Genomic DNA, 57,232 nt, shown 5'->3' on the forward strand with positions numbered 1-57,232 from the left:
TCCATGTTCAACGTGGGGGCCATGCCCGCGCGCGCGCCAGCGGCCCCGCCACGTGCCGCCGCACCGCGCCCTGCGCCTGCCACCAGCCGGGCGGTGCCGGCACCGGCGCGCACGGCCCTTGCCGGCAAGCCTGCCGCGCGGGCCGCTGCACCTGCAGCTGCGCGCCTGACCTCCTCCGTGCCCAAGAAGGCGACGGCCGCCCACAAGCCGGCTGCCGCGGGACCCGCACCGTCGCCCGCTCCCCGTGCCACAGCCAAGGGCGGGGACGACGACTGGGAAAGCTTCTGACCGCAGGCGTTGCAAGGGGGCAGCGCTCCCGCAGACAATCCACCAAGGCAGCGCAAGCTGCCTTTGTCCTTCCTGAGACAGCACATCTTCGACAGAAAGCCTTCCCATGCCCCTGATCAACATCCGCCTGGCCAACCGCGACATTCCCACCACCTCGGCCCAGAAGGCCGCGCTGATTGCCGGTGTGACGCGCCTGATGCAGGAGGTGCTCGACAAGAAGCCCGAGACCGTGACCGTCATCATCGATGAGATCGACCCCGACAACTGGGGCGTGGGCGGCGAGCAGGTCACGGTGGTGCGCCAGCGCGGCAAGGGGCCCGTGCAGGCATGATACGGATTTGCCTTCAACCGTCTAACGTCGTTGGTCCGCCTTGCCGTGCTACAGCACTGTCTGCGGCTTCCCGCCTAGTGTCCCGGGTTGGAAGTCGTTGAAGAAAGCAATCAGCCGAAATCCCTGTCAGGCTAGGCGCAAAGCACAGCCATGCTGGGAGCATGGCGAGCATTTGCAACGACGCATGGCGNCAACGAATTTCCAACTCGGGACACTAGCTATACGATTGAATGCAAATCCGTATGAGCAGCGCGCCGCGCTAGATTTCTGCGCCTTCCACGAGAAACTGCACCTTGCGCTCGCCGCGCCATTCGTTCACATCGAGGCGAAAGGCCAGCAGCACGCGGGCGGGTAGTTGGTCGGTGTGGCCGAACCAGATGGCGTCGACGGGGTTGCCCTGGTGCATGAGCTTGATGGACAGGTGGTTCTTGCCCTCGCCCACCAACCGCTGGCTCAGCACCACGACCTCTTCGCTGAAGGTGGGCGGCGCAAAGCCCTGGCCCCAGACCTCGCGGTGCAGGGTGTCCACCACGTCGGCGCTGCAGTATTCGGGCGCCAGCGGGCCATCGGTCTCGATGCGGCGCGTGAGCGTTGAGGCATCCAACCATTCCTGCGCCACCTGGGCCAGGGCCTGTTCGAAGGTATCGAAGGCCTCTGCGGCCACGGTGCAGCCGGCCGCCATGGCATGGCCGCCGAACTTGAGCAGCACGCCGGGGTGGCGCTTGGCCACCAGATCCAGCGCATCGCGCAGGTGAAACCCGGGAATGGAGCGGCCCGAGCCCTTGAGTTCGTGCTCCTTGCCCGGCGCGCTGCTGGCGGCGAAGACGAAGGTCGGGCGGTGCAGCTTGTCCTTGATGCGCGAAGCGACGATGCCCACCACGCCCTCGTGGAAGTCGGGGTCGAAGACGCTGATGGCGGGCGGCGGGTCCTCGCTCTCGTCGAACAGGTTCTCGGCCATCAGCATGGCCTGTTCGCGCATGCCGCCCTCGATCTCGCGGCGCTCACGGTTGATGGTGTCCAACTGGCCGGCCAGATCACTGGCGCGGCCCGCGTCGTCGGTGAGCAGGCATTCGATGCCCAGCGTCATGTCCGCCAGGCGGCCGGCGGCGTTGATGCGTGGGCCTAGTGCAAAACCGAAGTCGAAGGTGGTGGCCACGGGTGCCTTGCGGCCCGCCGCCGCGAACAGCGCGGCCACGCCGGCCGGCATGGAGCCCGCGCGGATGCGCCGCAGGCCCTGGGCCACCAGGCGGCGGTTGTTCGCGTCCAGGCGCACCACGTCGGCCACGGTGCCCAGGGCCACCAGCGTGAGCAGCGGCTCCAGCCTGGGCTGGCTGTCCATGTCGAACACCCCGCGCCTGCGCAGCTCGGAGCGCAGTTCCATCAGCACATAGAACATCACGCCCACGCCGGCCAGGGACTTGCTTTCGAACGTGCAGCCTGGCTGGTTGGGGTTGACCATGGCGTCCGCTGCGGGCAGTTCGGGGCCGGGAAGGTGGTGGTCGGTCACCAGCACCAGGAGGCCCAGGGCCTTGGCTTCGGCCACGCCCTCGACGCTGGCGATGCCGTTGTCCACGGTGATCAGCACGTCGGCGCCGCGCTCCTTCACGCGGCGCGCGATCGGCGGGGTGAGGCCATAGCCATCGGTCACGCGGTCGGGCACCAGGTAGTCCACGTGCTTTGCGCCCAGCAGGCGCAGGCCGCGCACGGCCACGGCGCAGGCGGTGGCGCCGTCGCAGTCGTAGTCGGCCACCACGCACAGGCGCAGGTCCTGCGCCATGGCGTCGGCGAGCAGGGTGGCGGCCTGCTGGATCCCTTTGAGCCCGGCGGGCGGCAGCAGGCGGTCCAGCCGCTCGTTCAGTTCCTCCTTGTCGCGCACGCCGCGCGCGGCGTACAGGCGGGCCAGCAGCGGGTGCACTCCGGCCTGCTCCAGCGCCCAGGCGGCGCGCGGGGGAATGTCTCTTGCCGTGATTTTCATAGCTGGGGTGCCACCTGGGCAAAACGGGTGGGCTGGAAGTACGCCTTTATGCGCTGCAGCAGGCCGCGTGGGGCGGTGTGGAAGGCCAGCGCAGCGCGTTCGCCGCACAGGGTCAGGCGCACGGCGGCGCCTTGCTCGGCTTGGCGCAGCAGGTCGGCCAGCGGGCCCGCATCCAGCGCGCTCCATGCGGCCGCCCAGGCACGCCAGTCCTCACGCAGCGCGGCGTTGCGCAGGGCCAGGGGCATCTGGGGCGCGGGTGCGGGCGCCGTGGCCGGCAAGGCGCCTGCGCCGTGCACCCAGAAGGAGTTGACCATGGGCAGGCCGCGCTCGGCCCGCTCGTCGTTGAAGGCATGGGTGTACAGCAGCATCTGCATCTCGCTGTTCAGGCGGTGCAGGGTGCGGGCTTTGGCGGCATCGGGCATCCAGGCACGCACGTCGCGCAGCAACACGCGGTCGAGCGAGGCGGTGGCCAGGTGGGCGAACAGGGGGCCTTCGGCGAGCCAGCGGGTGGGCTGGTCGTAGTGCAGGTGGATGCCGTCCTCCGCGAACCAGGGCGAGACGATGGCCAGCAGGGCGCGCGAGGATGCTTCGGTGAGGCCCAGGGCCTCGGGGTCGCGCAGCGTGATGTGGTCGGTCGTCACCTGCCACTGGCAGGGGGCGACAAAGGCCCAGGCCTGGCCGTCCGCAGGCTGGCCTTGCTGCAGGCGGTACCAGGCGGCCCAGGGCGTAAGCCCGTCCTCGGCGGGCAGGCCCAGGGCCTGGGCCAGGGCGCGCTCATGGGGGGCAGAGAAACTGGTCTCCTCGGCGGTACTGGAGCCTGCAGGATCGGCCGCGAGGCGCGCCAGCAGGCGATCCAGGTGCGGCAGATCGAGCGTTGCCAGCGTTTGCCGGCACCCCTCGGAGGCGCTGGCAGCGTAGGGGATGAGCAAATGGGGGATGTCCGACATCCCTCTATTGTCCGGGATGCCACAATCGCTCCCGCCGGGCTCTGCTATCCCATCAGGGTCCAGGCACTTTTTTCCCATCCATGCAACTTCCCTACGAACTGGCCCTGGGCCTGCGCTACACCCGCTCGGGCCGGGCCACGCGGCGCAACGGCTTCATTTCCTTCATCTCCGGTGCGTCCATGCTGGGCATCGCCCTGGGCGTGGCGGCACTGATCGTGGTGCTCAGCGTCATGAACGGCTTTCAGAAGGAGGTGCGCGAGCGCATGCTGGGCGTGGTCGCCCACATCGAGGTCTTTGCACCCCAGGGCGCCGCCATGCAGGACGCGGCACGCACCATGGCCGAAACCCGCAAGAACCCGGCCGTCACTGGCGCCGCCCCGTTCGTGGCGGCCCAGGCACTGATCGCGCATGGCGACGACATGAAGGGGGCGCTGGTGCGCGGCATCGATCCCGCGCTCGAAGGCAGCGTGACCTCGCTGGCGCAGGCCAACGCCGAGGTGCTTGCCACCCTGGTGCCCGGGCAGTTCCGCGTGGTGCTGGGCAGCGAGCTGGCCAAATCGCTGGGCGTGAAGGCGGGCGATGCGGTGACCATGGTGGTGCCGGTGGCCCAGGGCGGCAGCGGCAACCAGGGCGGCCCGCGCTACCAGCCGCTCACGGTGGCGGGTACGGTGGATTCGGGCCATTTCCAGTACGACTCCACGCTGGTCTGGATGCACCAGGACGATGCCCTGGCCATCTTCGGCCTGCGCGGCCCCACGGGCATCGGCCTGAAGCTGCAGGACCTGCAGCAGGCCAATGCCGTGGCCATCGAGCTCGCGCGCACGCTCAGCGGCGATCTGCTGCTGCGCGACTGGACGCAGCAGAACCGTACCTGGTTCGAGGCGGTGCGCCTGCAAAAACGCATGATGTTCATCATCCTGGCGCTGATCGTCGCAGTGGCGGCCTTCAACCTCGTCTCCACGCTGGTGATGACGGTCAACGACAAGCGCGCCGACATCGCCATCCTGCGCACGCTGGGGGCCAGCCCGAAAAGCATCATGACCGTCTTCGTGGTGCAGGGCGCCATGGTGGGCGTGATCGGCACCCTGGCCGGCCTGGCGCTGGGCCTCTCCATCGCCTACAACATCGACGTGATCGTGCCGGCCATCGAGAAGGCGCTGGGTGCCACCTTCCTGCCCAAGGACATCTACCTGATCGACCGCATGCCCAGCGAACCGCAGGGTACCGATATCGTGCCCATCGCCCTGATCTCGCTGGCGCTGGCCTTCGTGGCCACCCTGTACCCGAGCTGGCGCGCCAGCCGCGTGAACCCCGCAGAAGCACTGCGCTATGAATGAATGAGCGCGGCCTGAACTAGCTATGCAAATCCCCTACGAACTGGCCCTGGGCTGGCGCTACACCCGCGCGGGCCGTGCCACGCGGCGCGATGGCTTCATCTCGTTCATTTCGGGCGTGTCCATGCTGGGCATCGCCCTCGGTGTGGCGGCGCTGATCATCGTGCTGTCGGTGATGAACGGCTTTCAGCGCGAGGTGCGCGACCGCATGCTCAGCGTGGTCTCGCACATCGAGATCCTGGCACCCCAGGGTGCGCCGCTGCCGGACGTGGCCACCACCCTGGCCGAGGTCCGGCGCAATCCGAACGTGACCGGGGCTGCGCCCTTCGTCTCGGCCCAGGCGCTGCTCTCGCGCGGCCAGGACATGCGCGGCGCGCTGGTGCGCGGCATCGACCCGGCGCTCGAAAGCTCGGTGACCGACCTGGCCGCAGGCAATGAAAAGACACTCAAGCTCCTGGTGCCCGGTGAATTCCGCGTGGTTCTGGGGGGCGAACTGGCCCGCTCCCTGGGCGTGCGCGCCGGGGATGTGGTGACGCTGATCGCGCCCGCCGGCCAGGTCACCCCGGCCGGCGTGGTGCCGCGCCTCAAGCAGATGACGGTGGCCGGCACCTTCGACTCGGGCCACTACGAGTACGACTCGGCCCTGGTGCTGCTGCACCACGAGGACGCGCAGCGCATCTTCCGCCTCGAATCGCCGACCGGCATCCGCCTGAAGCTCAAGGACGTGCACCAGGCGCGCGCCGTGGCCGCCGAGCTGGCGGGCACCGTGAGCGGTGGGCTGGTGGTGCGCGACTGGACGCAGCAGAACCGCACCTGGTTCGCCGCCGTGCAGCTCGAAAAACGCATGATGTTCATCATCCTCACGCTCATCGTGGCGGTGGCGGCCTTCAACCTCGTCTCCACCCTGGTGATGACGGTGACCGACAAGCGCGCCGACATCGCCATCCTGCGCACCCTGGGCGCCAGCCCCAAAAGCATCATGGGCGTGTTCGTCGTGCAGGGGGCCATGGTGGGCGTGATCGGCACGCTGGCCGGCCTGGCGCTGGGCCTGATCATCGCCTTCAACATCGACGTCATCGTGCCGGCCATCGAGCACGCGCTCAACGCGAGTTTCCTGCCCAAGGACATCTACCTCATCAGCAAGATGCCCAGCGAGCCGCAAAGCTCGGACATCGTGCCCATCGCCGTCATTTCCCTGGTGCTGGCCTTCGTGGCCACCCTGTACCCCAGCTGGCGCGCCAGCCGTGTGAACCCCGCCGAGGCGCTTCGCTATGAATAAGAACAACGCTCCATCCGCCGCATCCCTGCCCGCAGCACCGCCCGCCCGTGGCGAGGTGGTGCTGCAGGCCCAGGGCCTGACCAAGCGCTTCACCGAAGGCCGGCTGGACGTGACCGTGCTGCACGGCGTGGACCTGCAGGTGCATGCGGGCGAAACCCTGGCCATCGTCGGCGCGTCGGGCTCGGGCAAGAGCACCATGCTGCACCTGCTGGGCGGGCTGGATGCGCCCACGGCCGGCAGCGTGCGCCTCAAGGGGCAGCAGCTCTCGGCGCTGTCGCCTGAGCAGCAGGGCCGGATGCGCAACCAGCACCTGGGCTTCATCTACCAGTTCCACCATCTGCTGCCCGAGTTCACCGCGCTGGACAACGTGGCCATGCCGCTGCGCATCCGCCGCATGCCGCAGGAGCAATGCCGCGAGGAGGCAGCGCGCGTGCTGACGTCGGTGGGCCTCAAGGAGCGGCTGCACCACCGGCCAGCCGAGCTGTCGGGCGGCGAGCGCCAGCGCGTGGCGATTGCACGCGCCCTGGTCACGCGCCCGGCCTGCGTGCTGGCCGACGAGCCCACCGGCAACCTGGACCGCAATACGGCGGACGGCGTCTTCGCGCTCATGCTGCAGCTGGCGCGCGAGCAGGGCACCGCCTTCGTGATGGTCACGCACGATGAATCGCTGGCCGCGCGCTGCGACCGCGTGGTGCACCTGGTGCTGGGCAAGCTGGGATAGCGCATATCCCCGGGCATGGCCCGGAGTGCCAGCGCACGGCATCCTTGCCGCTGTGATCGAAAAGTCTCCATCCGCGCCAGGACACTCTAAGATGGCCGAAATCCGCTCCAGGAGAGCCCGCAGATGACGGTTCCGGCATCCATCCCTTCCGACGAAGCGCGCAGGCTCGAGGCATTGCGCGCCCTGATGGTGCTGGACACCCCGGCCGAGCCTCTGCTCGATTCCATTGCGCGCATGGCGGCCGAGGTGTGTGGCGTGCCCATCGCGCTCATCAGCCTGATCGATGCCGAGCGCCAGTGGTTCAAGGCCAATGTCGGCCTGCCGGGGGTGAACGAAACCCCGCGCGACGTGGCCTTCTGTGCCCACGCCATCCACATGGACGATGTGATGGAGGTGCCCGACGCCACGCTGGATGCGCGTTTTGCGCACAACCCGCTGGTCACGGGTGCGCCGGACATCCGTTTCTACGCCGGTGCGCCGCTCATGACCGGCGACGACGGCGACCGCGTGGGAACCCTGTGCGTCATCGACCGCAAGGCGCACCAGCTCACGGCGCACCAGCGGGCCCTGCTGCGCTCGCTCTCGGCCATGGTGTCGCAGGCCCTGGACATGCGCCGCGACCTGATCGAGCGCGCGTTTTCCGTGCGCCAGGAGTATGAGAAGGCCCTGTCCGAAAGCGAGCGGCGCTACCGCACCATGGTCGAGGCGCAGACCGAGATGCTGTCGCTGGCCTGGCCCCATGGCGAGGTGTTCTACGTGAACCAGGCCTATGCCCGCCACTTCGGCCAGGAGCCGCAGGACATGGTGGGCAAGGACCTGTTCGCCTATGTCGAACCGGCCGACCGGGAGCTGGTCCGGGAGCGCATCGCCGAGGTGTTTCGCGGCGAGGGCAGCACGCAGGGGGAAAACCGCATGGTCAGTGCCGACGGTATCGAGCGCTGGATGGCCTGGACCAACAGCTGTCTGCTCGACAGCGAGCAGCGGCCCTATCTGCATTCCGTCGGGCGCGACATCACCGCCCAGAAGGCGGCCGAACGGGCACTGCTGGCCAGCCAGCAACTGCTGGAGCGCACCGGCCGCGTGGCCCGGGTGGGCGGATGGGAGTTCGATGTGCGCAGCGGCAGCATCTCCTGGTCCTCCGAAACGCGGCGCATCCACGAGGTGGGCCCCGACTACCTACCCACGCTGGAGAATGCGCTGGGCTTTTATGCCCCCGAGGCCCGGGATGCCATGACCGCGGTGGTGCGGAGCGCGCTGGATGCCGGCCAGGCCTGGGATCTGGAGCTGCCCCTGGTCACTGCCAACGGACGCCGCATCTGGGTGCGTGCCGTGGGCGAGGCCGAGTACGAGAGCGGTGCCGTGGTGCGCCTGTTCGGTGCCTTCCAGGACGTGACGGAGCGCCGTCGCATGGCCCAGCAACTGGCCGACAGCGAGCGCTTCGTTCGGCTGGTCACGGATGGCCTGCCGATCCGCATCGGCTATGTGGACCGGGAGCTGCGCTTTCGCTTCGCCAACCAGGCGGCTTGCCAGCGCTTTGGCTTGGGCCGCGAAGACGTCATCGGGCGCACCCGTGAGGATCTGCTCGGCGAGCCTACGCCGCCGGAGGTGGCGCAGCGTGTGCAGCAGGTGCTGGCGGGGACGGCGCAGCGCTATGAGTCCGATGAAGTGCGCCATGGAGTGCTGCACCGCATCGAAAGCCAGCTCGTACCCGACATTTCGGACGACGGCACGGTGCGCGGCTTTTTCTCCACCGGCATCGACATCACCCAGCGCGCTGCCGCCGAGCGTGGCCTGCGCGTGCTGACTGCCATCCTGGAAAACACCTCCGACTTCGTGGTGCAGACCGACCTCCGGGGCCAGGTCACCTACATGAACCCTGCCGCACGCCGCGCGCTGGGGTTTGCGCCCGACGAAGACGTGGCCGGCCATGTGTTCACCGAGTTCAACACCCCCGAGACGAATGCGCTGTATGCCCAGGCCATCTTGCCTGCCGTCCGGGCCCACAGCATGTGGGTGGGCGAGACCACGGTGTACGCGGCCCACCGGCGGGTCGTGCCGGTGAGCCACATGGTCATCGCCCACCGCGACGGGGAGGGGCGCATCCAGCACTTCTCGGCCATCATGCGCGACATCTCGGAGGCGGCGCAGGCGCGCGCTGCCCTGCTCAAGCAGACCGCCACGCTGCGCTCCATCACCGAGGCGCTGCCCTCGCTGGTGGCGGTGGTGGGGCCGGACGAGCGCTACCAGTTCGTCAACAGCGCCTTCGAGCGCTGGCACCGCGTGCCGCGCGAGCAGATCGTGGGCCGCAGCATGGAAGAATTTCTCGGGGCCGCGGAGTACGCGCGCAGCAAACCCATGGTGCAGAAGGTGCTTGGCGGCGAGACGCTCACCTTCGACAAGGATTTTCCGCAGCGCGTGCCAGCCGGCCACGTCACCATCCACCTCATCCCGCTGTGGTCCGAGCCGGGTGCGGTCGATGGCTTTGTGTCCATGGCCCAGGACGTCACCAGCTACCGCCAGGAGGCCGGCCGCCTGCTGGCACTGGCGCAGCACGATCCGCTGACGGGCCTGCTCAACCGGGCCGGGCTGCAGGCCTATGTGGGGCAGAAGGACCTGGCGGTGGAAGGCCCCCTGCTGGCCTTGCTGTACATCGACCTGGACCATTTCAAGCCCGTCAACGACCAGCATGGCCATCCCGTCGGCGACCAGTTGCTGCAGGCCTTTGGGCAGCGCCTGCTGGCGCTGGTGCGGCCCACCGATGCGGTGGCACGGCTCGGAGGCGACGAGTTCGCCGTGGTGCTGGCCGGCGTGCGTGCGCCGGCCCATGCCGAAGCCGTGGCCGGCAAGATCCTGGAGGCGGCGCACACGCCGTTCGAGATGGGCGGGCTGCGGCTGTCGGTGGGCGCCAGTGCGGGGCTGGCGCTGGGCACGGACGCTGCCAAGGGCTGGGCCGACCTCATGGCCCGCGCGGACGACCAGCTTTACCTGGCCAAGCGCTCCGGTCGGGGCCAGTTCAAGGGCGGCTGACGCACAGGGCGGTGTCTACATCACCCGCCCGTACCACCATACCGACAGGCTGGCTGCGAGCAGCGCCAGCACGGCCCCGGCCAGCGCCAGCAGCGCCGAGATCTCGGTTTCCTTTTTCTCTACCGTGAGGCGCGAGCTCAGGGTCTCGTAGACCTTCTTGAGGTCGGCTGCCGTGGCCGCGTGGAAGTATTCGGCGGCGGTGCGGGTGGCCACGGCCTTCAGGGTCTCTTCGTCCAGCCGCACGCGCATGGACCAGCCCTCGAAGCCGATGGTTTCGCCCTGCAGCGTGCCCACGCCCACGGTGTACACGCGCACGCCCCGGTCGGCAGCCCACTTGGCGGCTTCGAGCGGGTCCACCCCGGTGGTGCGCTGGCCATCGGTCAGCATGATGATGGCGGCCGAGTTGTAGGAGCCCGGGGCCACGGGGGTAAAGGGCTTGGCGGGGTCCTGCTTGTTGAGTTCTTCCAGGGGCCGTGGCTTCATCGCCTGGCGCCCGCCCAGGGCCGAGATGTCGATGCCGGCATCGGGGAAGAGGGTGGCCAGCGACAGCATGATGCCGTTGCCCGTGGCCGTGCCGCGCTGCAGCTGAAAGCTGTCGATCGCCTTGACCAGGTCGTCGCGGCTCTGCGTGGGCAACTGCGCCAGCTGGGCGCTGCCGGCAAAGGCCACGATGCCCACGCGCACATGGCGCGGCAGTTCGGCGATGAAGGCCTTGGCGGCGTCCTGCGCGGCAGTGATGCGGTCGGGCTGCACATCGGTGGCGCGCATGCTGCCCGAGACGTCCATGGCCAGCATGATGGTCTGGTCCTGCGAGGGCAGGGTGATCACCGCCAGCGGCCGGGCCGCGGCCAGCAGCAGGGCCACCAGCGCCAGCAGAAAGAGAAACGGCGGAATGTGCCGGCGCAGGTGCTGCGCCGGGCCCATGGCTTCGCGCACCAGCGACAGGCTGGAGTAGCTCAGTGCGGTTTTCTTGCGCCGGTGCAGCAGCCACCAGTACAGCAGTACCAGCAGCGGCACGGCCAGCAGCAGCCAGAGCAGGGAGGGCCAGAGAAAGACCATGGTGGCGTGTCCTGTGGTTGTCAGGCGGCGGCCCGTGGGGCCGTCCATTGGAACGAGGGGTGCGTGGGGGGCCGCACGCGGTGCCGGCGCAGGTCCATGAAGCGCAGCAGTGCATCCACCAGGTCGTCGTCGGTGCGCAGCTCCAGGGTGTCGGCACCGGCCTTGGCCAGGCCCTCGCGCAGCACGGCCTCGCGCTGGGCCGCCAGGCGGGCAAAGCGGTGGCGAAAGCCGCTGTCATGCGTGTCCACCTGCAGTTGCTCGCCGCTCTCGGCGTCGCGCAGCGTGACCAGGCCCACGTCGGGCAGCTCCAGCTCCAGCGGATCGAGCAGGCGCACGCTCACCACGTCATGCCGGCGGGCCAGTTGGGCCAGGGGCTTTTCCCAGCCGGGGGCGCTGATGAAGTCGGACACCACGAACACCGTGGAGCGCCGGCGCAAGGTGCCCAGCGCCCCCTGCAAAAGCAGGTGCAGTTCGGTGCTGCCCGATTGCAGTGGGGGCGCGGGCTTGAGCAACTGGTGCACCAGGTGCAGCACATGGGCGCGGCCGCTGCGCGGGGGCAGCACGGTGTCCACGGCGCGCGTGTCGGCACCCCCTGCGCCGTAGAGCATGGCGCCCACGCGGTTGCCGTGGCGCGTGAGCAGGCGCGAGAGCACGGCCACGAAGCCGATGAGGATGTCGCGCTTGGCGTTGCCCTGCGGGCCGAAGTTGACCGAGGGGCTCAGGTCCAGCAGGAACCAGGCGGACATCTCGCGGTCTTCGGTGAACACGCGCACATGGGGGGTGTTCAGGCGCGCCGTCACATTCCAGTCGATGTGGCGCACGTCGTCGTGGGGCTGGTACTCGCGCAGGTCCATGAGGTCCAGGCCGGCCCCGCGCATCAGCGTGCGGTAGTCGCCCTGCAGCAGCCCGTCGAGCCGGCGGATGACACTCCACTCCAGCTGCCGCAGCAGGCGGTCGGCCTCGCCGGGCAGGGTGGGCAGCGCGCGCGCGGCGGTGGCTGCGGTGTCAGGCGGCTTTTTGCTCATGGTGCAAGGGCTTGGCAGGGGCGGGCACCTTGGCCATGATGCGCGTGATCAGCGCATCGGCGTCCAGGCCCTCGGACAGCGCCTCGTACGACAGCGACAGCCGGTGGCGCAGCACGTCGGCCGCCAGGTCGGTCATGTCCTCGGGCAGCACGTAGCTGCGCCCGCGCAGCATGGCCAGGGCCTGGGCGCCTTCGGCCAGGCAGATGGTGGCGCGCGGGCTGGCGCCGCAGGCGATGAAGGGCGCCAGGTCCTTGAGGTCGTGCCGGGCCGGTGCGCGCGTGGCGGCCACCAGCTTCACGGCGTATTGCAGCAGCGAAGGGTCGACATACACGCTGCGGCATTCGGCCTGCAGCGTGGCCAACTGGGCCGTGGTGGCCACGGGAAGCACCTGCACGGGATCAGCGAGCGCGCGCTGGGCGATCACGAACTCCTCTTCCTCGGTGGGGTAGTCGAGCAGCACCTTCATCATGAAGCGGTCCACCTGGGCTTCGGGCAGGGCGTAGGTGCCTTCGGTCTCGATGGGGTTCTGCGTGGCCATCACCAGGAAGGGCGAGGGCACCTTGTGTGTTTCGCCGGCAATCGTCACCTGGCGCTCCTGCATCACTTCGAGCAGCGCGCTCTGCACCTTGGCGGGTGCGCGGTTGATTTCATCGGCCAGCAGCAGGTGGGTGAATACCGGGCCCAGGGAGGTGCTGAACTCGCCGGTCTTCTGGTTGTACATGCGCGTGCCCACCAGGTCGGCGGGCACCAGGTCGGGCGTGAACTGGATGCGCTTGAAGCTGCCCTGGATGGTGCTGGCCAGGGTCTTCACGGTGAGCGTCTTGGCCAGGCCCGGCACGCCCTCGACCAGCAGGTGGCCCTGGGCCAGCATGGCCACCATCACGCGCTCCAGGAAGCGGTCCTGCCCGACCACGACGCGCTTGACTTCGTAGAGCACCTGCTCCATCAGCGTGGCGGTGGCGGCATTCGATGCAAACGGCTGCGGGGTCGGTTCCATGGGACTCCTTGCGAGGATGGGGTGCGTATTGAAGGGGGGTCAGAAGGGCGACATGCCCACGGCCGACGCCGCGTTCTCGATGGGCACGGCAAAGCCGATGCCGATGAAGGTGCGTGCTGGCGTGGGGTTCAGGATGGCGGTGACGATGCCGATCACCTCCCCATCCATGGTGACCAGCGGGCCGCCCGAGTTGCCGGGGTTGGCCGCCGCGTCGAACTGGATCAGGTTGCCCAGCTCGCGCTTGCCTTCGGGCGAGGTGAACTGGCGCCCCAGGCCCGAGATCACACCCGCCGAGGCCGATGGGCCGATGCCGAAGGGAAATCCCACCACGGCGACCTGGTCGCCGGGGCGCAGGTCGTTGGTGGAGCGCAGGGAGGCGGCCTCCAGGTCGTCGGGCACCTTGTGGGCCTGCAGCACGGCCAGGTCGTTCTCGGGCTGTACGCCGGTGATGGTGGCCGTGGTCTGCAGCCCGTCGTGGAAGGTCAGCTGGATGCGATCGGACCCCTGCACCACGTGCAGATTGGTGAGGATGATGCCTTTGTCGACGATCACCACGCCCGTGCCCACGCCGCGCTCGACCTCGTCCTTGCCGTTCTTGCTGCGCCCGAAGCCCACCACGCGCACCACCGAAGGCGCGATGGTCTCCACGGCGCGTGCGGCCGCCGAGGGCAGGGTGGTGGTTTCCAGCGTGCGCAGCACCGCCTGGTCGATGTCTTCCTGGGTGAGTTTGCGGGGCACGCTGCGCTGGTTCAGCCACACGCTGGTGACGAGCAGGGCCGCCAGCACCAGCAAGGCGCCCCACAGGGCGTAGAGGTTGCGGCGCGAAAGGGTGACCGCCTGGGGCCTGCCGGCGGGCTGGCTGGTGGCTGGCGCCGTCGGGGCTACCGGTTCCGAGGGCGCAGCATCGCTCGGGGCCGCAGCCCCGGCAGGGCGGCGGGCGGGGCGGGAGCTGCTGTAGACAGTGGGTCTGGGCATCCTGTCACCTTCCGATACACCATGGCATGGCGCATGTTTTCACAGTAGCACGGATCGCGCCCCTGTGCATACCCCGGGGGTTTCCATCGTGCATCATGTTTGCCATGAACTTCTGGATAGATACCCATTGCCACCTGGATGCACCCGAACTGGCCTCCGACACCGACACCGTGCGCGAGCAGGCCCGCCAGGCCGGCGTTGGGCATTGCGTGCTGCCTGCGGTGGAGCAGTCCAACTGGGATGCCGTGCGCGCCCTTGCGCACCAGTATGGGGACAGCTACGCCTTGGGCATCCATCCCCTGTACACCGGACATGCCGCAGATGGAGACCTTGAACTGCTCGGGCAAGCGCTGGAGCAGCATCGGGAAGACCCGCGCCTCGTCGCCGTGGGCGAGATCGGGCTCGACTATTTCGTGCCGGGGCTGGATCCGGCCCGGCAGGAGCACTTCTACCGTGCGCAGCTCCAGCTGGCACGGCGCTTCGGGCTGCCGGTGATCCTGCACGTGCGCCGTTCGGCCGACAAACTGCTCAAGGGCCTGCGCGAGGTCCGGGGCCTGTCGGGCATCGCCCATGCCTTCAACGGCAGCGAGCAGCAGGCCCAGGCCTTCGTGGACCTGGGCTTCAAGCTCGGCTTCGGTGGGGCGGTCACCTACGACCGGGCCCTGCAACTGCGCCGCCTGGCCGCCCAGTTGCCGCTCCACTGCCTGGTGATGGAGACCGACTCTCCCGACATTCCCCCGCACTGGCTCTACACCACCGCCGCCGAGCGCGAGGCGGGCCGGCCCCAGGGGCGCAACACCCCGGGCGAGCTGCCACGCATCGGCGAGGTTGTGGCCGAACTGCGCGGCATGACCGTGCAGGCGCTGGCCGAAGCCTCCACCGCCAACGCGCTGGCGGCCCTGCCGCGCGTGGCCTCGCTGCTCCAGACCCGGCAAGGGGTGTCACGGTCTTTTACCGATTCGTGACGATCAATCTGGGTTTTTAGCTATATATTTGATAGTGATCGGGTGCCCGTGCATCCGGCCCTCCACGCCGCATGCCTGCCCCCATCACCCCGTTGCCACCCCACGATACCGACGCTCCCGCTCTCCGGCTGGTCGGACTGCCCGCCGTGGTGTCCGCCAGCACCGTCGTCCTGGTGCTGGGCAGCTTCCCTGGTGCCGCCTCGCTGCGCGCGCAGCAGTACTACGGCCATCCGCAGAACCACTTCTGGCGCATCCTGCAGGCCATCTGGCCGCAGCACCCCCTGCCCGGTCCTGCCGGACCCGCCAGCTATGCCGGGCGCTGCGAATGGCTGCTGGCGCGCGGCCTGGGCCTGTGGGACGTGTATGCCAGCTGCGAGCGCGAGGGCAGCCTGGACGCAGACATCCGCCATGCCGTGGTGAACGATTTCGCCTCGCTGCGCGCCGTGGCGCCGCGCCTGGCCGCCATCGCCCACAATGGGGGTGAGAGCTTCAAGCACTCCGCGCGCACCGCAGCCCTGGGCGTGCCGGTGTACAAACTGCCGTCCACCAGCCCGGCCAATGCCTCCTGGAGCTTCGAGCGCAAACTGAACGCGTGGGCCGAACTCATGGCCCGCCACCAATTGACCTGAATGACCCGCAAGAAAACCAGCCCCATCGAACTGCCCGAAGTCAGCGTCTCCGACGATGGCGAGGTGCGCCACCTGCACCTGGGAACGCCCTGGATCCAGGGCTCCATGCGCGTGGCCGAACCCTTCGCGCTGGAGCTCGAATACGTGCAGCGCATGATGGCCTGGCTGCTTTTCGTCGAGCCCGCTTCGGTGGGCAAGCGCCACGCCATGCAACTGGGCCTGGGTGCCGGGGCCATCACCAAGTTCTGCCACAAGAAGCTGCGCCTGTGCGCCACCGCCATCGAGCTCAACCCGCAGGTGGTGGCCGTGTGCCGCCAGTGGTTCAAGCTGCCGCCCGACGGCCCCAAGCTGCGCGTGGTGCTGGCCGATGCGGCCAAGGAGATCCAGAACCCCATGTGGCTGGGCACGGTCGATGCGCTCGCCGTGGACCTGTACGACCACGATGCTGCAGCCCCCGTGCTCGACAGCCCCGATTTCTACGCCGATTGCCGCGCCCTGCTGTCCGAGGACGGCAGCATGACCGTGAACCTGTTCGGTCGCTCCTCGAGCTACGAGAAGAGCTTGAAGAGCATGGCCAGCGCCTTTGGCGACGATGCGCTGTGGGCCTTCAAGCCCACGCGCGAAGGCAACACCGTGGTGCTGGCCCAGCGCACGCCCACGCGGCCCAAGCGCACCGAGCTGGCCGCCCGGGCCGAGGCCATCCAGGAGCGCTGGGGCCTGCCCACCACCAAGTGGATGCGCGTTTTCAAACCGGTTGCCTGAACATGGTGCACCCGACTCCTTCGTCCTGCCCCGTCCACCCCCTCTGAGAGGTCTGCAGACATGAGCACCGCCGTCATCCCCCCCGTCCCCGCCGCCAAGGCGGCCATCAAGCCGGTCAACCACATCGGGCCCGTGGACTGGCGCCGCATGGTCGAATGGCTGAGCGCCGATGGCGTGATCTCCCAGGAGGAGGCGCAGCGCACCATTGCCCGCTGCTCGCAGGCCGAAAGCTCGCAGCCGGCCCTGGTGCGGCTGGCTGCGGTGGCCATGACGCGCGCCTCCGATGGCAAGCCGCTGGACATCGAACTGCTCACCGAGTACCTGGCGCAGCGCGCCGGCCTGCCGTACATGCGGATCGACCCGCTTCGGGTGGACGTGGGCCGGGTCGCCGACACCATGAGCGCCACCTATGCCGAGCGCCACAAGGTGCTGCCTGTGCAGGTGACCCCCAAGGAGGTGGTGGTGGCCACGGCCGAGCCCTTCGTCGATGACTGGGTGGCCGAGGTCGAGCGCCAGGCGCGCCGCACGGTGCGCCGCGTGGTGGCCAACCCGCAGGACATCCACCGCTTCACGGCGGAGTTCTTCGCGCTGGCCAAATCGGTGCGCGCGGCGCAGAAGGCGGGTGGCGCATCGGGCGGCAGCAGCTTCGAGCAACTGGTGGAGCTGGGGCGCAGCAACAAGCAGCTCGATGCCAACGACCAGGGCGTGGTCAAGGTGGTGGACTGGCTCTGGCAGTACGCCTTTGACCAGCGAGCCAGCGACATCCACCTGGAGCCACGGCGCGAGCAGGGGGTGATCCGCTTTCGCATCGACGGTGTGTTGCACCCGGTCTACCAGATGCCCATGGGCGTGCACAACGCGATGATCTCGCGCATCAAGCTGCTGGGCCGCATCGACGTGGTGGAAAAGCGCCGCCCGCAGGACGGCCGCATCAAGACCCGCAACCAGCGCGGCGACGAGGTGGAAATGCGTTTGTCCACGCTGCCTACGGCCTTTGGCGAAAAGATGGTGATGCGGATCTTCGATCCCGACAACACCGTCAAGGACCTGGACGCGCTGGGCTTTGCGCAGCACGACGCGGCGCGCTGGGAGGCGCTGGTCAAGCGGCCGCACGGCATCATCCTGGTGACCGGGCCCACGGGCTCGGGCAAGACCACCACGCTGTACTCCACGCTCAAGCGCGTGGCCACGGAAGAGGTCAATGTGAGCACGGTGGAGGACCCGATCGAAATGATCGAGCCGAGCTTCAACCAGACCCAGGTGCAGCCGCAGCTCGATTTCAATTTCGCCGAAGGCCTGCGCGCGCTGATGCGCCAGGACCCGGACATCATCATGGTCGGCGAAATCCGCGACCTGGAAACGGCCGAGATGGCCATCCAGGCAGCGCTCACGGGCCACCTGGTGTTCTCCACGCTGCACACCAACGACGCGCCTTCGGCCATCACCCGCATGATGGAGCTGGGCGTGCCCTCGTACCTCATCAACGCCACGCTGCTCGGCGTGCTCGCGCAGCGCCTGGTGCGCACCTTCTGCAAGCAGTGCAAGCAAAAGGACGAGTCGGCCGACCGCGAGGCGCTCAGCGCCTTCATCAAGCCCTGGAAGCTCAGCGGCGCCTACCAGCCCTACAAGGCCGTGGGTTGCGTGGACTGCCGCATGACCGGTTTCCAGGGCCGCATGGGGCTGTACGAACTGCTCACGGTGAGCGAGGCGCTCAAGGACAAGATCACCACGGCGCCCTCGATGGAAGCCCTGCGCCGCCAGGCCATCACCGACGGCATGCGGCCCCTGCGCCTGGCCGGTGCGCTGCGGGTGGCGGAGGGGCTCACGACGATCGAGGAAGTGATGTCCGCAACGCCACCCATGGACTGATTTTCGCGCTTCGTACAGAGGGAAAACGCGCGGTCCCGAGTGTTACCGGGTGTAGGTGGAATCCACATCCGATAAGCCTCCTGTTGCCAGCACAATCGCACGGTTGTGAAATCCGCATAGGAGACATATCTTGCAAATCAAGAGTCAGAAAGACTTTTTTTCCGGCCTCATGTTCATGGGTGTCGGAGTCGCGTTTGCGTGGGGTGCCACCACGTACAACGTTGGCAATGGCGCCCGCATGGGACCCGGGTACTTCCCGCTCATGTTGGGGATCCTGCTGGCCATCATCGGCAGCGTGATCACGTTCAAGGCCACTGTGGTCGAAACAGTGGACGGCGACAAGATCGGCAAGTGGGCCTGGAAGCCCCTGTTCTTCATCCTGGCCGCCAACTTTGCCTTCGGCATTCTGCTGGGCGGCTTGCCCAGCCTGGGCATCCCGGCCATGGGCCTCATCGTCGGCATCTACGCACTGACCTTCATCTCCAGCCTGGCTGGCAATGAGTTCAAGGCCCGCGATGTTTTCGTTCTTGCCACCGTGCTCGCCATCGGCAGCTACGTCGCCTTCGTCTGGGCGCTGAAGCTTCAGTTCCCGGTGTGGCCCAGTTTCATTTCCGGTTAAGCCAGGAGCACCCACACCATGGAATTGTTTGACAACCTGTCGCTTGGCTTCAGCGTCGCGTTCACCTTTCAGAACCTGATCTATTGCTTTGTCGGCTGTCTCTTGGGCACGCTGATCGGCGTGCTGCCGGGCATCGGCCCCGTGGCCACCATCGCCATGCTGCTGCCCGCCACCTACGCTCTGCCCCCCGTGGCGGCGCTGATCATGCTGGCCGGTATCTACTACGGCGCACAGTACGGTGGTTCCACCACCGCCATTTTGGTCAACCTGCCGGGCGAGTCGTCCTCGGTGGTGACCGTGATCGACGGCTACCAGATGGCGCGCAAGGGCCGGGCAGGTCCGGCGCTTGCGGCGGCCGGCCTGGGTTCGTTCTTCGCCGGTTGCGTGGGTACGCTGATCCTGGCGGCCTTCGCTCCTCCGCTGACCGAAGTGGCCTTCAAGTTCGGCCCTGCCGAATACTTCTCGCTGATGGTGCTGGGCCTGATCGGTGCCGTGGTGCTGGCCTCGGGTTCGCTGCTCAAGGCCGTGGCCATGATCGTGCTGGGCCTGCTGATGGGCCTGGTGGGTACCGACGTGAACTCGGGCGTGGCCCGCTTCAGCTTCGACATCCCTGAACTGACCGACGGTATCGGCTTCGTGACCATCGCCATGGGCGTGTTCGGCTACGGTGAAATCATTGCCAACCTCTCGCGTCCCGATGACGAACGCGAAGTGTTCACGGCCAAGGTCGAGGGCCTGTTCCCCACCAAGGAAGACTTCAAGCGCATGATCCCTGCGGTGCTGCGCGGTACGGCCCTGGGCTCTGCCCTCGGTATCCTGCCCGGCGGTGGTGCCCTGCTGGCTGCTTTCGCTGCCTACACCATCGAAAAGAAGACCAAGCTCAAGCCCGGCGAAGTGCCGTTCGGCCAAGGCAACATCCGCGGCGTGGCATCGCCCGAAGCGGCCAACAACGCCGGTGCGCAGACCTCCTTCATCCCGCTGCTGACGCTGGGTATCCCTCCCAACGCCGTGATGGCGCTGATGGTCGGTGCCATGACCATCCACAACATCCAGCCTGGTCCCCAGGTGATGACGAGCAACCCCGAACTGTTCTGGGGCCTGATCGCTTCGATGTGGATCGGCAACGCCATGCTGATCATCCTGAACCTGCCGCTGATCGGCATCTGGATCAAGCTGCTCACCGTGCCTTACCGCTGGCTGTACCCTTCCATCGTGCTGTTCTGCGCGGTCGGCGTGTACTCCACGAACAACAACACCTTCGACATCTGGATGGTGGGCGCGTTTGGCCTGGTGGGTTACATCTTCCACAAGCTGGGTACAGAGCCTGCGCCCTTGCTGCTGGGCTTCATCCTGGGCCCGATGATGGAAGAAAACCTGCGCCGCGCGCTGCTGCTGTCGCGCGGCGACTGGAGCGTGTTCGTCACGCGTCCGCTGTCGGCCGGCTTGTTGGCGGCTGCCGCCCTGCTGCTGGTGATCGTGCTGCTGCCTGCGGTGAAGAACAAGCGCGAAGAGGCCTTCGTCGAGGACTGATAGCCTTGGCCTGCTCTGACTGTTGACACAACGGCGCCTTCGGGCGCCGTTGTTTTTTGGCGAGCCTGCCGGGCAGGGCCTGCAGGAGCCCGGTACACAATGGCGCAACGTTCCCAGAACTTCGCATGCCCACATCCACCACCGGTTTCCTGCAGCACCCGCACCGGACCCTGCTGCACAACGAGATCCACGCCCGCCCGCCGGAGGCCATGGCGGCGCCGCTGGCGATTGCCCACATCGTGATGCTGGCGGATGCCGCCGGGCGCGAGGCCAGCCGGGCCCATGTGGCCGCGCTCCTGCGCGACCACCACATGGCGCTGCCCGATGCCCAGACCACGCACCTGCGCATGGACCTGGGGGCCTTTCGCATGCGCTGGGAGCTGCACACGGAGTTCATCTCCTGGACCTTCATGGTGCCTGCGCAAGTGGACGCCTTCGGCGAGCGTGATCCGGCGGGCGCCACCGATGCCGTGCCCCAGGAGTGGCTTGCCGCCTTGCCCGGCCAGTGCCTGTGCAGCCTGAACCTCTGGGTGCTGCCCACGCACACCTTCGGCTCGGGCTCGCTGGTCAAGCATGTGCTGCACGAGGACACGCTGGTGGCTTCCACCGTGGCCGATGGCCATGGCGAGGTGTACACCGACTTTGCGATCCATGCGGACGGCTTCTCGCGCATGGTGCTGCTGGCCGGCGGCATGACGCCGCGCCGCCTGGGCCGGCTGGTGCAGCGCCTGCTGGAGATCGAGACCTACCGCATGGCCGCGCTGCTGGGCCTGCCCGCTGCGCGCGAGGCCGCCAGCGAACTGGCCTTTGCCGAGCGCGAACTGGCCGAGCTGGCCGATGCCATACGCACCGCCAACCGCGATGCCGAGCCGGCGCTGCTGGACCGCCTGACGCGGCTGGCCGGGCAGGTGGAAAGCCAGTACGCGGCCACGCATTCGCGGTTTTCCGCCAGCAGTGCCTATTTCGAGCTACTGGACAAGCGCATACAGGACATTGCCGAGTCGCGCCTGGCGGGCATGCAGACCATCCGCGAGTTCATGGACCGGCGCCTGACCCCTGCCCGCAGCACCTGCGAATGGGCGGCCCGGCGCCAGGATGCGCTGTCGCAGCGCGTCTCGCGCATGAGCAACCTGCTGCGCACGCGCGTGGAGATCGAGCAGCAGCAAAGCAGCCAGGCGCTGCTGGCTACCATGAACCACCGCCAGGACCTGCAGCTCAAGATGCAGTCCACGGTGGAGGGCCTCTCGGTGGCGGCCATCACCTACTACATCGTGGGCCTGGTGAGCTACCTGGCCAAGGGCGCGCAGAAACTGGGCTGGCCCCTGTCGGCCGAGACCACGGCGGCCGTGGCGATTCCGCTGGTGGCGCTCGGGGTGTGGTGGTCGCTGCGGCGACTGCACCACCGCTTGTTCCGCAACCGGCACTGAGCAGGGTCTCGCTGGCCATCGCCGATGGCGGGGCCGCCCGCGCGCAGGTTCGATGGCACAAGCCCAGCTTCCCATGCCAAACTCATAGGCATGCACACGATGCAGGAGCGGCCACCGGCGCCTGCCATGCCCCTGATCTGAGAGAACCTTTTCTTGTCGAACCCCTCACCGCCCCAGCCACCGCAGCCCGCTGCGCACGCCAAAGCCGCCAGCAAACCCATCGCATCAGGCCTGCTGCTGGCGCTGTTCGGTTCGATTGCCTTCAGCGGCAAGGCCATCATCGTCAAGCTGGCCTACCGCCACGGGGTGGATGCGGTCACGCTCATCATGTACCGCATGCTGTTCGCGCTGCCCATCTTTGCCGCCATGGGCTGGTGGGCCAGCCGGGGCAAGCCGCCGCTGTCGCGCAAGGACTGGCTGGGCATTGCGGGCCTGGGGATCACGGGCTACTACCTGGCCAGCTTCCTGGACTTTGCCGGGCTGGCCTACATCAGTGCCAGCCTGGAGCGCCTGATCCTGTACCTCAACCCGACCCTGGTGATGATGCTCGGCTGGGCGCTGTACCGCCGGGGTATCCGCTGGGGCCAGGCCCTGGGCATGCTGGTGAGCTACTGCGGCGTGGTGCTGGTCTTCGGCCACGAGGCCAATCTGCAGGGCAGCAACGCCGCGCTGGGCGCGCTGCTGGTGTTCCTGAGCGCGGTGAGCTATGCCGTCTACCTGGTGTACAGCGGCGAGATGGTCCGGCGCATCGGCTCGCTCAGGCTCGTGGGCCTGGCGACCACCGTGGCCTGCCTGTGCTGCCTGCTGCAGTTCGTGGTGCTGCGGCCGTTCTCGGCGGCCATCGTGGCGCCCGAGGTGATCTGGCTGTCGGTGCTCAATGCCACGCTGTGCACGGCGGTGCCGGTGCTCATGGTGATGATGGCCATCGAGCGCATCGGTGCCGGCACGGCCGCGCAGATCGGCATGGTGGGGCCCCTGTCCACCATCCTCATGGGCATCTGGATCCTGGGGGAGCCCTTCACCGTGTGGGTGGCGTGCGGCACGGCGCTGGTGGTTGCGGGCATCTTCGTCTTCACCCGCCCGGCCCGCCAGCCCGCCTGAGGGCCGGGGCAGTGCCCCGTTGTGGGCAGGGCCGTCCAAGTCCACTTATGATTTGGCGAGCGGGGGTGCGGTGTGCACCTCCTCATGAATCACGGAGTTGGACATGGATCTGGGTATTGCAGGCAAGTGGGCGTTGGTGTGTGGTGCGAGCAAGGGCCTGGGCTTCGGCTGTGCCCAGGCGCTGGTGAACGAGGGGGTTCATGTCGTCATCAATGCCCGCAATGCCGATGTGCTGGCCCAGGCGGTGTCCCGCCTGCAGGCGCAGGGCGCGGCCGGCAAGGTGCAGGTCTTGGCGGTGGCCGCTGACATCACCACGCCCGAGGGTCGGGCCGCCGTGTTCTCGGCCGCCGGTGGCCCGGGGCAGGGCTTCGACATCGTGGTCACGAACGCGGGCGGGCCGCCCCCGGGCGATTTCCGCAACTGGGACCGCGATGCCTGGATCAAGGCCGTGGACGCGAACATGCTCACCCCCATCGAACTCATCAAAGCCACGGTGGATGGCATGGCACAGCGCGGCTTTGGCCGCATCGTCAACATCACCTCCAGCGCCGTGAAGGCGCCCATCGACATCCTGGGCCTGTCCAATGGCGCGCGCAGCGGGCTCACGGGCTTCGTGGCCGGTGTGGCGCGCAGCAAGCTGGCTGCGGGTGGCGTGACCATCAACAACCTCTTGCCGGGCAAGTTCGATACCGACCGGCTGGCCACCACCATCGGCACCGCCGCTGCCAAGTCCGGCACCAGCGTGGAAGAATTTCGCAAATCGCAGCAAGCCCAGATCCCGGCCGGGCGCTATGGCACGGCCGAAGAATTCGGCGCAATCTGTGCCTTCCTGTGCAGCGTGCAGGCCGGCTACATGACGGGCCAGAATGTGCTGGCGGATGGGGGCGCGTACCAGGGCACGTTCTGAGGGGCTGCTGTCCGGCCTGGATGCCTGGGCCATGCCAGCAGGGAGCACCCGGGCAGGGCCCTGCAGCCCCTTGATACCCATCAAGGGGTGTGGAGGGAGGCACGCCCTGTGTGTTGCAAGGGGCGCATTCCCGCGTGTTTTCCCGGTATCCAGTGGGGTTTGCAAAGGCACAATGGACTGATGGCCCTACCGTGGTCCGTTGTGTTTTGCGCACATTTTTTCCATACTTTGGGAAATTAGGACGAAAAATAAGGCCGGAGATACCAACGCCATGAACCTGTCCCGTGTCCTGACAAGCCGATTCGCCGCACTGGCCCTGCTGGGGGCCAGCGTGTGGGCGTGTGGCAGCGGCGCTGCCTGGGCCCAGGCGGGCGGGGCCGCACCGGCCGCCAAGACCCCTGCGCCCTACAAGCTGCGCATCGTGGGTGGCCTGGCCAGCATCAACCAGTACACGCGGCAGGAAGAGCCTTTCTGGAGCAAGGACCTGGCGCGCCTGAGCGGCGGCAAGTTCGAGGCCGAGATCGTGCCTTTCGACCGCGCTGGCGTGCCCGGCGGGGAGATGCTGCGCCTGCTGCAGCTCGGGGTGGTGCCCTTTGGCACCACGCTGATGAGTTCCTTCTCGGCCCAGTACCCGGAGTACACGGCGCCCGACCTCGCGGGACTGAACCCCGACATTGCCACGCTCAAGAGCACCGTGACCGCGTTTCGTCCCTATCTGGAAAAGGCCCTGCGTGACCAGCACGGGGTCGAGGCCCTGGCCATCTATGTCTACCCGGCCCAGGTGGTCTTCTGCAAGAAGCCACTGCGCAACCTGGCCGACCTGTCGGGCCGGCGCATCCGTGTGTCCTCGTCCAGCCAGGCCGATTTCGTCGGGGCGCTGGGCGGCATTCCCGTGCTCACGGGTTTTGCGCAGATCGTGACCAGCCTGTCAGCTGGCAACACCGAGTGCGCCATCACCGGCACCATGTCGGGCAACACACTGGGCCTGCACACCATGACCTCGCACCTGCATGCATTGCCGGTGAACTGGGGCCTGGCGGTGTTTGCCGCCAACCAGGCCGCCTGGGAGGCCTTGCCGCCCGATCTGCGGGCACTGCTGCGCCGCGAGCTGCCCCGCCTGGAGGCCGCGATCTGGGAGGAGGCCGAGCGCGAGACGGCAGACGGCATGGCCTGCAACCGCGGAGCGGCCAGCTGCAGCGGCGGGCGCAAGGGCAGCATGGTCATCGTGCCTGTGTCGGAGCAGGACGAGAAGAGCCGCCGCGAGATCCTGGCCTCCACGGTGCTGCCGCGCTGGGTGCAGCGCTGCGGCCCGCGCTGCGCCGATATCTGGAACCGAACCATCGGGCCCGTGCGCGGCCTGGCCGCGGCGCCTGGCAAATGAACCCATCCTCGCCCGCACGCATCAAGATCTACGTCTCGGGGGCGGTGGCCTTCTTCCTCGCGTCGGTGGCCCTGGTGGCGGCCGCGCTGGTCTGGAATGCACGCCAGGTGGCGTTGGCCGACAGCGCCACGCAGGCCACGCGCTTCGTGGCCGGGGCCGAGGCGGCGCTCAACCGTTCGCTGCTCTCCGTGGACGTGCTGCTGGCCAGCATGGACGAACTGCTGGGGCTGTCGGCCGCCATGGTGGACTGGATCGACTCCGACAGCGCCAGCCAGCGCCTGCGCAGCTCGGCCCGCCAGAACCTCATGGTGCGCTACGTGGCGCTGGTGGATGCCCAGGGCAAGGTGATCGCGTCTTCCGACGCGGCCGGCAGCCGGCTCGCGCTGGACCTGCCGTCCGGCTTTCTGGACGAGGTGCTGCGCCAGTCGGTCTCCACCCTGATGGTCAGCCAGCCGGTGGTGAGCTTTGCCAGCGCCGAGCGGGTGCTGTATTTTGCGCGCCACCTGAAGATGGCCGACAGCTCGCGCGTGGTGGCGCTGGCCGAGTTGCCCGTGGCCTCGCTCAGTTCGGTGCTGGTGCAGGGCGTGGACATCAGCGGCCTGCAGGTCACGATGGAGCGGGCGGGCGGGCAGATGCTGCTGAGCGTGCCCAGCCGCGAGGACGTCGTCACCCACACCCTGTCACCGCCGCTCGATACCCTGGACGAGAGCGGCCCGCAATGGCGCGCGCCTGCGCGCCTGAGCGGCGAGGTCGCGCTGGTGGTGTACCGGCCCATCCTGTACCAGGACCTGCGCATCTCGGCCAGCATTCCGCAGAGCGATGCCCTGGCCTCCTGGCGCACCGAGCGCAATGCCGTGGCCTTCACGGCGTTCGCGTTCCTGGCCATGATCCTGGCGGCAGGCGGGTTCGCCCTGCGCTACATCGACCGCATGACGCAGGCACGCCTGGCCATTGCCCAGAGCAAGGCCACGCTGGACCAGGCCCTGGAATCCATGGTCAGCGGCTTTGTGCTGCTTGATGGCGCGCAGCGCGTGGTGCAATGGAACCGGCGGTTCGAAGAGATCTTTCCCTGGCTCCAGCCCATGCTGGCGCCGCAGGTGCCGTTCCGCAAGGTATTGGAAGAAAAGGCCCGGCACCACCTGCCGCACGCCTCCGATTCGGAGCGTGCGCTGTGGATAGAGCACCGCCTGGCGCTGCAATTGCAGCCGCAGGGGCCGCACGAGCAATCGCTGCCCGATGGCCGCGTGATCCAGATCACCGAGCGGGTGACGCCGGAATCGGGGCTGGTCATCACCTACCACGACGTGACCGAATTGCGCCAGGCCAGTGCCGAGATCGAGAGCCTGGCCTTTTTCGACCCCCTGACCAACCTGCCCAACCGGCGCCTGCTGATGGACCGCATGCAGCAGGCCACGGCCGCCAGCGTGCGCAGCGGCCAGCATGGCGCCCTGCTGTTCCTGGACCTGGACCACTTCAAGACCCTCAACGACACCCTGGGCCATGAGGTGGGGGACATGCTGCTGCGCCAGGTGGCGCAGCGCCTGAAGGCCTGTGTGCGGCGCGAAGACACGGTGGCCCGCCTGGGCGGGGACGAATTCGTGGTGATGCTCAGCGACCTCTCGGAGCACAGCAGCGAGGCCGCCGCCTATGCGCGCCGGGTGGGCCAGAAGATCCTGCGCAAGCTCAACCAGCCCTACACGCTGGGCACCCACACCTACCACAGCACCCCCAGCATCGGCGCCACGCTGATGGGGGGCGCCATGCAGCCTTCGGTGGACCTGCTCAAGCAGGCCGACATCGCCATGTACCAGGTCAAGTCCCAGGGCCGCAATGCGCTGTGCTTCTTCGACCCGCAGATGCAGATCGCGATCAGCCAGCGTGCGCAGCTTGAGAGCGACCTGCAGGCGGCGCTGACTGGCCGCCAGTTCGTGCTGCACTACCAGCCCCAGTTCCACCTGGATGGCCGCATCGTCGGGGCCGAAGCGCTCATCCGCTGGCGCCACCCGGAGCGCGGCCTGATCGGGCCGGGCCACTTCATCGGCGTGGCCGAGGAGAGCGAGCTCATCGTGCCCATGGGCCACTGGGTGCTGCGCACGGCCTGCGAGCAGCTGGCCGCCTGGCAGGGCGACGCGCGCTACCGCCACGTGCAGCTGTCGGTCAACGTCAGTGCGCGGCAGTTTCGCCAGCGCGATTTCGTGGCCCGGGTGGTCGAGGTGCTGCGCGAGACCGGGGCCCGCCCGCACCTGCTCAAGCTGGAACTCACCGAGTCCCTGGTGCTCGACAACGTGGACGACACCATCGCCAAGATGGGCCTGCTCAAGACCAAGGGCGTGCGCTTCTCGGTGGACGATTTCGGCACCGGCTACTCCTCGCTTGCCTACCTCACGCGGCTGCCGCTGGACCAGCTCAAGATCGACCAGTCCTTCGTGCGCAACCTGGGCGTCAAGCACACCGACGACGTGATCGTGCAGACCATCATCGGCATGGCGCGCAACCTGGAGCTTGACGTGATTGCCGAAGGCGTCGAGACCCAGGCGCAAAAGGATTTTCTGGCCCTGCACGGCTGCCAGTTCTTCCAGGGCTACCTGATGGGCCGCCCCGTGCCCGTGGCCGACCTGGAGAGCCTGCTGGGCGCCAGCAGCACCGCGCTCACTGCCTGACCTCTGGGGGCCGGACCGGTCTTCAGCGCCGCGAGGAGACGACGATCCCGCCGACGATCAGCGCGAAGGCCACGCCGTGGAACAGCTGCGGCGTGTCGCCCAGGAAGGCCGCCGACAGCAGGGCCGCGAACAGCGGCGTGAGGTTCACGAAGAAGCTGGCCATCGCCGGCCCGGCCCGCTGCACCCCCACGCCCCAGAAACGGTAGGCCAGCACGGCCGGCCCCACGGCGATGAAGGCCAGCGCGGCGATCAGGGGCCAGCCCCATTCGATGTGCGTGCGCCCGCTGGCCCACTCGAGCCCCGCGAACGAGCCCGACCAGGCCAGGCCGAAGACCATCTGCGCCATCAGGAAGGCCGCCCAGTCGCCGCGGATGGCGGCCGGCTCGCGCGTGCCCGAGAGCATCCAGCTGTAGAACGCCCAGGAGATGGTGGCCAGCACCATGAACAGGTCGCCCAGCACCAGGCGCAGGGCCAGCAACTGGCCCCACTCGCCACGGCTGAGCACCAGCAGCACCCCGCACATGGACAGAAAGGCCCCTGCCACCTGGCGGCGCGTGACTGGCGCGCCGAAGAACAGCGCGCCCACGGCCAGCATCCAGACCGGCATGCTCGACCCTACCAGGGTGGCGTTGATGGGGGTGGAAGTCTGCAGTGCCATGTACTGCAGCGCGTTGTACAAGCCCACGCCGAGCAGGCCCAGCAATGCATAGCGGCGCCAGTGTGGCCACAGCGGGCTGTCCCGGCGCAGCACGGCGTGCGCCAGGGGCAGCAGGATGAAAAAGGCCAGCACCCAGCGGATGAAGTTCAGGGTGAGGGGCGGAATGAGGTCGTGCACCAGCCGGCCGACCACGGCATTGCCGGCCCAGAGCAGTGGCGGTACCACCAACAGCGCTGCAGTGCCGGGCGAGAGTCTTTGCGTCATGCCGTGACTGTATCTGCCCGCGGCGGGCAAGACTTGCAGATTCATGGCAGGATGGCCGCCGTTTGTCCCACCCGTTACAGGAGACCGATCCCATGAGCCTCGCCGTCCAGATCCGCCAGCATGGCGGTCCCGAAGAACTCCACCTCGTCGATGTCACCGTGGGCGAGCCCGGCCCGGGCGAGATCCGCATCCGCCACCATGCCATCGGCCTGAACTTCATCGACGTGTACCACCGCACGGGCCTGTACCAGTTGGGCATGCCTGCCACCATCGGCATGGAGGCCGCTGGCGTGGTCGAAGCCGTGGGTGAGGGCGTGACGCACCTCAAGGTGGGCGACCGCGCCGCCTATGCCAGCCAGCCGCCCGGCAGCTACTGCGAACTGCGCGTGCTGCCAGCCAAGTGCGTCTGCAAGCTGCCCGATGCGATCAGCTTCGAGACCGGCGCGGCCATGATGCTCAAGGGCCTCACGGCGCAGTACCTGCTCAAGAAGACGCTGCCGGTGCAGGGCTTGCAGGCCGGCGATCATGTGCTCTTCCACGCCGCTGCCGGCGGTGTGGGCCTGATCGCCAGCCAGTGGGCCAAGGCCCTGGGCCTGCAGCTCATCGGCACGGCCGGCACCGATGCCAAGTGCCAGCTGGCGCTGGCCAATGGTGCGGCCCACGCCATCAACTACAACACCGAAGACTTTGCGGCGCGCGTCAAGGAGATCACCGGCGGCCAGGGCGTGAAGGTGGTGTACGACTCGGTGGGCAAGGACACCTGGGACAAGTCGCTCGAATGCCTGCGCCCCTTCGGCCTGATGGCCAGCTTCGGCAATGCCTCGGGCCCCGTGCCGCCGTTCGCACCGGGCTCGCTCGGTGCCAAGGGCTCGCTGTACGTCACGCGCCAGACCCTGTTCACCCACATCGCCACGCGCGAAAGCACGCAGGCCATGGCCGACGACCTGTTCGCCGTGGTGGCCAGCGGCCAGGTGAAGATCCACATCGACCAGCGCTACCCGCTGGCCGAGGTGCAGCAGGCACACCGCGACCTCGAAGGCCGCAAGACCACCGGCTGCACCATCCTCACGCTGTGAGCACGCCCGCGCAGACCTTTGCCGGTTGGCTGGCGGCGGCCCGGGTGGCCGCGCAGCAACCTCCGGCGCAGGCCCGGTTGCCGCTGCTCGTGGCAGTGCAGGTCGTGGGCTCGGTGGCCGAAGGCGTGCTGGACACGGTCGCCCCCGCGCTGGAGGGCGGCCATCGCCTGCACAGGGAGGCGGGCGGCTGGCACCTCGACGTACCAGCGGGCCAGGCCACCGCAGGCCTCAATGCCATCGCCGCCGCGCTGCGCGCCCGGAGCCTTTGCGGCCCGTGGCGCAATGAGCAGTTGGCCGTGCCCAACGCCCAGGGCGAGGTGATCGCCACCGTGGAGCGTGGTGCCGTGCGCGTGCTGGGCATCGCCACGCGGGCCGTGCACCTGGTGGGCCTGGCGCCCGACGGGCGCATGTGGGTGCAGCTGCGCTCGCGCACCAAGCCCAACAACCCGGGCATGTGGGACACGCTGATGGGGGGCATGGTCTCGGCCGCCGATACGCTGGACGAAGCCTTGGCCCGAGAGACCTGGGAAGAGGCGGGGCTGCATGTGTCGGACCTGGCACAGGTCGCCCACGGTGGCCATGTGCTCTTTGGCCGCCCCAGCCGCGAGGGCGGCGGCATCGGCTACATGGTCGAGCGCATCGACTGGTTCCGGGCCACGGTGCCCGAGGGCATGGATCCTGCCAACCAGGATGGCGAGGTGGAGCGCTTCGAGTTGCTGGACCTCGGCGAAGTACGGCAACGTGTGGCCCAGGGTGGCTTCACCCAGGAGGCCGGGCTGGTCATCGGCGGCTTCCTGGATTCCAGCGCCTGACGGCGTTCGCCGCCGTGCCTCAGTCGGTCGTGGTCGCCGCGCGCAGCCGACTCGGTGCCAGCGCCCCGGCCGATTCCAGGATCGGGTAGGCCACCGAGCACAGCAGCGAGTTGATGCGCTTGAGCTCGCTGATCAGGTCGATGTGCAGCGAGCTGGTCTCGATGCTCTGCACCGTGTTGTCCGACAGGCGCACCAGGTGGGTGGCCGAGTAGGCACGCTCCAGGTCGCGAAAGCGCGCCTTCTCTTCCAGCAGCTTCTGCGCATCGCGCACGTTGCCGTTGAGGAAGACGCTCATTGCCAGGCGCAGATTGTCCAGCAGGCGGGCGTGCAGCTCGTTGATCTCCTCCATCCCGGCCTCGGAGAAGTGGCGGCCCTTCTTGATCTTCTTGTCCTCGATGTCGATCAGCACGCGCTCGATGATGTCGCCGATCTGCTCCATGTTGATGGTGAAGCTGATGATGTCGGCCCAGCGCCGGCCTTCGCGTTCGTCCAGGGCCTCGCGCGAGATCTTGGTCAGGTAGTACTTGATGGCCGAGTACAGGCCGTCCACCTCGTCGTCGAGCTTGCGCAGGTCCTGCGCGAGCTTGAGGTCGTCGGTGCGGATCACGGTGTGCAGGCCGATCATCATGGACTCGACCACGTCGGCCTGGTGCAAGGCCTCGCGTGCTGCGCACGAAATGGCCAGCGACGGCGTGGCCAGGGCCGAGGGGTCCAGGTGCTTGGGGCGCGCCCCGGCGGCGGACGCCTGTGCGTCCGGCTGCGGCAGCAGCCGCTGCACGGCACGCGCCACGGTTCCGGTCAGGCCGATGCAGATGATGCCCACCACCACGTTGAAGGCCAGATGGAACAGCACCACCAGCGTGGCCGTGTCGGGAACGTACGGCCGCACATGCTGCAGCCACAGGCCGGTGAGGGGCGTCATGATGGCCACGCCGATGATCTTGAAGAACAGGTTGCCCAGGGGCACCTGGCGCGTCTGCACATTCGCCTTCATGGTGGTCAGCACGGCCAGCAGGCCGCTGCCCAGGTTGGCACCGATCACCAGGCCCAGCGCCACGTCCACCGGGATACCGCCGGAGCCGGCCAGGGTGGCGGTCAGCAGCACGGTGGCCAGGCTGGAGTAGGCCACCACGGCCAGCACGGCGCCCGTGAAGATCTCCAGCAGCAGGTCGCTGGTGAGCGCGCCCAGCAAGGTGCGCACCGTGGGCGATTGCGTCAGCACGGTGGTGGATTCGGTGATCAGGCGCAGCGCCAGCAGCATCAGGCCCAGGCCGATCAGCACGCGGCCCACGCGGCCTGCGGCCGTGTCCTTGCGGGTGATGAACAGCACCACCCCGACGAAGATGAACAGCGGCGACAGCCACGACAGGTCCATCGCGAAGACGACTGCCATCACGCTGGTGCCGACATCGGCCCCGAGCATCACGGCCAGGGCGGCGGGCAGGGTGACCAGCCCCTGGCCGACGAAGGAGGACACGATGAGCGCGGTGGCCGTGCTCGACTGCACCAGCGCCGTGACCCCGATGCCCGACAGCACGGCGGTGATGCGTGTGCTGACGCTGTGGGCGATCAGCTGGCGCAGGTTGGCGCCGAACACGCGCAGAATGCCGGTGCGCACCAGGTGCGTGCCCCAGATCAGCAGCGCAACGGCGGCCAGGAGATTCAGGAGATGCTTCATGAGTAAACGCTAACTTTTCTTATTTTTGACCTGCACTGTGAAGCACGTGCCATGCCCGCTGCGGCTGCCTTGGGGGCAGGCTGGTGTGGCCCGGAAACGGGCGCGGGAAAGGTTTGCGAGGCCGAAAGGCCGGCACTGCAGCAAAAACGGCAGACCGCAAACCAGGGAAGCGCCCGTTTTAGTCACAAAACTGTCACATTGCGGACGCTCTAGCATACTCCTGAATCCATAGCACAGGAACCATGTCCATGACACGGCAAGGTGTGTTGCTCCGGCCAGGCTGGAAAAAGGGTGTGGTGCCCCCGGTGCCGGGCGGCCTCAGTCAATCAGCTGCCCACCGTCGTGGAAGGGGAAGGGCCCTTCGTACAGCCCGCTGGCCACGGTATGGCTCACCAGGCGCCCCCCCTGGGGCAGCGCATGCAGGCCGAAGCCGGGGGGCTCCAGCGTCCAGGCCGAGGCCGCATCGGGCGCCAGGTCCAGGCAGACCTGGTGGGCCGGCGAGGGCACGGTCATGGCGATGGAGCCGCCAAAGCGCACCTGGATGCTGCGGTGCAGGTGGCCGCAGACGATGCGCTCCACGTTCGGGTGGCGCGCCACCAGGGCTTCGAGTTCTGCCGCACCGCTCAGCAGCCCGATGGCGTCCATGTGGCCGATCAGCGTCTGGAAAGGCGGGTGGTGCATGGCGATCACCACGGGGCGGTGGCGCTGTGCATCGAGCGCGTCGGCCAGCCAGGCCAGCCGTTCGCGGCACAGGCTGCCCTCGCTGGCGCCGGGCACCACGGTGTCCAGCGCGATCAGGGTCAGGTCGCCGACCGGCACGCAGTACTGCACGAAGCCTTCGGTGCCCAGGTAGCCGTGCTCCGCAAAGCTCTGGCGCAACTGGGCGCGTTCGTCGTGGTTGCCGGGCAGCAGGTAGGTCGGCATGGCACCCAGTGGTGACAGCAGCGTGCGCAGGTGCTCGTACTCGGCCGCGCGGCCGAAGTCCGTCAGGTCGCCGGTGATCACCAGCGCGTCGGGCCGTTGTGGCAGGCGCAGGATGGCCTGTACCGCTTGTGTGAGGTAGGGCGCGGTGTTGATGCGGCCATAGGCCAAGCGCCCAGGCTCGCGGATATGCAGGTCGGACAGTTGCAGCAGCAGGGTGTTCATGGAAGTGCGTGGCAGGGGTCAGGAAGCCCCGTGACTGGGCATGAGGTGCTCGGGGCGGATGCGGATGGCCACCTGCTGGCCCTGGCGGGCCGGGTGGTCCCGGGGCACCTCGGCCTGCATCGGGGGCTGGCCGGTCAGCGCCAGGGTGAGCTGTACGCGCTCGCCCAGGAAGCTGCGGCGCGTGACCTCGGCGCGGCCCCAAGCTTCGTCTCCTGGGTAGTCCAACTGGACTTCGATGTCCTCGGGGCGCACCAGCAGCACGGTGTCGGCGGCGCAGGCCGCGGGGCAGGGCAGTTCGATCCCGCCCAGGGGCAGCACCTGGCGCTGGCGGGCCGCCTCGTCGCGTTGCAGCCGGTTCACGCGGCCCAGGAAGGCGGCCACGAAGGGGTGGGCCGGCGTGCGGTACAGCGTTTCGCCGTCGCCCACCTGCACGATGCGGCCGGCCTGCATCACCGCCAGGCGGTCGGCAATGACCAGGGCCTCCTGCTGGTCGTGCGTGACGTGGATGGCCGTGATGTGCAGGCGGCGCAGCAGCTCGGCCAGCTCGTCGCGCAGCGACTCCTTGAGCTTGGCGTCCAGTGCGGTCAGCGGTTCGTCCAGCAGCAACACGCGCGGGCGCACGGCCACGGCGCGTGCCAGGGCCACGCGCTGGCGCTGGCCGCCCGAAAGCTCGGCGGGGCGCTTGTTCTCCAGCCCATTCAGGCGCACCAGGTCCACCAGCTCGCCCACCACGCGGCGCTCTTCGGCCGCATCGGTGCCGCGGATGCGCAGGCCGTAGCCGATGTTGGCGGCCACCGTCATCTGCGGGAACAGTGCATAGTGCTGAAACACCATGCCGATGCCGCGCCGCTCGATGGGCAGCTGCGTCACGTCCGTGCCGCCAAAGGCGATGCGGCTGCCCGCGTCGGGCGACTCCAGTCCCGCGATCAGGCGCAGCAGCGTGGTCTTGCCGCAGCCCGAAGGGCCCAGCAGCGCCAGCACTTCACCGGGCTCCACCGTGAGGTCGGTGGGCTGCAGGCCGCGCGTGCCGTCGGCATAGGTTTTGGCGCACTGGACCACGTCCACGCGCGTGCGTTCAAGTTCCATGGTGTTTCTCGATGAAGGTGCCGACGGCCTGCAGGCCCCACAGCACGGGCAGGACGACGATCAGGAAGACCAGGGTGTAGGCCGAGCCGATCTCGATGCGCATGGAGGCATAGCTGTCGGCCAGGCCAACGGGCAGGGTGCGCGTGAGCGGGGTGTGCAGCATCCAGGTCAGGTTGAACTCGCCCACCGAGAGCGTGAACACCATCAGGCTGCCCGCCACGATGGCCGGCAGCACGGCGGGCACCAGCACCCCGAGAAAGCGCTGCGCGAAGCTGGCCCCCAGCGAGCGCGCCGCCTCTTCGAGCGAGCGCAGTTCGTCCTTCTGGAAGGCCGATCCCACGGTACGCACCATGAAGGGCAGCGTGAACACCATGTGCCCGACCAGGATGAAGGCGAAGCTCTGGCGAAATCCCGAGAGCGTGCCGTAGGCCAGTATCAGTGCCAGCGCGCTGGCCAGCCCGGGCACGGCCACGGGCAGGGTCAGCAGTTCCTCGAACAGCCGTGCCCAGCGCGAGCGGCTGCGCGCAAGCGCATAGGCGCAGGGCACACCGATGAGCAGGTTGCCCGCCACGCACAGTAAGGCCAGCAGCAGCGATGCACCGACGGTGCCGCCATAGTTTTCCCACACCTCGGAAAGCCAGCGCAGCGTGAGCCCGCTTTTCAGGCCCGCGCTGTAGTTGTTCACCAGCCCGGCCATGACCGACAGGGCGATGGGCGCCAGCATGAACAGGGCCACCAGCGCTGTGAGCGCCACCAGGGACCAGGGGGCTTGTCGTGCGTTTCTCATGGTCGATGCTTCAGAAGGCCGCGGTGCCGGATGCGCGGCGTGCCGCCCACAGCACCAGCCAGGTGATGAGCCCCAGCGTGATCGACAGGCTGGCCGCCAGCGCGAAGTTGGCGTAGTTGGTGAACTCGTTGTAGATGGTGATGGGCAGTACCTCGAACTTGCTGGCCAGCGTGAAGGCCGTGCCGAAGGCGCCCATGGCGGTGGCGAAGACGATGGCACCGCAGGCCAGCGTGGTGGCGGCCAGTTCGGGCAGCCAGACGTCGCGCGCCACATGCCAGCGCGAGGCACCCAGCGACCGGGCGGCCTCTTCCAGTGCGGCGTCCATGGCGCCTGCCGCCGCGGTATAGGTGGCGATCGCGCGTGGCAGCGAGAAATACAGGTAGGCCAGGAACAGGCCCGTGAGGCCATAGGCGAAGGTGGTGCGGCCCATGCCCAGGTGGTCCGAGATGTCGGCCACCAGCCCCTGGCGTCCGCCCAGCAGGATCATGAAGAAGCCCACGATGACCCCGGGGAAGGACAGCGGCAGTGTGAGCAGCGACAGCAGCAGCTGCCGCCCGCGAAAGCGCTGGCGTGCCAGCGTGATGCCCACCAGGGCACCCAGCACCAGCGTGGCCAGCGTGACGGCAAGCGACAGGCCCAGGGTCTGCAGCAGGCTCTGCAGGTAGCGGGCATTCGTCAGCACGGCGAAATAGCTGGCCCAGCCCTTGCCTGCCGGCAGCGCCAGCAGCAGGGCCACGGGCAGCAGCCAGAAGGCCGCGAAGAAGGCCACGGCCGGCGCGGCGCAGGCCAGCAGCAGCATGCGCGAGGGAGCGAAGCCGTGGCGCATCAGGATCACTTCACTTCTGCGAGGTAGCGGTCCGAGAACGCCTTCTGCACTGCGGCCATGCGGCCATAGTCCACCGTCTTGGCGCGGGCGTATTCGCTGGCGGGCAGGAAGCGCGCCTGCACCTCCTTGGGCATGGCGCTGGCGCGCACCGGCCGCAGGTAGGCATTGGCCCACAGGGCCTGGCCTTCGTCGGAGAGCACGAAGTCCAACACCTTCTTGCCTTCGGCGGCGTGGGGCGCGCCGGCCACCAGGCTCATCACGTAGGGCACCGCCAGCGTGCCTTCGGCAGGGATCACGAACTGCACGTTGGCCTGGTCCTTGTACTTGGCGCGGTAGGCGTTGAAGTCGTAGTCCAGCAGGATCGCGATTTCACCCGAGAGCACGCGCGCGTACGAGGTCTGCTTGGGCACGATGGGCTCGTTCTTCTGCAGCGCCTTGAAGTAGTCGATGCCGGGGCCGAAATTTTCCAGCGTGCCGCCGCGCGCCTGGTTGGCCGCCACCGCACCCACGTAGCCCACGAAGGCCGAGGCCGGGTCCAGGTAGCCGATCAGGCCCTTGTAGTCGGGCTTGAGCAGATCGGCCCACGATTGCGGCACGGGCTTGCCCTTGAGCGCATCCACGTTGACCATGAAGCCAAGCGTGCCCGAGTGGATGGTGAACCAGTGGCCGGCCGGGTCCTTGAGGCCATCGGGAATGTCCTTCCACGCCGCCGGCGGCTGGTAGGCGCTGACCAGGCCGTCCTTGTGCGCCTGGATCGCGAAGGTCACGCCCAGGTAGGTCACGTCGGCCACGGGGCTGGCCTTCTCGGCCGTCATCTGCGCCAGCGACTGGCCGGAGTTCTTGTTGTCCGGCGGCACGGTGATGCCGGTCTTGGCCTTGATGGCCTTGATCTGGCTGCCCCAGTCGGCCCATTCGGGCGGGCAGTTGTAGCAGATGGCCGTTTGCGCCATGGCCGCGCCGCTGGCCGCCAGGCCGAGGGCGAGCGCCGCGGCGCGCATGAAGGGGGTGAGCGGGAATGTCATCGAGAACTCCTGTGATCAGAGGTGGCGGGAAACGTGGGTGAAAGGGGTCAGGCGTGCGCGCAGGATTCGCCGGTGCGAAAGTGGTGGGCCAGCGTGAGCCCGGCGTCCGGTGCCAGCGGCGTGCCGCTGGCCATGGCCTGCACCAGCAGCTGCACGCTGCAGCGGCCGATGTCGGCGTTGGGCTGGGCGACGGTGCTCAGCATGGGCGTGAGGTCTTCGCCCAGGGCGATGCCGTCGAAGCCCGCCACGCTCAGGTCGCGCGGCACGGCCAGAGCGGCCAGGTGGGCAGCGCGGATGCTGCGGATGGCCAGCAGGTCGTTGGAGCAGACCAGGGCCGTGGGGCGGCCCGGCGCCTGCAGCAGGGCCGTGACGTCCTGCACGGCGGTCTCGACAAAGGGCACTTCGAGCACCGGCCCCTCGGGCAGGCCGGCGGCGGCCATGCCGCTGTGAAAGCCCCGGCTGCGCTGCTGCGCCCGGTCCGATGCGGCGAGCTGGCCGCTGACCATGGTGATGCGCCGGTGCCCGAGCGAGACCAGATGGGCCACCAGCTCGGCCACGGCCTGCTCGCCATCCACCGAGACGCAGGGATGGTCCGGGTGCCGGTTATAGGCCAGCACGTAGGGCAGCCCGGCTTCGGCCAGGCGCTGCAGCGCGCTCGAGGTGGCGGGGTTGGAGACCACGAGGACCATGCCGTCCACATTGCCGGCCAAGAGCAAGTGCACGGCACGGTCTTCCTGGGCGATCTGGTAGTCGGTGGCAAACGGCAGGATGGCGTAGCCGGCCGCGACGGCCGCCTGGGCGAGGCCCTGCAGGCATTCGGCAAACACCGGGTTGAGCAGGGTGGGCAGCACCACGCCGATGACGCGGCTGCGCTGGGTGCGCAAGGTGCGCGCGCTGGCGTTGGGCAGGTAGCCCAAGGCCTGGGCGACCTGCTGCACATGCCCGCGCGTGGCCGGCGTCACCTTGTCCGGCAGGTTGAAGACCCGCGAGACGGTGGCGACCGACACGCCCGCCTGGCGGGCCACGTCCTGGATGCTCATGGAACCTCGTTGCAATGTAAACGTTTACATTGGAGCGAAGCCGTGTGACGCCCTTGTGACCAAGGCCCATGAAAAACGGCCCTCGATGGGGCCGTTCAGAAATGAAGTCGCGAGAGGTTTACTTCGACTTCTTCATCCGCAGCAACTCGTCCAGCACCAGGCAGACCGCACCCACGGTGATGGCCGAATCGGCCAGGTTGAAGGCCGGGAAATGGTAGCCGCGTGCGTAAAAGTCCAGAAAGTCGACCACGTAGCCGTGCATCAGCCGGTCCACCACGTTGCCCACCGCGCCACCCAGAATGCTGGACAGTGCAAAGCAGAACAGCTTCTGTCCGGGGTGCGCGCGCAGCTGCCAGACGATGAACACCGTGGCCGCCACACCGATGCCGGTGAACGCCCAGCGCTGCCAGCCGCCCGCGTCCGCCAGGAACGAGAAGGCCGCGCCCGTGTTGTGCGCGCGCACGATGTTGAAGAAGCTGGTGATGGGGGTCGCATCTCCCAGCCGGTAGGCGTCGAGGATCAGCATCTTGGTGACCTGGTCGGCGATGAAGATCACCACCGCCCAGGCCAGCCACGGCCACATTTTGCCCAAGGCAGATCCGGCAGGAGCCGTTGTGCTGCCCGGCATCACGCGTGCACCCGGCTCTCGCCAGCGCCGTACAGGTTGCTCGTGCAGCGGCCGCAGATCGTCGGGTGGGCGGCATCCTGGCCCACGTCGGCGCGGTAGTGCCAGCAGCGGTCGCACTTGGCGTCGGCGCTGGGCTTGACGCTGATCTGCAGGGCATCGCCCGCCACCAGCTCGATGGCCGAGGTGATGAACACGAACTTGAGGTCATCGCCCTGGCTGGCGAGCAGGGCATGGTCCTCGGGCGCTGCCGTGAGCACCACGCTGGCCTGCAGCGACGAGCCCACCTGGCCGTCGGCGCGCACCACCTCGATCTGCTTGTTCACCACGTCGCGGATCTCGCGCAGGCGCGCCCACTTGGCCAAGAGGCCTTCGTCGGCACCGGCGATGGAGCCGTAGGTTTCCACGAAGATGGAGTCGGACTTGCCGAACACCTTCCATGCCTCTTCTGCGGTGAACGACAGGAACGGTGCCATCCAGCGCAGCATGGCGTGCGTGATCTGGTACAGCGCGGTCTGCGCACTGCGGCGCGCCAGGCTCTTGGGCGCCGTGGTGTACAGGCGGTCCTTGAGTACGTCGAGGTAGAAGCCGCCCAGGTCTTCCGAACAGTACAGCTGCAGCTTGGCCACCACGGGGTGGAACTCGTAGACCTTGTAGTGCGCGAGCACGGTGGCCTGGAACTCGGCCGCGCGCGTCAGGGCGTAGCGGTCGATCTCCAGCATCTGGTCGAACGGCACGGTATCCGTGGCGGGGTCGAAATCGCTCACGTTGGCCAAGAGGAAGCGCAGTGTGTTGCGGATGCGGCGGTAGGCGTCGACCACGCGCGCCAGGATCTTCTCGTCGCCCGCGATGTCGCCCGAGTAGTCACTGGCGGCCACCCACAGGCGGATGATCTCGGCGCCCAGCTTTTTGTTGATCTCCTGCGGATCGATGCCGTTGCCCAGCGACTTGCTCATCTTGCGGCCTTGGCTGTCCACGGTGAAGCCGTGGGTCAGCAGGCCGCGGTAGGGCGCGCGGCCTTCGAGCGCGCTGGCCAGCAGCAGCGAGCTGTGGAACCAGCCGCGGTGCTGGTCATGGCCTTCCAGGTACAGGTCGGCCTCGGGGCCGGTGTCGTGGTGCACGCCGGGGTGCGTGCCGCGCAGCACGTGGAAGAAGGTCGAGCCCGAGTCGAACCACACCTCCAGGATGTCGGTGCTCTTGGTGTAGCAGGCCGCGTCCTCGGCGCCCAGGATCTCTTCGGGCGTCACACGGCTCCAGGCCTCGATGCCGCCCTTCTCGACGATATCGGCCGCCTGGTCCATGATTTCCATGGTGCGCGGATGCAGCTCGCCCGAATCCTTGTGCAGGAAGAACGGGATGGGCACGCCCCAGCTGCGCTGGCGCGAGATGCACCAGTCGGGCCGTCCGGCGATCATGTCGTGCAGGCGGGTCTTGCCGTTCTCGGGGTAGAAGCTCGTGTGCTCGATGGCGTCCAGCGCCGTCTGGCGCAGCGTCTTCTCGGCCTTGTCCTTGGTGAACACGCCTTCGCCTTCGTCCATGCGGATGAACCATTGGGCTGCGGCGCGGTAGATCACCGGCGTCTTGTGGCGCCAGCAGTGCGGGTAGCTGTGCGTGATCTCCTTGGTGGCCATCAGGCGGCCGGCACCGCGCAGCGCCTCGATGACGACCGGCACGGCCTTCCAGATGTGCTGGCCGCCGAACAGCGGGAAGTCTGGCGCGTAGGTGCCGTTGCCTTGCACGGGGTTCAGGATGTCGTCGAGCGCCAGGCCGTGGGACACGCAGGAGTTGAAATCCTCCAGCCCGTAGGCGGGCGAGGAGTGCACGATACCGGTGCCGTCATCGGCCGTGGCGTAGTCGGCCAGGTACACAGGCGACAGGCGGCGGTAGCCGGCATCCACGTCATACAGCGGGTGCTCGAACTCCAGGCCGCCGAGCTTTTCGCCCAGGGCCGTGGCCAGCACCTGGCCGGTCAGGCCGTAGCGCACCATGCAGTCCTCCACCAGCGACTCGGCCAGCACCAGCAGGCCGCGCTCGGTGTCCACCAGCGCATAGGTCAGCGCGGGGTTCAGGTTCAGCGCCTGGTTGGCGGGGATGGTCCAGGCGGTGGTGGTCCAGATCACCACGAAGGCGTCCTTGGCCAGCGCCGGCAGGCCGAAGGCGGCCGCCAGCTTCGCGGGCTCGTGCGCCTTGAAGGCCACGTCCAGCGTGGTGCTCTTCTTGTCGGCGTATTCGATCTCGAACTCGGCCAGCGAGCTGCCGCAGTCGAAGCACCAGTACACGGGCTTGAGGCCGCGGTAGACGAAGCCGCGCTCCATCACGCGCTTGAAGGCCCGGATCTCGCCCGCCTCGTTGGCGAAGTTCATGGTCTTGTAGGGGTTGTCCCATTCGCCGAGTACGCCCAGGCGCTGGAAGTCGCCCATCTGCTGCGCGATCTGCTCGGTGGCAAAGGCGCGGCTCTTGGCCTGCATGTCGTCGCGGCTCAGGTTGCGGCCGTGCTTCTTCTCGATGGCGTTCTCGATCGGCAGGCCATGGCAGTCCCAGCCGGGCACGTACAGCGCGTCGAAGCCTTCGAGCTGGCGCGCCTTGGTGATCATGTCCTTCAAGATCTTGTTGACCGCATGGCCCATGTGGATCTGGCCGTTGGCATAGGGCGGGCCATCGTGCAGGATGAACTTGGGCGCGCCGCAGCGTGCGTCGCGCAGGCGCTTGTACAGGCCCTTGTCCTCCCACTCCTTGACCCAGCCCGGCTCGCGCTTGGGCAGGTCGCCGCGCATGGGAAAGGGGGTGTCGGGCAGGTTCAGGGTGCTGCGGTAATCCGGGGCGGTGGATTCGGTGGTACTGGCGTTGTCGGACATGGGGGAGCCTTAAAACGGGGCAATCCGGGGCAGGCCCGGAGCAAAGCGGGAAAAGAGGAGGCGTGGAGAGGTGTCGGGCCTGCGGGGCAGGCGCTGCGCAGGCAGCCCCCTCAAATTCGGTCGCGCGTGGTCTGGCGCCGGGTCTCGGTGTGGTTGGTGGGTGCGTGGGCCGACGCGAAATAGGCGCGCGCGTCCGCACAGTCCTTGGCAATGCCCGTCGTCAGGGCATCCAGACCGTCGTATTTGAGCTCGTCGTGCAGTTTGTGCAGCAGTTCCACCCGCACGATTTTACCGTACGCCCCTTCGGCCCCCAGATCGGCGGGCCATTGCAGGCAGTGCGTCTCCAGCAACACGCGCCCGCCGTTCACGTCGTCGGGGTCCAGCGAAGGGCGCACGCCCAGGTTGGCCACGCCCGGCAGCGGGACGTCGCCCAGACCGTGCACCTGCACCGCAAAGATGCCGCTGGCCGCCGGCTTCCAGTGCGCAAAGCGCAGGTTCAGTGTGCGAAAGCCATCACCTGCGCCGCTGGCGCTGGCCCCCAGCTCGCGCCCCAGCTTGCGCCCATGCACCACGTGGCCCGATATCGTGTAGGGCCGGCCCAGCAGGCGGGCTGCGGCCTCCAAGTCGCCCTGGCCCAGCGCCTGGCGCACGGCCGAGCTCGACACGCGCAACCCGTGCACCTCGTAGCTGTTCATGCGCGCCACATCGAAGCCACTGGCCTGGCCCGTGGCATCGAGCAGCGCGTAGTCGCCCGCGCGCTGGGCGCCGAAGCGGAAATCGTCGCCCACCAGCACATAGCGCGCGCCCAGGCCCTTCATCAGCACTTCGTCGATGAAGGCCTGCGGCGACTGGGCCGCCAGCCGTGCATCGAAGGGCAGCACCACCGTCTGCTGCACGCCACAGCGCGCGAGCTCGGTGAGCTTGTCACGCAGTGTGCCGATGCGCGCGGGCGCCAGCTCCGGCTTGTGCAGGGCCCCGGCAAAGTAGTCGCGCGGGTGGGGCTCGAAGGTCAGCACGCAGCTCTCCACCCCGCGGTGGGCGGCCTCGCTGTTGAGCAGGGCCAGCATGGCCTGGTGGCCCCGGTGCACACCATCGAAGTTGCCGATGGTCAGCGCGCAGGCACGGGCGATGCCGGGGTGGTGGAATCCGCGGAAGATCTTCATTGCTTTGTTATCTTTTTGATAGCAGCTTGGGCCGATGGGTAAAGCACCAGACGCCAATCTGTCATGAAAACAGAGTATATTGTGTACTACGGACTTCACAGCGCAGTGGGGTCCGCGAGACATCCGCGTTCCGATTCCTTGTGTTCATTCTTGTTCCAGGAGGCGTGTTTTGAAGGTCTTGAAGCTGTCAGCCCAGGGGCTGCCCCAGTCGTGGATATCGCTGGAGCAGGCGGTCATCCACTACGCCGCGGGGGAGGTGCGCTGGGAGTCCGGCGGCCACATCGCGCGCTTTCGGGGTGGCTACAACGCCGTCACGGGCGAACAATCGGTGATTGCCATCAACAGCATCATCGGTACCAAGGGTGTGCCCAGCATCAACCCCTTCGATCTCAAGCCGGGCCTGACCAACAGCAAGCTCTTCGTGCGCGACCGCAACGTGTGCGCCTACTGCGGCGGGCACTTCCACGAAGACAACCTCACGCGCGAGCACATCGTGCCCTTTGCCCGCAACGGGCAGGACCACTGGATGAATGTGGTGACGGCCTGCCGGCCCTGCAACCACAGGAAGGGGCCGCGCACACCGGAGCAGGCGCACATGCCGCTGCTTTACGCGCCCTATGTGCCCAGCCTGTGGGAAGACTTCATCCTGCGCAACCGACGCATCCTGGCCGATCAAATGGAATTCCTGATGGCCCACGTCCCCAAATCTTCGCGTCTTCTTGCCTAGCGGGCGGAGCGGCCAATACGGCCCTTCTGGCGTCGTTGTTCCGTCTTGCCGTACTAGCGTACTGTCTGCGACATAACGCCTAGCCATAGGGGCCGTCTTGACCACTCTTGGGGATGTGCTGCACGGAATTCGGGTACCGCGCAGCGTCTGCTCATCAATACGTCAGTTCCAGAAACACCAGGTGCCCGCTGGCTGCGGGCCATGTCTGCCCCACCACCCGTTCGCCGTTGAACTGCGCTGCCACGCTGCGTTGTGCAGAGCCTTCGGGCTTGATCTTGGCCGATGCGGCGCCGGCGCCTGCCGGCACGCCCACGGGGGGCACGCCGTCGAACAGCATCTGGTCGCGTGCCGGGTCCAGGTAGCCGCGGGGGCGGGTCATGGTGACCACGGTGGCGGCCGCCTTATCGGCGTCGGCGATGCGTTCGGCGCGCAGGTGCACGATGGTGCTGCTGCGCGGGAAGCCGCTGCGGTAGATGTGGGTGGTGGCGTAGCCGGGCGCGGCGATGGCGAATTCCAGCGGGGAGCCGGTGGGTACGACCAGCGGGCCCCACTGGCCGTCGGCCGCCACGGTGGTGCGCAACAGGGCGTTGCCGGTGCGGGCACCCGTGGCCGGGTCGGTGGCATACACCTCCAGCTGCGCACCGGGCAGGGGCAGGTTGTTGCTGAAATTGCCGGTCTTGGCGTCCAGCGGGTCCACGCCCAGGCCGGTGACCTTGCCCGAGATCGCCACGCGCGCTTCGCTGGCGATGGCGGTGGCCGCAGGGGCCTTGCCGGTGATGAACTGGTAGGCCGCCGCAAAGGCGGCGGGTGAGAACGAGGTCTCTCGGTGGTCGATGCGCGGGATCACCACGTTGGTCGCGCCCTTGAGTTCGGGGCCTGCCGCGGTGACGTTGGTGGCCGTTCCCTTCTGGCCGATCCACAGGCCGTCGGGTTGGGCGAACTTGTCGTTGCTGTCCGAGCGCACGGTCATCCACTGCACGGGGCCGGTGACTTCGTCGCCTGCGGCGTTCTTGGGTGCATTCAGGCCTTTGAGGAAGGGGCCGGTGCCGGCGAACTCGCTGCCTTCGCGAAAGCCGGGAATCGCCCACACCCCGTGGTTGGGCGTGCCGCCCAGGATGGCGTGGCTCACGGTCTGCTCGCCGCCGCCGTTCTGGATGTAGTTGCGGATGGCATTGCCGCCGCGCGAGTTGCCCATGAGCACGACCTTGCGCGCGCCCGTGGCCTTGAGCACCTTGTCCACTTCGGCCTTGAGGTAGGCCATGTGCTCGGCCGCCGAGGTGCGTCCGGGCTGGGCCTTGGTGTCGTCGTCACGGTTGATCGGGTAGGGCACGTCGATGGCGTGCAGGCGCTCGCGCGGCCAGCCGTTGGACTCGAATCGCCAGGCCGTGGTCTGCCACAGCGCAGCCGTGTCGCCATTGCCGTGCACGAAGACGATGGGGGGCAACGCCTGCTGTGAAGGGCCTTGCGTGGCGCAGCCGGCGAGGGCCATCACGGCAGTGGCTGCGGCGATCAGTGCGAACCGGCGTTGCAGGGGAATCATCATCATGGTGTTCTTCTCAGGAAATAAAAAATGCCCGTGGATCGGTTAAATCCACGAGCATGATCGATGGGTGTTACGCACTTGCGTCAGTTGTTCTCAGGCAAACACGCCGGCCGTGTCCTGCATGCGGGCCGACACTTCACCGAGGTGGTGCAGCGTGTCGCCAAAGGTCATTTCAAGTTGCGTGAGCTTCTTGAAGTAGTGGCTGCCGATGTACTCGTCGGTCACGCCGATACCGCCGTGCAGCTGTACCGACTGCTGGCCCACGAAGCGCATGGACTGGCCCAGTTGCACCTTGGCGCGCGCCATGGCGGCGCGGCGCTCGGCAGCAGGCGCGCCCAGCTTGAGGCTGGCGTAGTAGCTCATCGAGCGGGCCAGTTCGAGCTGCATCTTCATGTCGGCCACTCGGTGGCGCAGGGCCTGGAAGCTCGAGATCAGCACGCCGAACTGCTTGCGCTGGTTCATGTACTCCACCGTGGCGGCCACGGTCTTGTCCATCACGCCCACTGCTTCGGCGCAGGTGGCGGCAATGCCGGTGTCCACGGCCAGTTCCAGCGCGGCCAGGCCGTCGGTGGTCACCAGGGTGGCGGGGGCGTTGGCCAGTTGCACTTCGGCGGCGCGGCTGCCGTCCTGCGTCACATAGCCCTTCGTGACCACGCCGCTGGCAGAGCGCTCCACCAGGAACAGCGCGATCTTTCCGTCCAGCTGGGCGGGCACGAGGAAGGCATCGGCCTGGTCGCCCGTGGCGACGATGCTCTTGGTGCCGGTCACGCTGTGGCCGCTGCCCGCTGCCGTGGCCTTTGCATCGCACACATCCAGGCGGTAGCGCGCCTTGCGCTCCTGCTGGGCCAGCACCACCAGGGCTTCGCCGCTGGCAACGCGGGGCAGCCAGGCACCCTGCACCTCGGCAGAGCCGTACTGCGAGAGCACGGCACTGGCGATGAAGGCCTGGGCGAGGGGCTCGAGCACCATGCCGCGCCCCAGCTCCTCGGCCACCACCATCGCGTCGATGGCGCTCTGGCCCAGGCCGCCGTTGTCTTCAGGCACGGTCAGCGCCGTCAGGCCCAGCTCGGCCAGTTCGGTCCAGGCCTCGCGCGAGAAGCCGCCGGCCTCCACGGCCGCGCGGCGGCGCTCGAAGGTGTAGCCCTTGTCCACCCATTTGCGCACGGCGTCGCGCAGCTGTTCCTGGTCGTCAGAGAAGTCGAAATCCATGTTTTTGTCTCCTTAGCCCAGAACCGTCTGCGCCACGATGTTGCGCTGCACTTCGTTCGAGCCGCCGTAGATGGTGGTCTTGCGCAGGTTGAAGTAGGTCGATGCCAGGGGCGCGTTGGCCACCTCGCCGCCAGGAAAGTCGCCTTGCCAGCCGGCTTCCATGGCCTCTTCAATGAAGGGCAGGGCGAAGGGGCCGGCGGCCAGCATCATCAGCTCGGCGTAGCGCTGCTGGATCTCGCTGCCGCGGATCTTGAGCAGGCCGGCGATATCGAGCGAGTTCTTGCCCGATTTCTCGGCCGAGAGCACGCGCAGCACCAGCATTTCGAGGGCCACGATGTCCACTTCGAGCAGGGCCACCTGGTCGCGAAAGCGCGCGTCGTCCCACAGGCCTTCGGTCTTGGCGATGCGCTTCAGGCGCTCGAGTTCGCGCTTGCTGCGGTTCACGTCGGCGATGTTGGTGCGCTCGTGGCTCAAGAGGTGCTTGGCGTAGGTCCAGCCCTTGTTCTCTTCGCCGATCAGGTTCTCGGCCGGCACTTCGACGTTGTCGAAGAACACCTCGTTGACCTCGCACTCGCCGTCGAGCAGCTTGATCGGGCGCACGGTGACGCCGGGCGACTTCATGTCCAAGAGCAGGAAGGAGATGCCGGTCTGCGGCTTGCCCTCGGTGCTGGTGCGCACCAGGTTGAACATCCAGTCGCCGTACTGGCCCAGCGTGGTCCAGGTCTTCTGGCCGTTGACGATGTACTTGTCGCCCACGCGCTCGGCGCGTGTCTTGACCGAGGCCAGGTCCGAGCCCGAGCCCGGTTCGCTGTAGCCCTGGCTCCACCAGACTTCGCCGCTGGCGATGCCGGGCAGAAAGCGCTTTTGCTGCTCGGCATTGCCGAAGGCCATGATCACCGGGGCCACCATCACGGGGCCGAAGGGGATGATGCGCGGAGCGCCGGCGAGGGCGCACTCTTCTTCGAACAGGTGCTTTTGCACGGCGGTCCAGCCGGGGCCGCCGAACTCCTTGGGCCAGCCAAAGCCGAGCCAGCCCTTCTTGCCCAGTATCTTGGCCCAGCCCTGCAGGTCGTCACGGGTCAGGCGCAAGGCGTTGTGCACCTTGTGGGAAATGGCGGGCGGCAGATTGCTGTGGACCCATGCGCGAACTTCGTCGCGGAAGGCCTGTTCTTCGGGGGTGAATGCGAGATCCATGCGGCTTGTCTCCTGAGAAGTCGTGTTTGTAGCACGGTCGTTCGTTTTATTCCTGTCCGGGTGGCGACATCGCCGGCGCCACCGGCTCGATGCCCAGCTCGGCGCACAGCCGTTCCACCGTGGCGCGCAGACCGGCCACCTCGGTCTCCAGCGCCGCCACGCGCGATTGCAGTGCCCCGGTTGCCCCGCCCGTGGCGGGCGCGGCAGCGCTGCTGCTGGTGTCCACCGGGCCGCACAACAGGTGCGTCCAGCGTGGCTCGCGTGCGCCCGGTGCGCGCGGCAGCAACACCACCAGGGGCCCGCCTTTCTCGGCACTGCGCTCCTGCAGCTCGTCCAGGAAGGCCTCGACCGAGGAAATGTCGGCAAAGCGGTACCAGCGCTCGGCGTTGATGCGCAGCTCGCCCGCCGTCTGCGGGCCGCGCAGCATCAGCAGGCCCAGCAGCACCGCCGATTGCTCGGGTACGCCCACGCCGCGCTGGAAGTTGTGCTCCCAGCGCGTGGTGCGGTTGCCGCTGGTCTCGAATGCCAGGGTCAGCTGGCGCAGGGAGTCGAGCGCCTCCTGCGCCTCGGCATCGCTCAGCGCCATCACCGGCTCGCGGCTGGTCTTCTGGTTGCAGCCGGTGAGCAGGCCGTTGAGCGACATCGGGTAGCTGTCGGGCACGGTGCGGGCTTTCTCCATCAGCGTGGCCAGCACGCGGGCCTCGTTCGCGGTCAGGGGTCGGTTTGCGGGTTCGAAGGGCATGGCTGGGATAATCCGTGGCAATTTATGAAGAACATCGTGATTTTGATCTCCGGCAGCGGTTCCAACATGGCGGCCATCGTGCGCACCGCGCAACAGGAAGACTGGGCCCGCCGATACGGCGCCCGGGTGGCCGCCGTGCTGAGCAACAAGGCCGACGCGGCGGGCCTGTCGTTTGCCCGCAGCGAAGGCATCGCCACCGAGGCGCTCGACCACAAGGCCTTCGACAGCCGCGACGCCTTCGACACCGCGCTCGCGCAGGCCGTCGACCGGTACGAACCCTCCCTGGTGGTGCTGGCCGGCTTCATGCGCATTCTCACCCCGGGGTTCGTGGCGCGCTATGCGGGCCGGCTGATCAACATCCACCCGTCCCTGCTGCCCGCCTTCACGGGCCTGAACACCCACCAGCGCGCGATCGACGCGGGCTGCAAGGTCGCGGGCGTGACGGTGCACCAGGTGACGGACGAATTGGACGTGGGCCCCATCCTGGACCAGGCCGTGGTTCCCGTGCTGCCAGGGGACACGGCCGAGACGCTGGCCACGCGTGTGCAGGCGCAGGAGCATGTGATCTACCCGCGTGCCGTGCGGGCCTTCGTGGCGGCCCTGGCGTAATCCCGGACTACAGGCTGCGCACCACCTGCGCTTCACTGCTGTCCAGCAGATCCTGGGCCAGTGCCGCCTGGTGCGAATCGCTCGGGTGGGCCACCACCACCCATTGGCGCTTGCGCAGCGCTGACCGCACCCGGTTCACGACCCAGACGCGGTCGGGCCGCAGCGCGTTCAGCGCCCCCAGCATGAGGCCGAAGGTGGTACCGAAACCCACGATGGCGACGAAGGCCAGCAAGGGGTTGTTCAATACGGCGGGATCATGGGTGGCGATCAGGTAGCAAAACGCCGTGAGGCCCAGCACGGTGCCCACCATGGCGGCAATGGCATGGGTACGCACCAGGGTGGTGAACACGCCGCGGGCTTCTGGCTCCAGCGCCCGGCTGAGCAGATCGCGGTTGCGCAGGTCCGCGTGCTGTGGCCCCAGCAGCCGGACCTGGCCGGGCTCCATGCCAGGCAGTCGCAGCAACCGGCGCACGGCAATGTCCGCATCGGCCTCCCGGAGGAAAAATCCGACGACCTTGCTCAGCGACTTTTCGCTGCACATTCCTTGCAATAGATAGTCCATGGTGTGCTCCGTGCCATGCGCACCAGGTGCGAGGCGTGCAGTGCTCCCAGCCTGGAATGGCGGGTCATTTCCGCGTTCAACCCGTGGCAGCATGGGACGTTGTGGGTGATGGCTCCCAAGATAACCCGGGCATAGCGCCCGGGCTGTAGGACAGTGCGGCATGGGGGCGCAAGCCCGTTCCCTGCCCGCCGTTCCCCATGCCTTTCTGTTGTCAGGCCAAGGCGCTCAGAGTGCTGCCGGTGCTCGACCAGGATCCCGCAGCCGCCTCGTACTGGCTGCGTGCGAATTGGGCCAGTTTCATCAGGTCCGTCTTCTGCCCGCTGTCCGCCGTCTGGTCACCGGTATCGGTGCTGCTGGCACTGGTGAGCGGGCTGGTCAACTGGTCGATGAAGGAGCGGGCCTCCTCGCTGCTGATACTGCTGTCGCCGTCGGTGTCGATGGTCTTGAACAGTTCCGTGATGGCGTCCGTCTGGGCGGCACCCGCCGCCTGCTCTGCGGCGGACACCACCCCGTCCTCGTTGGTATCGAGCGGGTCGTAGGTGGTGCCGCTGCTGGCCGAGGCGCCGCCGGGACCGCCTGGCCCACCGGGCGGCGGCGGGGGCATGCCGCCCACGGCACCGCCACCGACGTCGCCCGACGGCCGGCCGGCGTCGAATTCGGCCTCCGAAAGGCTGCCGTCGCCGTCCGCGTCGAGCTGGCTGAACAGTTCGTCGCTGCTGACACCCGTCTTGCTGGCCGTGCCGCCGGACATCTTCTCCAGCAAGGCCTGCAGCTCGGTCTGGCTGACTGCGCCGTCGCCATCGCTGTCCACCTTGCCGAACAGGTCGTCGCCAGCCTGGCCTGTGGCGCTCGTGCTGCTGCCGCTGTCGCTGCGCGACTGGGCAAAGGCCATGGTCGAGGGCGGTGGGGGCATGGCGCTCTGCATCGTCTTGCCCAGCTCGTCGGCATTGAGGCTGCCGTCCCCGTCGCTGTCGTACTGCTGGACCAGGTCGGCAGCGCTGGCCTGGCTGCTCACGCCGGTCTTCTTGGCCACATCGTCCAGCAGGCCCTGCAGTTCGGTACCGCTCACGCCGCCGCTGCCGTCGGCGTCTATTTTGGCCAGCAGCCGCTCCGGCGAGGGCCCCGGGCGTGGCGCCCGCTGCACACTTGCACTGGACCAGGCACTGCTGACGCTACTGATGCTCGTCATCGTCGTTCCTTCCAAGGGTTGCGGGCTGCGGCCCGTGCTCCCCGAAGTGGCGAACAACGCCGGCAACGGCCCGGATCCCATTCTTCAAAGGCCAGGTCAAGGCGGTTTGTACTGTTTGTGTCCATGGGGACACAATGGCGGCATCCATCTGCCGAACTGGCGGATGATTGCCGGCCAGTTCGGCGTTTTGGCCCCGTGCGGTTGTGCAGGTTGGCGATCAGGCCGGTGCCGACGGTGGGGGCAAAGCCTCGTCGGCGCATTTCTCGAAGCGCGGGCGCATTCGGCCATCGCTCAGCACCTCCTCGGCGAACTTGGCCGCCGGGCGTACCCACAGGCCGCGCTGGCCGTACAGCGCGCGGTACAGCGTCATGGGCTCCAGGGTTTCGCTGTGGCGCACGGTGTCGATCACCTCGTACAGCATGCCCTTGTAGTGCCGGTACAGGCCGGGCGGGGTCGGGGTGATTTGGGGCAGGTCGTCGTCGGTCATGTTGGTTAGGATGGCAGGTGGTCAAAAAACAAGGTTGAGGGGGAAATCCAGTGGATCAGGCAGATTTTGTGCACCTGGTGCGCATGAGCGAGCATGCCAGCGCCGACAACAGCCGCCGTTATCGGCTCGGCGTGGCTGCGTTCGCCGCGCTGGGCTATGCCTGGGTGCTCGGTTGCCTGGCCGTGGGGGCCGGCCTGATCGCCTGGGTGATACCGCAGCTGTTCAATGGCCGGTTCCGGCTGGTGCTGGTGTTGGTTCTGCTGGGTGCGGCCAGCCTGCTGTGGGTGAGTATCCGCGCGCTGTGGGTGCGCGTGGACGAGCCCAAGGGCATGGAGATCACCGCGCTGGAGGCCCCCGAGCTGTTCGAGGCGCTCGAGCGCATGCGCCGCAAGATCAAGGGCCCGCCCATCCACCATGTGTACCTGAACGACGAATTCAACGCCAGCATCCAGCAACTGCCCCGCTACGGGCTGCTGGGCGGGGCGGTGAACTACCTGACCATCGGCCTGCCGCTGCTGCTGGCGCTGGACCGGCCGCGCTTTCTGGCCGTGCTCGCGCACGAGTACGGGCACCTGCGGGGCGACCATGGCCGTTTTGCGGCCTGGATCTACCGCACCCGGCTGACCTGGATGCGTTTGAACAGCAGCCTCGAAGACGACGAGGGCGCCGTGGCCGTGGCCACCCAGGCCTTCATGCGCTGGTATTTCCCGCGCTTCGTCGCCAAGACCTTTGCACTGGCGCGCCAGGACGAGTACGAAGCCGATCGCATCGCAGGCCGCCTGCTGGGGCGCGATATCACGGCGGCCGCGCTGATCGAGATCGAGGTGCGCGGCGAATGGCTGCACAGCACCTTCTGGGGTGACCACTGGTGCGCAGCGGCCGGCAATCCCTTGCCGGTGGGGCCTTACCGCGCCATGCGCAAGCGCCTGGCCGAAGTGCCGGATGCGGCCTTTGCCAACGATGCCCTGCGCCAGGCGCTCAAGCGCATCAGCAGCGTGGACGACACCCACCCGGGCCTGCGCGACCGCATCGAGTCGCTGGATGCGGTGCCCACCGTGCCTGCCGAGTGGTCGCGCGGCAGCGCGCTGGCCCTGCTGGGCCCCGAGGCCAAGCGCTGGGTGGCGCATTTCGACAAGCAGTGGTGCCGCGACAACGCCAGTGAATGGAAGCGCCACCACGGCTGGCTGGGCCGGGTGCGCGACCGGGCGCAGACCCTGCAGGCGGGCATGCCCCAGGCCAGCGCCGCAGAACTGGTGGAGCTGGCTCGCCTGCAGCGCCACCTGGACCCACGGGCCGATGTGCGCGGCCTCTATGCCACGGCACTGCAGCGCAGCACCGACCACCCCGGTGCCCTGCGCGGCCTGGTGCAGAGCCTGCCCGCCGACGACCGCGAGGGCCGCATGGCCCTGCTGCACCGCCTGTGGGAGGCCGGCAGCAGCGACCGCTATTGGACCGCACGCACCGCCCTGGCCGAGCTCGAAACCCCGCGCATTGGCTATGACCACGACGCCACGGCCTTCAAGCAGTGGCGCAAGCGCCTGGAGCGCGCGCAGGAGTCCGAGGAGCGCGCCTGGGAGGAACTTTCGGGCACCTCGTTCTTCAGCCAGACCACGCGCCACGACCTGAGCCCGTTCGAGCTCGAAGAACTGCAGGCCGAGCTGGTGCGCTATGCCGACGTGGAGCGCTGCTGGCTGGTGCGCAAGAACCTGCGCGAACACCCGCAGCGGCGCGCCTACCTGGTCTTCGTGGACCTGCCCGACCTGGACGACGGCAGCCGCTACCAGCTGTGCCGCGCCATGGAGCGCCAGCTCGGCTTGCCCGGCCCGGCGCTGGTGCTCTGGGCCGGTGAATCGCCCACGCTCAAGGAAATCCAGCGCTCGGCGTTCGATCCCGTGTTTACCCGCTGATTGAAGGTAGCTGATGCCGTAAAAGCGGGCCTTGGGGCCACAGTGGGACAATCGGGGGATGCATCCCAAAGTTCTTCTCGACGCCTGTGCCGAACTCGTCAGGCTCACCCTCACTTTTGAACACCCCGCCGACGCGGTGGTCTCGCGCTTTTTCCGTGACAACCGGGGCCTGGGGCCCCGCGAGCGCGCCACGCTGGCCGAAACGGTCTACACCGTGCTGCGCAAGAAGTTGCTGTTCGACCACATGGCGCCCTCGGGCTCCGGCCCCAAGGAGCGCCGCCTGGCCATTTTGGGCTTCTACGGCCCGCGCGATTTTCTGGAGGGCGCCCTGACCGACCAGGAGCGCAAGTGGCTTGACCAGTGCGATGGCGTCACGGTCGACGACCTCATGGAGCGCCACCGCCACAATTTGCCCGAGTGGCTGGTGCAGCCCCTCAAGGACCAGTTGGGCACCGGTTTCTGGCCACTGGTAGAAAGCCTGTCGAATGCCGCGCCGCTGGACCTGCGCGTCAATGCCCTGCAGGACAAGCGCGCCGATGTGCAAAAAGAGCTGGCCAAGGCCGGCATCAAGGCCGTTGCCACGCCGTACTCGCCCTGGGGCCTGCGCATTGACGGCAAGCCGGCGCTGGCCAAGCTCGACGTCTTCACCCGCGGTGCCGTGGAAGTGCAGGACGAAGGCTCGCAGTTGCTGGCCTTGCTGCTCGATGCCAAGCGCGGCGAGATGGTCGTCGATTTCTGTGCCGGAGCGGGCGGCAAGACGCTGGCCATCGGTGCCACCATGCGCAACACCGGTCGCCTGTACGCCTTTGACGTGTCGGGCCACCGGCTCGACGCCCTGAAGCCGCGCCTGGCGCGCAGCGGCCTGTCCAACGTGCACCCGGCCGCCATCGCGCACGAGCGCGACGACCGCATCAAGCGCCTGGCCGGCAAGATCGACCGGGTGCTGGTCGATGCGCCGTGCTCGGGCCTCGGGACCCTGCGCCGCAACCCCGACCTCAAGTGGCGCCAGTCGCCCCAATCGGTCGAAGAGCTCGTGGCCAAGCAAACCGCCATCCTTGCCAGCGCCGCACGCCTGCTCAAATCCGGTGGCCGGCTGGTGTATGCCACCTGCAGCATCCTGCCGCAGGAGAACGAGGCGATTGCCGAGGCCTTCAGCGCTGCCCACCCTGATTTCGTGCCGCTGGATGCAGGCGAAACCCTCGCGCAGCTCAAGGTGGAGGGTGCTGAAAAATTGTGCAGTGGCGGTGCCTCGGGCACTGGTTATCTGCGCCTGTGGCCCCATATCCACCAGACAGACGGGTTTTTTGCCGCGGTCTGGATAAGGAAGTAAGCACCCCCTGAGGCGCTTCGCGCCTTCACCCCTCTCTCGACTCGCTGCGCGAGTCGGGAGGGGGACGCCCCCGGCGCGGCGGGGCGGCCCTTGCGCGGGGGCACTGGCTTGGGCCGCGCCAGTTTCGACGGTCTTGGGCGAGTGCTCGTTCTGGCAGAGGGGTTGCCTGGCCTTGTCGTCCAGGCGACGCAGGGGCCAATTCACTCTGGATACTGTGGATAACCTCTAATCAAAAAGAGGGGCCGCGCTTTAAAATCGCAGTACCCGCCATCGCTGGTGGCCGGGTACTTTGTACAAGGTTCTGTTGAATATGCTGTTACCCGACTGGGTTGTACTGAACGCGGCCATCGACTGGCTCGGCCATGGCCTGTGGAATCTCGCCTGGTGGGAGATCGTTCTGTACACGCTGGCCACCACGCACATCACGATTGCGGCGGTCACCATCTTTCTGCACCGTGCGCAGGCCCACCGCTCGGTGGACCTGCACGCGATTCCTTCGCATTTTTTCCGCTTCTGGCTGTGGCTCGGCACCGGCATGGTGACCAAGGAGTGGGTGGCCATCCACCGCAAGCACCACGCCAAGTGCGAGACCGTGGACGACCCGCACAGTCCGCAGACGCGCGGCCTCGATACCGTGATGTGGCGTGGCGCCGAGCTGTACCGCGCGGAGTCGAAGAACCTCGAGACAATGAAGAAGTTCGGCCACGGCACGCCCGATGACTGGATCGAGCGCAACGTCTACACCCGCTTCAGCTGGCAGGGCGTGGGCCTGATGCTGGTGCTCAATCTGGCGCTGTTCGGTGCCGTGGGCGCCGCCGTCTGGGCCGTGCAGATGCTCTGGATCCCTTTCTGGGCCGCCGGTGTGGTCAATGGTGTGGGCCATTATTGGGGCTACCGCAATTTCGAGGCGCAGGACGCCAGCACCAACCTCTCGCCCTGGGGTCTGGTCATCGGTGGCGAAGAGCTGCACAACAACCACCACACCTACCCCACCTCGGCCAAGTTCTCGGTCAAGCCCTACGAGTTCGACATTGGCTGGGCCTACATCAGCCTGATGAAGTCCATCGGCTGGGCCACCGTGAAGAAGGTGCCGCCCAAGCTGCAACGCGGCGACGTGAAGCCCGTGGCCGACGAGAAGACGCTGGAGGCGCTGATCGCCAACCGCTACGAGGTCATGGCCGGCTATGCCCGCGGCGTGCGCCAGGCGTGCAGGGAAGAGATCGCCGCGCTGCAGGCCCGCCAGGCCGACGCCTCGGTGCTCAAGGCCGCCAAGCGCTGGCTGCACCGCGACGCCGAGAAGGTGCCCGCCGGTGCCTTGCCCCAGCTGGCCCAGGTGCGTGCCGCCCATCCGGCCCTGGACAAGATGGTGACCATGCGTGAAGAGCTGCGCCAGCTGTGGCTCAACACCACGCAGTCGCGCGAGCAGCTCACCGCCGACCTGCAGGCCTGGTGCCGCCGGGCCGAAGAGAGCGGCATTGCCGCGCTGCGTGATTTCTCGATCAGCCTGCGGGCTGCGCGCGCCTGACGAGCAGTTTCCTCAGGCTGCGCCAAAGCCGCTGCAGGGCCCCGTGCCCTGGGCGGCTTTTTTCATGGGCCCCCGGTGATTCGGCAGGCTGCGTGAGGTCGGCGCCCGCTGGCATGGTCAGTGTGAGCGCGGCGGGTGACGACCCCTGGGCCTGAACGCCCACCCACATGCCCTGCGGGCTGCGCCAGGCCGCATGGGGTGGCAGGCAGGCCGGAGGCGCGGCACCCAGGTGGCCCGGCGCCGTGCTTTGCAGCAGGGCCGTGCCCGAGAGGCTGCGCAGTTCGCAGCCCGCGTCCAGCCAGACGAGGCGGCCCTGGCCAGCGGCCAGTGGCAGGTGCAGGACCTGCGGCGGGCCGCCGCTGGCCGCGAAGGGGGGGTGGAGTGGTGGTGCTGTTTCATGCCTCCACCGTAGGGTGGCAGCCTGCATCGCAACAGGCACAGAAACCGGCTGGGGGATGCAGAGCAGCGGATTGATTTTTGCTCTGTTCTGGTCGGTTTTCGGTAGTCCTGTATCTGTTCTGGTTGGCGGTTCGGGCGCATCATGGGCAGGCCATGCCCGTCACATCCACAGCGAACCTTCCCCTGTACCGCCAACTGGCCGACTACTACCAGCAGGCGGTGGCCCAGGGTGTGCTGCTGCCCGGTGCGCGCATGCCGTCGGTGCGCGAGCTGATGCAGCGCCACGGGGTGAGCCTTTCGACCGCGCTGCAGGCGCTGCGCACCCTGGAGGAGCAGGGTAGCGTGCAGGCGCGCCCCCGGGTCGGCTACTTCGTGCAGGACCCGCAGGTGTACCTGCTGGACCACAGCAGCGAACCCGACCCCTGTTGCCCGGTGCAGCAGATCGATGGCACCCAGTTCGCGGGCATCAACGAACGCATTTCGCTGTGGCTGGAGCAGGGGCGGCGCGCGCAGGTGCGCGTGGACCTGGGGGCCGCCATGCCCGCGCCCCAACTCTTCGACCACCTCACCCTCAACCGGGTGGGCGCCGCGCTGCTGCGCGAGTTTCCCGACGTGCTGGTGCAGGGCCATTCGCGGCCCGGCACGCACCCGCTGTTCCAGGCCGTGATGGCCCGGCAGGCGCTGGAAGTAGGCGTCCACGTGGCGCCACAGGACGTGATGGCCACGCTGGGCAACTCGGATGCGGTGAATCTGGCGCTCGCGGCGGTGACCGAGCGCGGCGATGTCGTGGCCGTGGAATCCCCCACCTTCTATGGCGTGCTGCAGGCCGTGGAAACGCAGAACCTGCGCGCGCTGGAGATCCCCAGCAGCTCGCGCACCGGCATCTCGCTCGATGCGCTGGAGCTGGCCGTGCAGCACGAGCCCCGCCTGAAGGCCGTGGTCGTCGTGCCGCACCTGCAGATG

General features: G+C 68.0%; 49 protein-coding genes and 1 pseudogene (1 of these 50 cut by a window edge). 25 read left to right on the top strand and 25 right to left on the bottom strand.

Translation table 11 applies throughout. From position 1 onward, the window contains the following. Positions 1–288, top strand: a pseudogene (locus tag ASE28_RS32735) (hypothetical protein); the annotation flags it as partial. Positions 289–394: 106 nt separating this feature from the next. Continuing rightward, positions 395–619, top strand: a complete 225-nt coding sequence (locus tag ASE28_RS20880) for a 4-oxalocrotonate tautomerase family protein (RefSeq protein ID WP_057268337.1) — start codon at positions 395–397, stop codon at positions 617–619. Between the two features lie 259 nt (positions 620–878). Here ASE28_RS20880 and recJ read toward each other — a convergent pair whose 3' ends face one another. Together recJ and ASE28_RS20890 are read right to left on the bottom strand one after the other, a co-directional pair. After that, a complete protein-coding gene (gene recJ, locus ASE28_RS20885) occupies positions 879–2,594 on the bottom strand; it encodes a single-stranded-DNA-specific exonuclease RecJ (RefSeq protein WP_057268338.1) in 1,716 nt (571 codons plus the stop codon). Continuing rightward, complete coding sequence (locus tag ASE28_RS20890) at positions 2,591–3,541, bottom strand: hypothetical protein (RefSeq protein WP_057268339.1); 951 nt, start codon at positions 3,539–3,541, stop codon at positions 2,591–2,593. The genes recJ and ASE28_RS20890 overlap by 4 nt, the downstream gene beginning before the upstream one ends. Positions 3,542–3,621: 80 nt before the next feature. Here ASE28_RS20890 and ASE28_RS20895 point away from each other — a divergent pair, with 80 nt between their 5' ends. From ASE28_RS20895 to ASE28_RS20910, 4 genes are all read left to right on the top strand, one after another. Next, complete coding sequence (locus ASE28_RS20895; RefSeq protein ID WP_057268340.1) at positions 3,622–4,878, top strand: lipoprotein-releasing ABC transporter permease subunit; 1,257 nt, start codon at positions 3,622–3,624, stop codon at positions 4,876–4,878. A gap of 22 nt (positions 4,879–4,900) precedes the next feature. Beyond that, positions 4,901–6,154, top strand: a complete 1,254-nt coding sequence (locus ASE28_RS20900) for a lipoprotein-releasing ABC transporter permease subunit (protein ID WP_057268341.1) — start codon at positions 4,901–4,903, stop codon at positions 6,152–6,154. Then, a complete protein-coding gene (lolD, locus tag ASE28_RS20905) occupies positions 6,147–6,875 on the top strand; it encodes a lipoprotein-releasing ABC transporter ATP-binding protein LolD (protein WP_057268342.1) in 729 nt (242 codons plus the stop codon). The genes ASE28_RS20900 and lolD overlap by 8 nt, the downstream gene beginning before the upstream one ends. Positions 6,876–6,998: 123 nt before the next feature. Further along, positions 6,999–9,902: a PAS domain S-box protein gene (locus ASE28_RS20910; protein WP_057268343.1), complete on the top strand. Its 2,904-nt coding sequence runs from the start codon at positions 6,999–7,001 to the stop codon at positions 9,900–9,902. Positions 9,903–9,917: 15 nt separating this feature from the next. On the opposite strand, the gene ASE28_RS20915 is transcribed toward ASE28_RS20910, so the two are convergent. The 4 genes from ASE28_RS20915 to ASE28_RS20930 are packed head-to-tail and all read right to left on the bottom strand — an operon-like array spanning position 9,918 to position 13,958. Then, positions 9,918–10,961 (bottom strand): VWA domain-containing protein, encoded by a 1,044-nt coding sequence (locus ASE28_RS20915; RefSeq protein ID WP_057268485.1) that lies wholly within the window; start codon positions 10,959–10,961, stop codon positions 9,918–9,920. 20 nt (positions 10,962–10,981) lie between these two features. Further along, positions 10,982–11,986, bottom strand: coding sequence for a DUF58 domain-containing protein (locus ASE28_RS20920; RefSeq protein ID WP_200963980.1), 1,005 nt, complete (start codon positions 11,984–11,986; stop codon positions 10,982–10,984). Continuing rightward, positions 11,967–12,983: a MoxR family ATPase gene (locus tag ASE28_RS20925; RefSeq protein WP_057201951.1), complete on the bottom strand. Its 1,017-nt coding sequence runs from the start codon at positions 12,981–12,983 to the stop codon at positions 11,967–11,969. The genes ASE28_RS20920 and ASE28_RS20925 overlap by 20 nt, the downstream gene beginning before the upstream one ends. A 39-nt stretch (positions 12,984–13,022) precedes the next feature. Continuing rightward, positions 13,023–13,958 carry a S1C family serine protease gene (locus tag ASE28_RS20930; protein ID WP_057268344.1) on the bottom strand — a complete coding sequence of 312 codons (936 nt, stop codon included), beginning with the start codon at positions 13,956–13,958 and terminating at the stop codon, positions 13,023–13,025. A gap of 104 nt (positions 13,959–14,062) precedes the next feature. On the opposite strand from ASE28_RS20930, the gene ASE28_RS20935 reads away from it, so the two are divergent. The 11 genes from ASE28_RS20935 to ASE28_RS20985 all read left to right on the top strand — a co-directional run bounded on the left by ASE28_RS20935 (position 14,063) and on the right by ASE28_RS20985 (position 27,808). Continuing rightward, complete coding sequence (locus tag ASE28_RS20935) at positions 14,063–14,923, top strand: TatD family hydrolase (protein ID WP_057268487.1); 861 nt, start codon at positions 14,063–14,065, stop codon at positions 14,921–14,923. Positions 14,924–14,994: 71 nt separating this feature from the next. Then, positions 14,995–15,552: a DNA-deoxyinosine glycosylase gene (locus ASE28_RS20940; RefSeq protein ID WP_057268345.1), complete on the top strand. Its 558-nt coding sequence runs from the start codon at positions 14,995–14,997 to the stop codon at positions 15,550–15,552. Continuing rightward, positions 15,553–16,314: a hypothetical protein gene (locus ASE28_RS20945; RefSeq protein WP_057201954.1), complete on the top strand. Its 762-nt coding sequence runs from the start codon at positions 15,553–15,555 to the stop codon at positions 16,312–16,314. Between the two features lie 60 nt (positions 16,315–16,374). Then, on the top strand, positions 16,375–18,183 hold the full coding sequence (locus tag ASE28_RS20950; protein WP_057268346.1) for a GspE/PulE family protein: 1,809 nt from the start codon (positions 16,375–16,377) through the stop codon (positions 18,181–18,183). Between the two features lie 130 nt (positions 18,184–18,313). Further along, positions 18,314–18,802, top strand: a complete 489-nt coding sequence (locus tag ASE28_RS20955; protein WP_057201956.1) for a tripartite tricarboxylate transporter TctB family protein — start codon at positions 18,314–18,316, stop codon at positions 18,800–18,802. 18 nt (positions 18,803–18,820) lie between these two features. Continuing rightward, the gene (locus tag ASE28_RS20960) at positions 18,821–20,332 is read left to right on the top strand and encodes a tripartite tricarboxylate transporter permease (RefSeq protein ID WP_057201957.1); all 1,512 of its coding nucleotides are present in this window, start codon (positions 18,821–18,823) and stop codon (positions 20,330–20,332) included. 125 nt (positions 20,333–20,457) lie between these two features. After that, positions 20,458–21,759 (top strand): DUF3422 family protein, encoded by a 1,302-nt coding sequence (locus ASE28_RS20965; protein WP_057201958.1) that lies wholly within the window; start codon positions 20,458–20,460, stop codon positions 21,757–21,759. A 153-nt stretch (positions 21,760–21,912) separates the two neighbouring features. After that, positions 21,913–22,860, top strand: a complete 948-nt coding sequence (locus ASE28_RS20970; RefSeq protein WP_057268347.1) for a DMT family transporter — start codon at positions 21,913–21,915, stop codon at positions 22,858–22,860. Between the two features lie 103 nt (positions 22,861–22,963). Continuing rightward, the gene (locus tag ASE28_RS20975) at positions 22,964–23,767 is read left to right on the top strand and encodes an SDR family oxidoreductase (RefSeq protein ID WP_057268348.1); all 804 of its coding nucleotides are present in this window, start codon (positions 22,964–22,966) and stop codon (positions 23,765–23,767) included. Between the two features lie 271 nt (positions 23,768–24,038). Continuing rightward, the gene (locus tag ASE28_RS20980) at positions 24,039–25,148 is read left to right on the top strand and encodes a TRAP transporter substrate-binding protein (RefSeq protein ID WP_057268349.1); all 1,110 of its coding nucleotides are present in this window, start codon (positions 24,039–24,041) and stop codon (positions 25,146–25,148) included. Then, positions 25,145–27,808 (top strand): EAL domain-containing protein, encoded by a 2,664-nt coding sequence (locus ASE28_RS20985; RefSeq protein WP_057201962.1) that lies wholly within the window; start codon positions 25,145–25,147, stop codon positions 27,806–27,808. The genes ASE28_RS20980 and ASE28_RS20985 overlap by 4 nt, the downstream gene beginning before the upstream one ends. Before the next feature lie 22 nt (positions 27,809–27,830). Here the strand turns inward: ASE28_RS20985 and ASE28_RS20990 are convergent, their stop codons facing one another. Next, the gene (locus tag ASE28_RS20990) at positions 27,831–28,730 is read right to left on the bottom strand and encodes a DMT family transporter (RefSeq protein WP_057268350.1); all 900 of its coding nucleotides are present in this window, start codon (positions 28,728–28,730) and stop codon (positions 27,831–27,833) included. A 92-nt stretch (positions 28,731–28,822) separates the two neighbouring features. On the opposite strand from ASE28_RS20990, the gene ASE28_RS20995 reads away from it, so the two are divergent. After that, positions 28,823–29,806, top strand: coding sequence for a quinone oxidoreductase (locus tag ASE28_RS20995; protein WP_057201964.1), 984 nt, complete (start codon positions 28,823–28,825; stop codon positions 29,804–29,806). Next, positions 29,803–30,618 carry an NUDIX domain-containing protein gene (locus ASE28_RS21000; RefSeq protein WP_057268351.1) on the top strand — a complete coding sequence of 272 codons (816 nt, stop codon included), beginning with the start codon at positions 29,803–29,805 and terminating at the stop codon, positions 30,616–30,618. The genes ASE28_RS20995 and ASE28_RS21000 overlap by 4 nt, the downstream gene beginning before the upstream one ends. Positions 30,619–30,637: 19 nt before the next feature. Here ASE28_RS21000 and ASE28_RS21005 read toward each other — a convergent pair whose 3' ends face one another. The 10 genes from ASE28_RS21005 to ASE28_RS21050 form a co-directional block, all read right to left on the bottom strand. Beyond that, a complete protein-coding gene (locus ASE28_RS21005) occupies positions 30,638–32,296 on the bottom strand; it encodes a Na/Pi cotransporter family protein (RefSeq protein WP_057201966.1) in 1,659 nt (552 codons plus the stop codon). Positions 32,297–32,614: 318 nt separating this feature from the next. Beyond that, the gene (locus ASE28_RS21010; protein ID WP_057268352.1) at positions 32,615–33,442 is read right to left on the bottom strand and encodes a phosphodiesterase; all 828 of its coding nucleotides are present in this window, start codon (positions 33,440–33,442) and stop codon (positions 32,615–32,617) included. Positions 33,443–33,460: 18 nt separating this feature from the next. Beyond that, positions 33,461–34,528: an ABC transporter ATP-binding protein gene (locus ASE28_RS21015; protein ID WP_057268353.1), complete on the bottom strand. Its 1,068-nt coding sequence runs from the start codon at positions 34,526–34,528 to the stop codon at positions 33,461–33,463. Continuing rightward, the gene (locus tag ASE28_RS21020; protein WP_057268354.1) at positions 34,518–35,315 is read right to left on the bottom strand and encodes an ABC transporter permease; all 798 of its coding nucleotides are present in this window, start codon (positions 35,313–35,315) and stop codon (positions 34,518–34,520) included. The genes ASE28_RS21015 and ASE28_RS21020 overlap by 11 nt, the downstream gene beginning before the upstream one ends. A 10-nt stretch (positions 35,316–35,325) precedes the next feature. Next, positions 35,326–36,141 carry an ABC transporter permease gene (locus ASE28_RS21025; RefSeq protein ID WP_057268488.1) on the bottom strand — a complete coding sequence of 272 codons (816 nt, stop codon included), beginning with the start codon at positions 36,139–36,141 and terminating at the stop codon, positions 35,326–35,328. A gap of 5 nt (positions 36,142–36,146) precedes the next feature. Further along, positions 36,147–37,163, bottom strand: coding sequence for an ABC transporter substrate-binding protein (locus ASE28_RS21030; protein WP_057268355.1), 1,017 nt, complete (start codon positions 37,161–37,163; stop codon positions 36,147–36,149). A gap of 47 nt (positions 37,164–37,210) precedes the next feature. Then, positions 37,211–38,203: a LacI family DNA-binding transcriptional regulator gene (locus ASE28_RS21035; RefSeq protein WP_057268356.1), complete on the bottom strand. Its 993-nt coding sequence runs from the start codon at positions 38,201–38,203 to the stop codon at positions 37,211–37,213. Between the two features lie 118 nt (positions 38,204–38,321). Then, a complete protein-coding gene (gene lspA, locus ASE28_RS21040) occupies positions 38,322–38,786 on the bottom strand; it encodes a signal peptidase II (RefSeq protein ID WP_369818253.1) in 465 nt (154 codons plus the stop codon). Between the two features lie 44 nt (positions 38,787–38,830). Beyond that, positions 38,831–41,683 carry an isoleucine--tRNA ligase gene (gene ileS / locus ASE28_RS21045; RefSeq protein WP_057268358.1) on the bottom strand — a complete coding sequence of 951 codons (2,853 nt, stop codon included), beginning with the start codon at positions 41,681–41,683 and terminating at the stop codon, positions 38,831–38,833. 110 nt (positions 41,684–41,793) lie between these two features. Further along, entirely contained in the window at positions 41,794–42,846 is a 1,053-nt protein-coding gene (locus ASE28_RS21050; RefSeq protein WP_057268359.1) for a bifunctional riboflavin kinase/FAD synthetase, read from the bottom strand. Positions 42,847–43,015: 169 nt separating this feature from the next. Between ASE28_RS21050 and ASE28_RS21055 the strand changes: the two genes are divergently transcribed. After that, a complete protein-coding gene (locus tag ASE28_RS21055; RefSeq protein ID WP_057201975.1) occupies positions 43,016–43,573 on the top strand; it encodes an HNH endonuclease in 558 nt (185 codons plus the stop codon). Positions 43,574–43,727: 154 nt separating this feature from the next. On the opposite strand, the gene ASE28_RS21060 is transcribed toward ASE28_RS21055, so the two are convergent. The 4 genes from ASE28_RS21060 to ASE28_RS21075 form a co-directional block, all read right to left on the bottom strand. Further along, on the bottom strand, positions 43,728–45,113 hold the full coding sequence (locus ASE28_RS21060; protein ID WP_082608199.1) for an alpha/beta fold hydrolase: 1,386 nt from the start codon (positions 45,111–45,113) through the stop codon (positions 43,728–43,730). A 96-nt stretch (positions 45,114–45,209) separates the two neighbouring features. Further along, on the bottom strand, positions 45,210–46,325 hold the full coding sequence (locus ASE28_RS21065) for an acyl-CoA dehydrogenase family protein (RefSeq protein WP_057268360.1): 1,116 nt from the start codon (positions 46,323–46,325) through the stop codon (positions 45,210–45,212). Positions 46,326–46,337: 12 nt separating this feature from the next. Beyond that, positions 46,338–47,519 carry an acyl-CoA dehydrogenase family protein gene (locus ASE28_RS21070; protein WP_057268361.1) on the bottom strand — a complete coding sequence of 394 codons (1,182 nt, stop codon included), beginning with the start codon at positions 47,517–47,519 and terminating at the stop codon, positions 46,338–46,340. A 46-nt stretch (positions 47,520–47,565) separates the two neighbouring features. After that, entirely contained in the window at positions 47,566–48,261 is a 696-nt protein-coding gene (locus tag ASE28_RS21075; protein ID WP_057268362.1) for a YceH family protein, read from the bottom strand. 24 nt (positions 48,262–48,285) lie between these two features. Between ASE28_RS21075 and purN the strand changes: the two genes are divergently transcribed. Beyond that, positions 48,286–48,870, top strand: coding sequence for a phosphoribosylglycinamide formyltransferase (purN, locus tag ASE28_RS21080; protein ID WP_057268363.1), 585 nt, complete (start codon positions 48,286–48,288; stop codon positions 48,868–48,870). A gap of 7 nt (positions 48,871–48,877) precedes the next feature. Here the strand turns inward: purN and ASE28_RS21085 are convergent, their stop codons facing one another. The 3 genes from ASE28_RS21085 to ASE28_RS21095 form a co-directional block, all read right to left on the bottom strand. Beyond that, a complete protein-coding gene (locus tag ASE28_RS21085) occupies positions 48,878–49,432 on the bottom strand; it encodes a hypothetical protein (protein ID WP_057268364.1) in 555 nt (184 codons plus the stop codon). A 211-nt stretch (positions 49,433–49,643) separates the two neighbouring features. Then, entirely contained in the window at positions 49,644–50,621 is a 978-nt protein-coding gene (gene xopAW, locus ASE28_RS21090) for a XopAW family type III secretion system calcium-binding effector (RefSeq protein WP_057268365.1), read from the bottom strand. A gap of 217 nt (positions 50,622–50,838) precedes the next feature. After that, positions 50,839–51,108, bottom strand: coding sequence for a DUF1653 domain-containing protein (locus ASE28_RS21095; RefSeq protein ID WP_057268366.1), 270 nt, complete (start codon positions 51,106–51,108; stop codon positions 50,839–50,841). A 50-nt stretch (positions 51,109–51,158) separates the two neighbouring features. Here ASE28_RS21095 and ASE28_RS21100 point away from each other — a divergent pair, with 50 nt between their 5' ends. The 3 genes from ASE28_RS21100 (at position 51,159) to ASE28_RS21110 (ending at position 55,870) form a co-directional block, all read left to right on the top strand. After that, positions 51,159–53,015 (top strand): M48 family metallopeptidase, encoded by a 1,857-nt coding sequence (locus ASE28_RS21100; RefSeq protein WP_057268367.1) that lies wholly within the window; start codon positions 51,159–51,161, stop codon positions 53,013–53,015. Positions 53,016–53,073: 58 nt separating this feature from the next. Continuing rightward, positions 53,074–54,345 carry an RsmB/NOP family class I SAM-dependent RNA methyltransferase gene (locus ASE28_RS21105; protein ID WP_057268368.1) on the top strand — a complete coding sequence of 424 codons (1,272 nt, stop codon included), beginning with the start codon at positions 53,074–53,076 and terminating at the stop codon, positions 54,343–54,345. Between the two features lie 310 nt (positions 54,346–54,655). Continuing rightward, complete coding sequence (locus ASE28_RS21110; RefSeq protein ID WP_057201985.1) at positions 54,656–55,870, top strand: fatty acid desaturase; 1,215 nt, start codon at positions 54,656–54,658, stop codon at positions 55,868–55,870. Here ASE28_RS21110 and ASE28_RS21115 read toward each other — a convergent pair. Continuing rightward, entirely contained in the window at positions 55,845–56,297 is a 453-nt protein-coding gene (locus tag ASE28_RS21115) for a hypothetical protein (RefSeq protein WP_057268369.1), read from the bottom strand. The genes ASE28_RS21110 and ASE28_RS21115 overlap by 26 nt on opposite strands. A 125-nt stretch (positions 56,298–56,422) precedes the next feature. Here ASE28_RS21115 and ASE28_RS21120 point away from each other — a divergent pair, with 125 nt between their 5' ends. After that, positions 56,423–57,232 carry the 5' portion of a PLP-dependent aminotransferase family protein gene (locus ASE28_RS21120; protein ID WP_057268370.1) on the top strand. 675 nt of this gene lie beyond the right edge of the window, so 810 of the gene's 1,485 nt are visible here — the first part of the coding sequence; its start codon is at positions 56,423–56,425; its stop codon lies off the right edge, out of view.

Origin of the sequence: Acidovorax sp. Root219 (assembly GCF_001428665.1) — a bacterium.
Lineage (GTDB): Bacteria > Pseudomonadota > Gammaproteobacteria > Burkholderiales > Burkholderiaceae_C > Acidovorax.

Coding starts and splice junctions, on each gene's coding strand:
- ASE28_RS20880 (WP_057268337.1), top strand. CDS start 395: ATGCCCCTGATCAACATCCGCCTGGCCAACCGCGACATTCCCACCACC.
- recJ (WP_057268338.1), bottom strand. CDS start 2,594: ATGAAAATCACGGCAAGAGACATTCCCCCGCGCGCCGCCTGGGCGCTG.
- ASE28_RS20890 (WP_057268339.1), bottom strand. CDS start 3,541: ATGTCGGACATCCCCCATTTGCTCATCCCCTACGCTGCCAGCGCCTCC.
- ASE28_RS20895 (WP_057268340.1), top strand. CDS start 3,622: ATGCAACTTCCCTACGAACTGGCCCTGGGCCTGCGCTACACCCGCTCG.
- ASE28_RS20900 (WP_057268341.1), top strand. CDS start 4,901: ATGCAAATCCCCTACGAACTGGCCCTGGGCTGGCGCTACACCCGCGCG.
- lolD (WP_057268342.1), top strand. CDS start 6,147: ATGAATAAGAACAACGCTCCATCCGCCGCATCCCTGCCCGCAGCACCG.
- ASE28_RS20910 (WP_057268343.1), top strand. CDS start 6,999: ATGACGGTTCCGGCATCCATCCCTTCCGACGAAGCGCGCAGGCTCGAG.
- ASE28_RS20915 (WP_057268485.1), bottom strand. CDS start 10,961: ATGGTCTTTCTCTGGCCCTCCCTGCTCTGGCTGCTGCTGGCCGTGCCG.
- ASE28_RS20920 (WP_200963980.1), bottom strand. CDS start 11,986: ATGAGCAAAAAGCCGCCTGACACCGCAGCCACCGCCGCGCGCGCGCTG.
- ASE28_RS20925 (WP_057201951.1), bottom strand. CDS start 12,983: ATGGAACCGACCCCGCAGCCGTTTGCATCGAATGCCGCCACCGCCACG.
- ASE28_RS20930 (WP_057268344.1), bottom strand. CDS start 13,958: ATGCCCAGACCCACTGTCTACAGCAGCTCCCGCCCCGCCCGCCGCCCT.
- ASE28_RS20935 (WP_057268487.1), top strand. CDS start 14,063: ATGAACTTCTGGATAGATACCCATTGCCACCTGGATGCACCCGAACTG.
- ASE28_RS20940 (WP_057268345.1), top strand. CDS start 14,995: ATGCCTGCCCCCATCACCCCGTTGCCACCCCACGATACCGACGCTCCC.
- ASE28_RS20945 (WP_057201954.1), top strand. CDS start 15,553: ATGACCCGCAAGAAAACCAGCCCCATCGAACTGCCCGAAGTCAGCGTC.
- ASE28_RS20950 (WP_057268346.1), top strand. CDS start 16,375: ATGAGCACCGCCGTCATCCCCCCCGTCCCCGCCGCCAAGGCGGCCATC.
- ASE28_RS20960 (WP_057201957.1), top strand. CDS start 18,821: ATGGAATTGTTTGACAACCTGTCGCTTGGCTTCAGCGTCGCGTTCACC.
- ASE28_RS20965 (WP_057201958.1), top strand. CDS start 20,458: ATGCCCACATCCACCACCGGTTTCCTGCAGCACCCGCACCGGACCCTG.
- ASE28_RS20975 (WP_057268348.1), top strand. CDS start 22,964: ATGGATCTGGGTATTGCAGGCAAGTGGGCGTTGGTGTGTGGTGCGAGC.
- ASE28_RS20980 (WP_057268349.1), top strand. CDS start 24,039: ATGAACCTGTCCCGTGTCCTGACAAGCCGATTCGCCGCACTGGCCCTG.
- ASE28_RS20985 (WP_057201962.1), top strand. CDS start 25,145: ATGAACCCATCCTCGCCCGCACGCATCAAGATCTACGTCTCGGGGGCG.
- ASE28_RS20990 (WP_057268350.1), bottom strand. CDS start 28,730: ATGACGCAAAGACTCTCGCCCGGCACTGCAGCGCTGTTGGTGGTACCG.
- ASE28_RS20995 (WP_057201964.1), top strand. CDS start 28,823: ATGAGCCTCGCCGTCCAGATCCGCCAGCATGGCGGTCCCGAAGAACTC.
- ASE28_RS21005 (WP_057201966.1), bottom strand. CDS start 32,296: ATGAAGCATCTCCTGAATCTCCTGGCCGCCGTTGCGCTGCTGATCTGG.
- ASE28_RS21010 (WP_057268352.1), bottom strand. CDS start 33,442: ATGAACACCCTGCTGCTGCAACTGTCCGACCTGCATATCCGCGAGCCT.
- ASE28_RS21015 (WP_057268353.1), bottom strand. CDS start 34,528: ATGGAACTTGAACGCACGCGCGTGGACGTGGTCCAGTGCGCCAAAACC.
- ASE28_RS21020 (WP_057268354.1), bottom strand. CDS start 35,315: ATGAGAAACGCACGACAAGCCCCCTGGTCCCTGGTGGCGCTCACAGCG.
- ASE28_RS21025 (WP_057268488.1), bottom strand. CDS start 36,141: ATGCGCCACGGCTTCGCTCCCTCGCGCATGCTGCTGCTGGCCTGCGCC.
- ASE28_RS21030 (WP_057268355.1), bottom strand. CDS start 37,163: ATGACATTCCCGCTCACCCCCTTCATGCGCGCCGCGGCGCTCGCCCTC.
- ASE28_RS21035 (WP_057268356.1), bottom strand. CDS start 38,203: ATGAGCATCCAGGACGTGGCCCGCCAGGCGGGCGTGTCGGTCGCCACC.
- lspA (WP_369818253.1), bottom strand. CDS start 38,786: ATGTGGCCGTGGCTGGCCTGGGCGGTGGTGATCTTCATCGCCGACCAG.
- ileS (WP_057268358.1), bottom strand. CDS start 41,683: ATGTCCGACAACGCCAGTACCACCGAATCCACCGCCCCGGATTACCGC.
- ASE28_RS21050 (WP_057268359.1), bottom strand. CDS start 42,846: ATGAAGATCTTCCGCGGATTCCACCACCCCGGCATCGCCCGTGCCTGC.
- ASE28_RS21060 (WP_082608199.1), bottom strand. CDS start 45,113: ATGATTCCCCTGCAACGCCGGTTCGCACTGATCGCCGCAGCCACTGCC.
- ASE28_RS21065 (WP_057268360.1), bottom strand. CDS start 46,325: ATGGATTTCGACTTCTCTGACGACCAGGAACAGCTGCGCGACGCCGTG.
- ASE28_RS21070 (WP_057268361.1), bottom strand. CDS start 47,519: ATGGATCTCGCATTCACCCCCGAAGAACAGGCCTTCCGCGACGAAGTT.
- ASE28_RS21075 (WP_057268362.1), bottom strand. CDS start 48,261: ATGCCCTTCGAACCCGCAAACCGACCCCTGACCGCGAACGAGGCCCGC.
- purN (WP_057268363.1), top strand. CDS start 48,286: ATGAAGAACATCGTGATTTTGATCTCCGGCAGCGGTTCCAACATGGCG.
- ASE28_RS21085 (WP_057268364.1), bottom strand. CDS start 49,432: ATGGACTATCTATTGCAAGGAATGTGCAGCGAAAAGTCGCTGAGCAAG.
- xopAW (WP_057268365.1), bottom strand. CDS start 50,621: ATGACGAGCATCAGTAGCGTCAGCAGTGCCTGGTCCAGTGCAAGTGTG.
- ASE28_RS21095 (WP_057268366.1), bottom strand. CDS start 51,108: ATGACCGACGACGACCTGCCCCAAATCACCCCGACCCCGCCCGGCCTG.
- ASE28_RS21105 (WP_057268368.1), top strand. CDS start 53,074: ATGCATCCCAAAGTTCTTCTCGACGCCTGTGCCGAACTCGTCAGGCTC.
- ASE28_RS21110 (WP_057201985.1), top strand. CDS start 54,656: ATGCTGTTACCCGACTGGGTTGTACTGAACGCGGCCATCGACTGGCTC.
- ASE28_RS21115 (WP_057268369.1), bottom strand. CDS start 56,297: ATGCAGGCTGCCACCCTACGGTGGAGGCATGAAACAGCACCACCACTC.